This window comes from Megasphaera sp. ASD88, assembly GCF_002287425.1.
Taxonomy (GTDB): Bacteria; Bacillota; Negativicutes; order Veillonellales; family Megasphaeraceae; genus Megasphaera; species Megasphaera stantonii.
Window position 1 is genome coordinate 1 of the sequence record NZ_NQXW01000022.1, and the last position, 41,836, is coordinate 41,836.

Here is a 41,836-nt window from a genome sequence, read left to right on the forward strand (position 1 = left end):
CTTAGGAAATTCAGTGGCGATAGCTGCGGGGATCCACCTGTTCCCATGCCGAACACAGCAGTTAAGCCCGCAAACGCCGAAAGTACTTGGGGGGAGGCCCCCTGGGAGGATAGGAAGCCGCTGATTATTATAGGGGTATAGCTCAATTGGTAGAGTAGCGGTCTCCAAAACCGTCGGTTGAGGGTTCAAGTCCTTCTGCCCCTGCCAAAAAGGGATTATATCTGTTAGAGATTTAATCCCTTCCATGACTCGGTAGCTCAGCTGGATAGAGTGACTGACTACGAATCAGTAGGTCTAGGGTTCGAATCCCTACCGGGTCACCATAGCAATGCTACTCGAACACCCTGTCAACATTTTGTTGACGGGGTTTTTGAGTATATTGGGGACAGAATGGTAATTGTAGTAAATCTCTACCTTGTCGCCCGTAATGACGATACGACGGATAAAGGCTTGGAAGGTATCAAGCTTGTATCTGTCGTTTTTCTTTACCATTTCTTTCAAAAAATATTCGACAGCTTCGGCCGTAATCTTAAAGCCTGTATCTAGTTTTGCCGTTTCCAGCTGCGTTTTTAGCTCTGCGAGCTCATCTTCGTACTGGCGGATATTCCGGGCTATGGTGTCGGAAATAATACCGGATTCGACGGCGCGGATCGAATTTTGCAGGCGTTTTTCTATATCGCCGATGAGCACTTCTAAGCGCTTGACTTCTGCGGCCTGCGGGGCGTTTTCCTGCGCTTTGACGGCCTGTTCGGCAATGCAGTGTAGCGCTTCCGGACTGCTGAGTATCTGTATAGTCGTATCAAGGACGAGGCTTTCCAGTTTGTCGCGGTTTACGCTGCGCGACGAGCAGACGATTTTTTCCCGGCGAGCTTTTTCTTTGCTATTATTTTTGCTGGAACAGCGGTAATAGTGATACATTTCGCCGCTGCGGGAACGGCCGGCCATACCCGTCATGGCCATGCCGCATACGCCGCAGTAGATTTTACCTGTCAGGGCATACGCATCGGGGCGTCTGCGCCAAACAACTTCTTGTCCGGATTTCTTTTTGCGGGCATTGAAAATAGCTTGGGCAGCCTGGTACGTCGCATCGCTGATAATCCGCGGCGCGAAGTCTGGGTATTCCGTGCCGCCCCATGAAAATGTACCTGTGTAAATTTTATTTCTCAGTACGCGGCTCAGGCTGTTGCGATTAAATCGAGTTCCCATCGTCGTGCGGTAGTTGTGCTCATTTAAGTAGTCGATAATCTGGGGAACGGTTTTGCCGGCAATGAATTGCTTGTAGCTGGCGGTGACGGCCGCGGCACCGGCGGGATCTATGGCAAGAGTGCCGTCTTTTTTGGTGCGGTAGCCGAGTGGAACTAAGCCGCCGGTCCATTTTTTCTCAAGCAGATTGTCGGTCATGCCGCGCGTGACTTTCTGGGACAGCTCGGCGCTGTAATACTCGGCGTACCCTTCGATGACCGATTCTAGGATAATGCCGCTCGGATCGTCGCGGATATTTTCTTTAGCCGATAACACCCGAACGCCGTTTTTCTTTAGCTTGTTTTTGTAGACGGCGCTGTCGTAGCGGTTTCGGGAAAAGCGGTCGAGTTGGTAGACGAGGACATACTCAAAGACGCCCTTCGCGCTATCGGCGATCATGCGCAGAAAGTCGGGCCGTTTATCGGTTCTGGCGCTCATGGCGCGGTCGATGTACGTGCCGACGATTTTGATGTCGTTCGCATCAGCAAAAGCGGTGCATTCGCGGATCTGGCCTTCGATGGATTCTTCGCGTTGCTTGTCGGACGAAAAACGGGCGTAAATAACAGCTAATTTAGACATAAAAATAAGCCTCCTTTATGTATGGTGGATAAAGGGGCTCATATGCTATAATAATAGACGTAATCAGCCCCTTATAAGCTGGGTAGATGATTATATTTGCCGATACGGTACTGGTAATACCTTCGGCGCTTCCCGCATCCTGCTGGTAACAGGGTGCGGGATTTTTTTATTTTCTTCAAAGGTTACAGTTAAATATTTGGATTAAAATATCTGTTATATGCTTTGTAAAATACGAAATTGGCTGCGTTATATGAAGGACTTCCATATCTACACATACTTTGCATGTTTATTTCTAAAGGATCAATAGTTACAGAATTTCCGCGAACGGTTCCATTCATATGGTATATTTCAAGTTTTTGAGGACGCCACGTTATGCCGGTATTTAAGTTTATTTGGCGAGCGAAGTCATCGTAGTCTGGGTATTTGATTACCAATTTTTCAAAGCTTCGATTTAAATCGTAAGTATAGGTATTGTGATATACGGTGATATTATCTTGGTTATAATATACTGCATATGCTGTAGCATTAATTGCATAAAATGGAGGGGCATATCTTATAACACAGATAGAATCGCTATCTATGTATTCTTCTTGTTGTGCTCCAGAATGTACTAAAACATACTTCGATGGATTAGCTCTTATTTCATCTATGGATATAGCAGAAATTATAGATATATTTACTAATACGGTTATAAGAGTCATGATGCAGAAAATTATCTTTTTCATACTGTCTCCTTAGAATAACTCCCCATTAAAATAAACACCATATAATCCACTGGCGATAGAGTAATCAAGAGAACGCATATCTGCGATCATTGTTTTTTCATATCCGTGCAGTTTTAAAGGTGTAATGTCTTTGCCTGAAAAATTGAATACCTTAAAATTATATTTGTGAACTTTTACGCCGGAATCTAATGCTTTTAACTGGTTGACAAAATATTCCGGCATTGCCCGCGCTTCCGGCTTTGACATAACTAATTCTGTCAAACTTTTGGCGCTACGTTCTTTGTTATAAGTAAAATCATAATCACATGTGGTAATCATTTGGCCATTATTAAATACTTGATATATTTGGGTTTTAATCGTCGCCGTAGCATCTGTATTAGCAATCAGTTTTGTATTGCTGTAATCACAGTATCCATTACCGCCAGTAGATTCAGAAATGATGATATATCTTTCAGGATTGCTTTCTAATTCTGTCTTAGAAATAGCGAAGGCAGAAATAGCATTAAAAATTAGCATTAATGATAGAAATAATGTAGCCACTCTTTTCATGGTATTCACATTCCTTTCAGTTTAATAAATTGCACGGGTATACCACGGCTATTTGCCAAGTCATAAATACTACAACCTGGATTATCTTTTATATAACTATCGTGTAGAAGTAATTCGACTGCAAAGGTATTTGCCTGTCGCTCAATTTTTCCGATGCTATATAAGGTATACGCGCTTAGAAATGGCGTATTGACTTTAGCATGAAGTATTGCATGCCCCAATTCGTGGGCGCATATGAATCCTTTCAATTCTTCAGGCGCATTTTCATTAATATGGATTGTCTTCATCCTAAAGTGGGCGTCGAAATATCCTAAAATGCTACCCAGATTTTCATATACAATGAGTATATCTAGTTCTGACGACAATTTAAACGGGTCATTTGTTTTATATTTTTTGGATAACTTTTGTACTGTGCTTTTTATATCCACTCGTTACCACCTATTTCTTGTACTTCTTAGGCGTAAATTTTTCCTTTGCTCGTATTTTTGCTAAACGGACAGAACTTTCAATAGAAGCGCGAAGTAATTCTTTGGTTTCTTCATCCATTTCCGTATCACCATTAAACATAGCCATTCCATCAGAGTTCATATCATCTAATATTTCTTGTAATCTTTTCTGAATATCACGTTCGTTTTTTGCAGATAACTGAGTGGTATTATTTGTTTTTCTTTCAACTAAATCTGCTTTACTGATTCCAAAATAATTAGCCATCATTTCGATTTTGTCTATTCTGGGATATTTTTTTCCATTTAGCCAATCGGAAAACGTCGAATATACAAATCCTAGATCATTACAAATATCTTTTCGGCTTTTTCCGTGTAGGTCCATATAGTATTTTATATTCTTTGCCATAATTTCTTTATTACCTAGGTCACTCATTTTGATGTCCTCCGATTAGTATTATATCTATATATTACGCTTAAAGAATAAAAAAATCAAGATTTTTTGGAAAAAATTACGCTTTTAGTGTTGACGAAACGCTTAAAGCGTAATATAATAACCTCGTAACCAGAGGAGGTGGTATAGATGGCGATTACATTAAAAGCTGCCCGGGTGAATAAAAATCTAACCCAAAAAGAAGCGGCAGCACTGATTGGCATTAGTGTTGAGACACTTGTAAATTATGAAAAGGGGCTGTCGTTCCCTAATGTTCCTATTATTAAAAGAATTGAAAACGTATACGGTTTACAATATTCAGATATTATTTTTTTGACATAAAATTACGCTTAAAGCGTATTTTAAGAAAAGGAGGAACACACTATGAAAATTATCATCGACGGGACACCGCAAGAACTTAAAGAATTTCTGTTGTCGGCACTTTACGACGACAGGATGCCAGCACAACAGAAGCGCGCAGAGAATCCAGAATTGAGGAAGCTTGCCGAAGCTCTTGCTGGTGGCGTCAGGAAATGCTGTGAGAAGGAGCAACGTGATGGAACAATTTATTAGAGACATCATCGAATACTTCCGCGACCCAGAGAATGTGGAGGCCTTCGAGGAGTGGCTAAAACACCAGCAGGAGGACGGTGACAAGCCATGACCTACACCTACGCGGATTACGTCCGCGACCACGGCAAAGCGCCGCGCAGGTACATCGCCCGCGGCGGCCGGCGGCGGACAGTATTTACGAAACCGTGCGATGGCCCCGTCCGCTGATGCGGTACTGGCGGCGGCACACGTGGGACGGCAAGCCCGTGCGGCTGCCAAACGGGAGAGTTTTAAAGAAAGGTGATACGGTGTGATAGACAACATCGATGTTACTACGATTTCCAAACCTGCCCAGGCGGGACCGTGGCTTGTCTGCACAGATATGACAGCTATTGAGTTGCCAGACGGCAGAGTACTGACGATTAAAACGTATGAAAGGCAGTGAATGACTTGAATAAAAACGAAAAAGCCGCTCAGCTCGATGAGCGGGGCGACTACAAGATGATTGACCGGGCGGCCGGCGTAGCATTTTCAAACTTGCAAAAGCCTGCCGTACCGGCGTGGGTTAATAAAGATCCGATTACGGGCGATACGAAGTACTATCCAGTTCCCAATCCGGAAACGTTCAACGGTTTGTCGGTCAAGAACTGGCAGTACGTTATGCAGCTGGAAGAGGACGCCCGTAAACTGCAGGGGTTAGCACTGTTTCTCGGCGGGCTGCTTGTATTGTTCACAGTCGTGGCCTGTATCATGTATCAGGCTGGATGGATTATTCACTAGGAGGTATCTATGAGACAGACCAAAATGGGCATGCTGCACGCACTGTATGCGGATAACCCGGCTTGCACCAATGCCGAGGCCTGCGAACTGTTGGGCATTGACAGCCAGATGCTGCGGACAATGAAAAACCGCCTGAAGAATCAGGGATATATACACGTCGAGGATAACGGCGAAGTGACGATTCTCAAGCCGTATACGCGCGGCGTGTCGACGCCGAACAACTTCAAAGCCGACGTCTACTATGAAATGGTAGACGCCTACATGGAAGATTTTCGGCAGCAGTCCACGTTTAACGACAGGCTGGCCGTCGGTCGGGAAATCCGGCTGATTTTGGAAAAACTGTAAAGGAGGTGATGTGTATGGGCGACTGCAAGGGCTGCCCGCACGAAGGGTACTGCATACCCGACGACTGCGGGCTGCTCAACAAAAAAGAACCGCCCCCTGTTAGCGCAGAAGGCGGCTCGCTATATAAAACTGTAACCGTATTTACTGTATCACAGAAAGGACGATGATGCAATATGAAACTCGTATACGTAGCCCATCCGTACGGCGGCGATGAGAAAAACGCCCAGGCTGTAAAACAGATTATCGAAGACTTAACGGAAGGGAGTCACCCATTGCTTGCGAATCACACGATAATCGCGATGCACACGCCTGACGGCATACCCTCGATAGAGCTTTTGCAGGCTGTTTACGTATCGCCGATCCATCAGCAAGGCTTTATGTACGAAGGTACGCCGTATCTGGCGGGGCTGCAGAAATGCTTGGAGCTGCTTAGGCGCTGCGACGTCTTGCTGCTGTGCGGCGATTGGCAGAACTCGAAAGGCTGTCTGGCTGAATTTGGGTTTGCTATGGCACGAAAGATGCCGATTGTATTTGAAAACATTAATAATTATTACGAATTGATTTAAGGGAGGATACCTAATATGGACTTAAATGTGAACGTAAATGGGACGGTAAAAGTAGTATTGGACACGGCGTTTGATATAGAAAAATTGGCGGCTATGTTGGTGGGAACCCTTGCCTCGCCGGTAGAGCAGCAGCGTGGCGAAGAAAAGCCGGCTAAGAAGCAGCGTGCGGCTAAGGCGGCGAAAGCAGAACCGGCGGAACCAGTCGCAGCGGAACCTGCTGCGGCGCCGGAGCCGAAGAAGGACGAAGCGCCCGTGAAAGAACCCTTATCGGAAGAGGAAGTAACGGCACTCCGAAAAGCAGTTGCTGACTTTATTCATGCCGACGAAGGAAACAAGATGAAGGTAAAAGACTGGCTGACTGCGCATCATCTTAGTCGGGTACCGGATATTACGAAAGACCTGCTGGCCGAATTTAACGCCTTCGTAGGAGCCGAATAATGGCTGCCCATGCCATGCTGTCCGCGTCGTCATCGAGCCGGTGGCTGGCTTGCCCGCCGTCGGCCCGCATTGCGGCAGCCTATCCGGATAGAAGTTCATCATATGCTGAAGAAGGGACGCGGGCGCATGCGCTGGCGGAAGATGCCCTTACTAGTTATTTAGCAAACGGCTGGGACGATGTACACGACGTAGCGGCGCCGGACAGTACCGCGGAAATGGTAGAAGCGGTACAGAAATACGTCGACATCTGTATTGAAAAAATCGTAGCTGCCCGCAGCGCGTCGCCCGATGCGCAGATACTGGTGGAACAGCGGCTGGACTTTTCCGACTGGGCGCCGGAGGGCTTCGGGACGGGCGATATGGTGATCGTCTCGGACGACAGCCTGGAAGTCGTGGATTTAAAATACGGCGAAGGCGTCCCGGTATCGGCAGAAGGTAATACGCAGATGCGGCTGTATGCCCTAGGGGCGGTTGCCGCATTTCAGATGCTGTACGCCTTTGACGATGTGCGTATGACGATTGTCCAGCCCCGTCGCGATTCGGTTACGTCAGATTGCTTGTCTGTCGACGACTTGCTGGCTTGGGGCGACAGCATACGGGCTACGGCGCGGCTGGCTTATGACGGCAAGGGAGCGTTTTGCGCCGGCCCGCACTGCCGGTTCTGCCCGGCCCGTATGCGCTGCCGTACGCTGGCAGACTATATGCTGGAAGAGATACAGGAGGGACGTATGCCGGAGAACTTAACCGATGCCGAAATTGCCGGCATCGTACTAAAAGCCAAGGCCATCAAGTCCTGGCTGGACGGCGTGGAGGCCTACGCGCTGCATCACGCCCTGCAAGGGAAAGAGTGGCCGGGCTTGAAACTAGTTGAAGGGCGGCGGAAACGGACGATTACGGACGAACACGCCGCGGCCATGATTTTAATGGACGAAGGACATTATGTTGCCGCAGAGATATACAAGCCACAGGAACTGCAATCCCTGACGGCCTTGGAAAAACTGGTCGGGAAGAAACGCTTGGCCGAATTATTGCAGCCGGTCATCCAGACGGCGGAAGGCAAGCCGACACTGGTACCGGAAGCCGATAAGCGGCCGGCCATGCGAATTATGGATGAATTTGACGATACATTATTAGAGGAGGACTAACCATATGAATTCTGTACGCATTACCACGGGAAAAGTACGCCTTAGCTACGCCAACATCTGGGCGCCGAAATCCTTTGACGGGCAGCCGGAAAAATATTCGTGCTCGCTTATCATCCCGAAATCGGATACGAAGACCGTTGGCCGTATTCGCGAAGCCATTAAAACACTGCTGGCGGATAAGGACGTGCAAACGAAATTAGGCGGCAAGACGAAAGGCCTTAAAATGCCGCTGCGCGACGGCGATACGGACCGTGAAGACGATCCGAACTATGCCGACTGCTATTTCATCAACGCTTCGGCGGCGCCAGAACACCGGCCACTGATCTTAGACCGGGATAAAAACGAGGTGCTGGACCAGAGCGAAGTCTATTCCGGCTGCTACTGCCAGGCGTCTATCTCCCTGTACGCCTTTAACTCCAACGGCAACAAGGGCATCGGCTGCGGTCTAAGAGGTATCCGCAAGCTGGCTGACGGCGAACCGCTCGGCGGCTCTGTCGTGACCGCCGATGAGTTCGACGATGACGACATCGACGATACGGACGATATTTTTTAGGAGACGCATATGACAACACTGGCAATAGATTTGGAAACGTACAGCGATAACCCCATACAGTACGGCGTGCACCGCTATGTCGATACGCCGGCCTTTGAAATACTGCTCTTGGGATACGCTTTCGACGACGAGCCGGTGAAAGTCGTGGACTTGACGAAGGAAGGAGTGCCTGCCCGTGTGCGGCAGGCACTTTTTGACAGCAGCATCACGAAAACGGCCTTTAACGCTAACTTTGAAATCACCTGCCTGCGCACTCTGTACCCGGATATGCCGGACACATCGTGGGAATGCAGTAGCGTGTTGGCCCTGTATAACTCACTGCCGACGGGGCTGGCCAACGTGGCCAAGATTTTAAAGCTTGGCGACGACCAGCAAAAAGATACGCGCGGCAAGGCGCTGATTCGGTATTTCAGCCTGCCCTGTAAGCCGACGAAAGCCAACGGCGGACGGACGCGGAATATGCCGTCCGACGCACCGGATAAATGGGCCGAGTACATCGAGTACAATCGGCAGGACGTCGTCGTCGAACGGGCGATCCGGCGCCGGCTGCTGGTCATGAAACCGCCGGAGGCAGAACACCGCCTGTGGCTGCTGGACCGGAAAATCAACGATGCCGGCTGCGCTGTGGATCAGACGCTGGTCTCTCACGCCATTCAAATGCATGATGCCTACCGCGAGCGGCTGCTGACAGAGGCGGCTGCACTGACCGGACTGGATAACCCAAACAGCGTGCCGCAGCTTTTGAACTGGGTAGAGTCACGGCTGGGCCGGGAGGTAGAGGGGCTTGCTAAAAAGAAAGTGGCCGAATTGCTGGCGGGGGATATACCGGCAGACGTGCGGCGCATGCTCCGGATACGGCAGCTGCTAGGAAAGACTAGTATCAAAAAGTACAACGCCATGGACCACAGCGTGGCCCACGACGGCCGCATCCATGACTTGTTCCAGTTTTACGGCGCGTCGCGCACGGGCCGCTGGGCCGGCCGTAACGTACAGCTGCAGAACCTGCCGCGAAACAGCCTGGCCGATTTAGATACGGCCCGCCGTATCGTGCAGGACGGCGACCTGGATACGCTGGAGCTGCTGTACGATAACGTGCCGGATACGTTGTCCCAGCTTATCCGTACGGCGCTGGTGCCGTCGCCTGGGAAGCGGTTCATCGTAGCCGACTTTTCGGCCATTGAAGCCCGCGTCATCGCATGGCTGGCCGGTGAACAGTGGCGCATGGAGGTCTTTGCCAACGGCGGCGACATTTACTGCGCGTCAGCTTCAGCCATGTTTCACGTGCCCGTTGAAAAACACGGCGTCAACGGCCACCTGCGGCAAAAAGGCAAGGTCGCGGAACTGGCGCTGGGGTACGGCGGCGGTCCGCCGGCGCTGATCCAGATGGGCGCTCTGGCTCAGGGCCTGTCAGAGGATGAGCTGCCAGACATCGTAAAAAAATGGCGCAAGGCGTCGCCGGCTATCGTGCGGTTTTGGTACGACGTGGACAACGCGGCAAAACAGGTTATCCAAACCGGCAGGCCCCAGCGGCTGAAGCAATGCAATGTGCGGCTGCGGCGCGCACACGGCGCCCTGCTTATCGAACTGCCCAGCGGACGCCATCTGGTATATATCCATCCGCGTATTGGCACGAACCGTTTCGGGCGTGACTCCATTACCTACATGGGAACGGAACAGAACAGCCGGAAATGGGCGCGGCTGGAAACGTACGGAGGCAAGCTCGTCGAAAACATCGTGCAGGCCGTAGCCAGGGACTGTCTGGCCTATGCAATGGCAAAGCTGGACGAAGCGGGATACAAGATCGTCATGCACGTACACGACGAAGTGATATTGGAAATGCCCAAAGGCGAAGGGAGTCTCGAAGACGCCGTCCGTATCATGACGCAGAACGCGGACTGGAATCAAGGACTTATCTTGAACGCCGACGGGTTTGAATCCGACTATTATAAAAAAGATTAGGAGGAATCGACATCATGGAAGTTACAAAACACCAATTACAACAACAGGTTGATTTTGCTAAAGGGATTTTGGATATATTGCAACGCCAAGAAACCAACATACCCGAGGAACGCGTAGCCGACGCGAAGAGCGCGGAAGCGTACTGCGAGTTAGTCATCAAAAGCTGTGAGCTGGCCGCCGAATTGCTGGATATGGAAGCGGCTGCCAAGAAACCGCAGCCGGCAGCGGATACTGCCACGAAGACGGAGGAACCGGCTGAAAAGCCAAAACGGCCGCGCAAGAAAAAGAAAGAAGAACCGGCGCCGGAACCCGCAGTGGAGCCGGCTGCCGATGATCTGGACGACCTGTTTTAAAGGAGGGATGCGCTATGCAGGTATTGGGGTATGCCCACATAGACCGGCTGTACGAGGTCGTACAGCGATATGACAACTGGTATGGCTGCGATACGTATTATGCCTCGCAGCTACACGTTGCCTGCGGCTGCGAATTTAAAACGGCATGGCAAGCCGGTTCCATGTTCCGCATCAACGAAGGCGATATATATACTTGCCCACGGTGCGGCAAACGGTTGGTGCGCCGTACGGCGAGCCGCCCGTGGGGACAGCATGCGTTTTACCAGACCCATCGGAACCGTCTGGTTCCGATAGATATGCAGTTTCGGGTTCTTGCGTATAAGCGGTGGGTCGACCTGGAAGTAAAATATCACGCTGTACGATGCACCGGAGAACATCTGCAGGTTTCCATACATCCGCTGCGCACCACTTGCACGTTCACCGTGCGAGCGGATATCGGCCGGCAGGTGCTGCAGGTGATTTCTAAAGGCAAGGATTTGCAGCCCGATGAATACTATGTAACGGATATCGACCCGGTACGGAATCCGGATTGGCCGGAGGGTACGCCGCTGCGCCATCTTAGCCCGGAATCCTACGCACCACAGCACCGGCGCGAAGTGATGCAGGTATTTACTATATGGCGGCAAGAAGTAGAGCGGCGGCTTGCCAAAAAACTGGGCTACCGTGTCCCTTCCCTATACACAGGGACGAGCCTTGCCAGCGGGTACGGGCTGCTGTTCACGCCGCTGCAGAACATCGCCTGGCGGCTGGCGGCGCCGACTGCGCCGAACTATGACCGGAAGCAGTGGCACGGCGTCCGCAGCGGGGAACGCGAAGAGCTGTTCTGCCGCGTGCTGGAACAGACGAGGGCCGGGAAAGACTATGCGAAGGCGCTGGGCGATGTATTTCACCTGCCGCAAAAGCCGTCTGTGCGAAAAGCCCTGCGGACAGGCAGCCCGTTTGCCGTCGTACGGCTTGCCGCAGCGCATCGTATTACATCCGACAGCAATCACGTACTGCGGCTGGCTCCCATGCTGGGGGGCATTTCCGGCACCCGGTATTACAGCCCAGAATTGTGGAATGACACGGAGGCGGTAACTTTCCTGCATATCCTCGCCGTGCGGTACGGCATGGCCAGCGTGTACGCGCTGCTTCGGCAGCGGTATCTATCGGATACGTTTCGCATGTACTGGCAGTTAAACCATCATAACCGGAAATCGCTGTGGGAGGGGCCGCGCGTGAAGATGCGCGACCTGCACGACGCCGTGATGGCCCTGCACGACCGGCAGACCATCGAAAATCAGGCCATCGAAATCACCAGGGTCATGGCAGCGCTGCAGCACCGAGTCGGCCCTTACGAGTTTTATATACCAGAGACGACGCATCAACTCGTGGATATCAGCAACGCGCTGCATAACTGTGTCAAATCTTACGCGCGCCGAGCCGTTGCCCACGACTGCATTATCGTAGGCGCCCGGAAAAACGGCAGGATTGTCGCCTGCGTTGAGGTACGAGGCGGGGCAATCCGGCAAGCGAAGCTGCAGCACAATGCGCCGGCGTACAAAGACGCCGCCTTTAACGCGGCCCTGGGCCTATGGACCCGTCGGCACCATCTGCAGCCCTGCGATTACGATATGATACCGCCGGAACCGTACGTGCAGAAAGCCGTGTAGCCTATGGGTATCGCACACGATTTGTCTTTTACGATTGCCGTAGGCGCCGGCCGCTGGGCGAAGACCTGGCGCAATACAGAAACTACCTGGTCCGCATTTTTAGCCCGTATCCGGGAGACCGTACGGACCGGGGAGACCGTGGCCGAGTATAAGGCCATGTCCAAGGCCGATAAGGACGCGAAGAAAGACGTCGGCGGGTTTGTAGGCGGCACGCTCCAGGGCGGCCGCCGCCTGCAGACGCATGTCGTATCCCGGCAGCTGGTAAGCCTTGACGCGGATAATCCCGGCAAGGATTTCTTGTTTGACGTAGATCTTGCGCTGGGCAACAGCGCCTGGGCCGTGTACTCGACGCACAGCCACCGCCCGGAATCGCCGCGTCTGCGCCTGATTATCCCGTTAACCAACCCCGTATCACCGGACATGTACCAGGCTATCGCCCGGCGCATCGCCGCGGACGTCGGCATCGACCAGTTTGACCCGACGACGTATGACGTACACCGCCTCATGTACTGGCCGAGCTCGCCCCAGAATGGAGAGTACGTTTTCCAGTACAACGACGCGCCGGCACTGGACCCGGATACGGTGCTGGCCCGGTATCATGACTGGCAGGACGCCGCCGAATGGCCTGTCGGCGCGGCAGAGGTACGGGCGCGCAAGCTGACGGCCAAGAAGCAGGGAGACCCGCTGACGAAGCCGGGGCTGATCGGCGCCTTTAATCGGGCCTATACCATAAGTGAGGCCATTGATGCGTACTTGTCCGGCGTGTATGAGCCGACGGTACACGAGGACCGCTATACCTACGCGGCCGGCAGTACGGCCGCCGGGCTGGTCCTGTATGACGGCGTGTTTGCCTACAGCCATCACGGGACGGACCCCGCCAGCGGCAAGCTGTGCAACGCCTTTGACCTGGTGCGCATCCACCTGTTCGGCGAGAAAGACGCCGATACGGACGAGAGCGTACCGATTAATAAGCGGCCATCCTTCCTGGCCATGGCCGAGCTGGCCGGACACGATAAGCGGACGGTTCACGAGCTGAACCGGGAAGAACTCAAGGAACTGCGGGAACAGTTTGACGACGCGGAACTGATAGACGGCGAAGACTACGACGACAGCTGGCTCGATGATCTGGAACGCGGCCAGGGGAAGAACGCGGCCATTAAGCCGACGGCAGAAAACTTTATCTTAATCCTGACGCACGACAAGTTTCTGAAGGACAAGTTCGGCCTCGACGAGTTCAGCCATCGTATTCTCTTAAAAGCGGACCTGCCGTGGCACAAGGTCAAGGATGGCGCCATCTGGCGCGACGCCGACGATGCGAGCCTGCGCAACTACCTGTCAAAATATTACCGTTTGACCGGCCGGGGCGTCATCGACGACGCCTTGACGGAGGTCATCAGCCGGAACCGGTTCCACCCTGTACGGGAGTACCTACAGGGCCTTACGTGGGACGGTACGCCGCGGGCCGAGACGTTGTACGTCGACTATCTGGGCGCGGAAGATTCGGCATATACGCGGATGGTTACGCTGCAGCACCTAAAGGCCGCCGTGGCCCGCGTACTGCACCCGGGCGTGAAGTTTGACCCGTGCCTGGTCCTCAGCGGGCCGCAGGGCATCGGCAAGTCTACGATACTGGCCAAGCTGGGGCGGCAGTGGTTCAACGACAGCATCGTCAGCCTGCAGGGAAAAGACCCGATGGAGCAGCTACAGGGAAGCTGGATCATCGAGCTGTCGGAAATGCAGGCGACAAATAAGTCGGAAAACGACCAGATTAAAGCCTTCATCAGCCGGCAGGTCGATAAGTTCCGGGCGCCTTACGGAAGACGTACAGAAGAATTTCCCCGGCAGTGCGTATTCGCCGCGACGACGAATGACTACGTATTTTTGAAAGACCGCACGGGAGGCCGCCGCTTTTGGCCGCTGTTTGTCCGCGGCGGCGGCCGACTGACCGTATTGCAGCTGACGCCTACTATCATTGACCAGATTTGGGCCGAGGTATACGAGTCCTACAAGCAAGACTCGAATCTACAGCTGACGCCGGAGATTGCGGCTATTGCGGCGGAGCTGCAAAAAGCCCACACGGAAGGCAGTGAAAAGGCCGGTATGATAGAGGATTACCTGTCTAAAAAACTGCCGGAGGACTGGGGTACATATGACCTGTATGACCGTCGTGCGTATTTGGAAGAGTACGACGACAAGGACCCCAGGGCCGCTGTGGTGCGGGACCGTGTATGCGTCCTTGAAATTTGGTGCGAGGCCATGAACGGGACGCGGGCCGCGATGACCAATGCCATTGCCCGGGAGCTAAACGGGCTGATGCAGTCCATGGACGGCTGGGAGCCGCACCGGTCGAAAAGCGGCAATCTTCGGTTCGGAAATCTCTACGGATTGCAGCGTGCCTATGTGCGCGTGAAATAAACAATCCGATAAAATCCGACGTAATTTTCAGGCCCTTCAGGTGTAAACAGAAAGGCCCAGGTGTAAACAGAGTATAGGGTGTAAACGATGTAAACGGATTTTTTGCATTTTTTGCAAATTAGGCGATTTAGGCCGGAAGTGTAAACGGAAAAAATTTGCGATTACACCCTCCGTTTACACCTTGCGGCGCATGGTTATGCCTGTAAACGGGCACTGTAAACGATGTAAACCATTATTATATTAATATTTTTTATTAGACTAGTTAGACGCGCGAGGGGTTTACGGTGTTCCGGTCTAATCCGCCTAATCCATAAAAGTATATAGGCGAGGTAAAAATCGTTTACACCCCTCTGGCGCGTTGGAAAGGAGTGTCTCTTTGAAATGAACACATTGGAAAAAGACTTAGAACAGAAACTAGTCCGGGAAGTAAAACGGATCGGTGGCTGGGCGCTGAAATTTACCAGCCCCGGGCAGGCGGGTGTACCGGACCGGATACTGCTTTTCCCCGGTAAGGTATATTTTGTAGAGCTCAAGGCGCCGGGCCACACCTTGCGGCCATTGCAGGAACAGGTCATCCGCCGAATGCGAAATCTGCAGCAGAAGGTCTTTACCGTATCCAGTGCCGATGAGCTGGAATGGCTGATCCAGTTTATCAAGGACGACCGATACCGCGTAACGCAGGAGGTGCTGTAATGCAGTTCCGGCCGCACCCGTACCAGCAGGAGGCTGTCTCCCGTATGATACGGCACGGCCATTACGGCCTGCTGCTGGATATGGGCCTTGGCAAAACCGTGTCTGTCTTGTCGGCTATTGCGGCATTGCGGTTTGACTACTGCATGATTGGCAAGACGCTGGTCATTGCGCCGCTGAAAGTGGCGGAAGATACGTGGCAGGCAGAGGCGCGGAAATGGGACGGCCTGCAGGAGCTGACGTTTTCTACGGTTCTGGGCAGCGAGGAGAAGCGAAAAGACGCTTTGCAGGCGCGCGCCGATGTCTACGTCATCAACCGGGAAAACGTGGCGTGGCTGGCCGAACAGTACCGTTACAAACTGCCCTTTGACGTATGTGTCGTCGACGAGAGCAGCAGCTTTAAGAATCCGTCGTCGCGGCGATTTAAGGCCCTTCGCAAATGTTTGGGAAGTTTTAAGCGCGTCTATATCCTGACGGGAACGCCGTCGCCTAACACGCTGATGGACTTGTGGGCGCAGGTGTACTTGTTGGACCGCGGCGAGCGGCTGGGGCGGACGATTACGGCGTACCGCCAGCAGTATTTTCTTCCCGGGCAGTCTAATGGCCACGTCGTGTATAACTGGCGGCTGCGGGACGATGGGGCGAAGCAGGCGATTTACGACCGCATACAAGACATTTGCATGAGCCTGTCGGCAGCCGATTACCTGCAGCTGCCGCCGCGTATCGACAACGTCGTACCCGTATCGCTAGGCGCCGGTATGGCCGCGTACAAACGCATGAAACACGATTTAGTCGTGGAGCTTCAAGGCAAAGAGATTACGGCGGCCAACGCGGCCGTATTGTCCAACAAGCTGCTGCAGATGGCCAACGGCAATTTGTACGAGGACAGCGGGAATCGCGGCTATTCCTTTTTGCATCAAGAAAAGCTGAGGAAGCTGAAAGACATTGTTGATGAGAACGACGGCCGGCCCGTACTGGTATTTTATGCGTTCCAGCACGACCGGATCAGCATTGAACGGTATCTGGGCGAGCAGGTGGAAGAGCTGGACGGCGCGGATACGGTGCGCCGGTGGAACGCCGGGGAGATACGCGTGCTGCTGGCGCATCCGGCGAGCTGTGCTTACGGCTTAAACCTGCAAGCCGGCGGCAATATCATCGTATGGTACGGCCTGACGTGGAGCCTCGAATTGTATCAGCAGGCGAACGCCAGACTATACCGGCAGGGGCAGACGAGGCCCGTTATCATACACCACCTGGTGGCGCAGGGGACGATTGACGAACAGGTTATGGCGGCCCTGCAGCGGAAGAAAACCGGGCAGGACGAGTTATTGCGAGCGATAAAAGCGCACTTAAAGGAGTGATGGAAATGGTAACCTTAGAAGATAAATTGATGCAGTTAGTCATGAAGTGGTATTTGAAGGGCGATACGAGAGTGGTCGCCGGGCCTGCGCCAGACGGCAGAACCTTGATTTCTGATGCGAAAGTTGCCGTGCTGCTTACGGCGCACCCGTTTAACTTAGAACAGCTGGTACAGCCTAACGGGGACGTAGTCTCGGAAGAAAGCGTTAAAAAGCTTCTGCCGGCCAGGGAACTGAAAGGCGAAAACCGGTTGATACCAACAGGGCTTAAGTGCAGCGACCAGGGCTGTACAGGTATCCAATATGTAGACTCAGCAGGCGAAACTTGGTACGTCGATGAGAAGTTTGTAAAGCAGCTGATGCCGTTGAAGAATATGCCGGCTATGCCGTATGTAGCCAGCGTAGGGAAAGGATTCGGCATCGTATATTTTGTGGAAGAGCCGGCGGGGATACTGTACGGGTTCTGCGCGTCCCTTAACGGGAAGTTCAAGAAGCATTTTGACGGCAGTTATGTGAAAAGGCAAGGGGAGTGATGTGCAATGCGTTTATCGAATCAGGCGCGGCGGCATATCGCCGTCAATGCCGCCGTTGCCAGTACGCAGGTTTTAATTTACCAGGCGTTGCATGACCGGTACGGCTTCGGCCGCGGGCGGTTTGCTAAAATCGATGCGGCCGTCGACGAGTACAGCCGGCATATTAACCATGACGGAGACCGGTACAGCGCGTATCGAAACGTGATGGACGACGCCGGAGTGGATAATCGGCTGAAGCAGGATTATATTCATTGGCTGAAAAAATCCCTCGGCATTAGCGGTACAGACGAAAATAAGGGCGCCGAAGCCGGCATGGATTATACGTACACGCTGATGCTGTATGCGCTATACGACAAGTTCGGGTTTCGCCGCGAGCGGCTGCGGTGGCTGCAGAAAAAGCTAAAGTTTTACGCCCGGCTTATCCTCGACGGCGAAGTCATGATACCGGAGTTTATGAAGTGCATGACATTAGAGTGCGGGCAGAAGTTTGAGAACCTTGAGTCGTGGGAGAAAAAATACGGGGAGTTGAGAATTTATGGATAACGTAGAAGTGAATTGCAATACGTGCGTGTACGCCCATTGTCATAGCAAGGATTACCCTTGCTGCGAATGTAATCCGCATACGTTAGACCGATGGGCGGGGCTGAAGATGTTCGGTGTTGAGTTTGGGACTGACGGGCCGAGGAAAGCAGAAAAGAGGTAAGAAATTGACAGCAAAGGAATATTTGAATAGGGTGCGGCGGCAGAATTACGTGGTAAAGCAGGCGGAGCGAGAATTAACGGCTGTACGGGCGGACATTTTAACGCTGGAATCCGCAAGTTTATCGGAAAAAGTGTCCGGTACGCGCGAATCGGATCTGTCTGATAAATATATTAAACTGGAAAAGTATTTCGATACGGTTATTTCCGAATGGAACAAACTCATCGACATGCGGGTAAAAGCTAAAGCGATGATTGCATTGTTGCCAGATGAAACGCAGCAGGCGGTTTTATACGCACGGTACATTAACTGCATGGAATGGGAACAAGTCGCAGCGGATATGCACTATAGTTGGAAACAGGTTTTCAGGATACACGGTAGGGCGCTCAATTCTTTTTCGCGTATCCATGCAAATTTTTTATTGCGGCGTAGAGATGACATGGAATGACACTCGCAAAGTGCATATAATGGTAGTGTGAAGTTTTGAGATAAAGGGACTTTGCCGGCAGGCCGATTGATGTAATGGACTTGCCGGTGGGTCTCTTTTTTGTTTGCCGGAAACGGGGGTGCGCCTGATGTGTCCTATTTACAGCTGTAAGTATAATAAGCGCGGCGCGTGCCGCATCGGGCGCAAGCCCTGCGGGTTAGATGCCTGCGATTTTTACGTAAAGCCTGTAGACAATCGGACATCGCTCAATCATGGGCCGGTAAAATCTCGAAACCGGCATAGATTTTTTAAGTAAACGTAGGCGCATGGTGTAGCGGCAGCATAGCGGTCTCCAAAACCGCAGGCAGAGGTTCGAGTCCTTCTGCGCCTGCCAATTTCAAAACAAACAACAGGCGGTGGTGAGATATGTGATATGACGACGCAGGAAAAAGCCTATAACGATTACGTGAAAGGGCTGAAATATAAGGAGATAGCGAAAAAGTACGGCGTATCCGTCAATACGGTAAAGTCGTGGCAGCGGCGGTATGGTTGGAAGCGCGAAAAGGGTGCACACAAAAAAACGGGTGCACCCTTTTTTAATACTAATGCAGTGGGTGCAGGCGCACCGCCAGGAAATCAGAACGCGGTGACACATGGACTGTTTGCCAAGTACCTGCCGGAAGAAACGAGGGAGCTTGTCGAGGCCTTCGAGCAAAAGGCACCGATCGACATCCTGTGGGAAAACATCTGCTTGAAATATGCGGCTATCGTCCGGGCGCAGCAGATTATGTTTGTCCAAGACAAAGAGGACCTGACCAAAGTGCTGAAGCGTACCCGCGACGGCGATGGCGTCTATGAAGAGGAATACGAGCTGCAGTTTGCCTGGGATAAACAGGCAGAATTTTTGAAAGCCCAGAGCCGGGCCATGGGGACGTTGAACAACATGATCAAGCAGTACGACGAGATGTGCCGTCAGGGCCTGGCTGACGAAGAACAGTGGCTGCGCATTGCAAAGCTCAAGGCCGAGGTACAGGATTTGCAGACCGGACAGCAGGCGGACACAGTAGCTTTTGTGTTCCGCAGAAAGGAGGATATGCATGGAGATTAATATCGCCGACCGCATCGCGCGGTCTTTCGACAGTGTGTTTTGGGACGTGCAGGACCACGGACATACCTTTTACTGGCTACCTGGCGGGCGCGGCAGTACGAAGTCGTCCTTTGTGGGCATCGAGGTGCCGCTGCTTTTGATGCAGCACCCGCAGTGCCACGCTGTCGTACTGCGTAAAGTCGGGAATACGATAAAAAACAGCGTGTATCCGCAGATACAGTGGGGTATCGAGCAGTTAGGTGTCGCCGATCGGTTTAAGTACATTACGTCGCCCCATGAAATTACGTACAAGGCGACGGGGCAAAAAATCTTGTTCTTCGGCGTTGATGATCCGATGAAAGTAAAGTCCATCAAGTTGCCCTTCGGGTACGTCGGTATCGTCTGGTACGAAGAGCTGGACCAGTTCAGCGGTATGGAGGAAATCCGCAATCTCAACCAGTCGCTGCTGCGCGGCGGCGAGAAATACTGGGTCTTTGCGTCGTATAACCCGCCGAAGAGCCGGAATAACTGGGTGAACGAGGAAATCCTGAACGAGTACCCGGACCGGCTCGTCCATAAGACGACGTATTTAGACGTGCCGCGTGCATGGCTGGGCGACCAGTTTTTACTGGAAGCGGAAAAGCTGAAAGCGAAAAACGAGACGGCGTATAAACACGAGTATCTCGGCGAGGTCACGGGAACCGGCGGCGCCGTCTTTGAAAACGTCGAAGATATGGTCATGACCGACGAGATGATTAGGCGGTTTGACCGACGGTATTACGGCCTGGACTTTGGCTTTGCCGTTGACCCGCTGGCCTTCGTGGCGATGCATTACGACGCTAAGCACGAAGATTTGTATATTTTCGATGAGATATACCAGCAAAAATTGACAAACCGGCAAGCGGCGGTACAAATCGGCGCGAGGTACAATGACTGCCGCATCATTGCCGATTCCGCGGAGCCTAAATCTATCGTTGAAATGCGCGGCCTTGGGCTCAACGTAGCCGGCGCGCGCAAGGGCCCGGACAGCGTAGATCATGGTATGAGGTGGTTGCAAAATTTGGCCCATATCTATATCGACAAGCGGCGCTGCCCTAATACGTACCGCGAGTTTATCGGCTATGAGTACGAGCGCAACCGCGAAGGGCAGTTTATCAGTGCCTACCCCGATGCAGATAATCATGCGATCGACGCGGTACGGTATGGTATGGAGCCGGCCATGTTGCGGAGACGGATACGAACTTTGACATATCAAGGGTGGTGAGGTGCTTATGAATTTAGATGCGGCAAAAAAGCTGATAGAAAAATACACGGCTGGACATGTGGAGGTAGTAGAGCGCATGGCAATAGCCGAGCGGTATTACCGTGGGGAAAACGACATTTTAAGTCATAAGCCGTCGTATCATCGCACAGTAGACAACGAGGGGCGCCCCTGTTTACCAGACCCGATGCGGCAGGCAGATAATCGTATTCCGCACCCGTTCCATCAGTTATTGGTAAATCAGAAAGCGGCGTATATGTTTACGACACCGCCGCAGTTTGATGTTAAAAATGATGCGGCGAATAAAATTATTGTTGAAGCATTGGGCGACGGCTACGGAAAAAAAGCAAAAGATTTATGCGTGGCTGCCAGCAATGCCGGACTTGCCTGGGTGCATTACTGGGAAGCCGGCGGGTTTAATTGGGGTGTCGTTCCGGCGGCCGAAGTCATTCCCGTTTGGTCTACAAAGTTGGATCATACGCTGCTGGCCGTGCTGCGGGCGTATAAGCACATCGATGACAACGGCGATACATGGGACGTATATGAGTATTGGAATGAGGCGGAATGTCAGGCTTTCCGTAAGCGGGGGGATTTGGATACCTTGATGTATTGGCCATGTTTTGTCGGCGTTGCTGGGGCTAACGAAGGGGGCGATACATATTCCCATTCGTTTGGGCGCGTGCCTTTTATCCCGTTTCAAAACAATAACATCGCCCGTGGAGATCTGCCGCCTGTGAAACGGCTCATCGATACGTATGATAAAACATACAGCGGATTTATGAACGACCTCGAGGATATTCAAGAGGTCCTTTTTGTTTTAACGGGATATGGCGACGAAGATGCAGGAAGGTTTCTACGGCAGATTAAGCGGTTCAAAATGGTGGCGCTGGATAATGGCGGCGTAGGAGATCCAGCAAGCTTATCGACTCTCACGATTGATATTCCTGTCGAAGCGCGGGAAAAAATGCTTGAAATCACCCGTAAGGCGATTTTTGACTTGGGGCAGGGCATTGACCCGCAGCAGCAGGGTCTGGACGCGACAAGCGGAGAGGCAATGAAATTTTTGTATGCGCTGTTAGAGTTAAAAGCGGGGATGATGGAGACGGAATTCCGGCTGGGGTTTAACGAGCTCATACGGGCTATTTTACAGCACCACCATTTGACAGCTGACAACATTATCCAGACTTGGACGCGGACATCTATCCGCAATGATGCCGAATTGGTTGATATGTGCAGTAAGTCCGAGGGGATTATATCCCGCAAGACAATCCTGAAAAATCACCCCTTCGTCGAAAACGTCGAAGACGAGGAAACGGAATTAGATGCAGAAGAACAAAAACGGCAGGAGCAAGCGGATATTTACAATGATGGCGACAGTGGAGGAGGTGAAGACGATGTATAAATGGCTTAAAGCGTATGTAAAAGAATTTGGTAAAGATTTTCCCTTTTCGGCAGTTGCCGACAGAAACGAATATGAAATCTGCCGCATAATCCAGTATTGCGTAGAGCATACTACCGAGTATAGTGAAGCGGTAGCGGCCAAGGCATTAGTAGGAACGGCAAAAGCGGGCGAGACTAAAATTTGATAGGAGAGGTGATTAGGATGTCATATGAACCGAAAACATGGAAGACAGGAGATATTATTGAGGCAGATGCCTTAAATCACATGGAAAACGGTATCGCTGCTGTAGAAAAGCAGCAGGGACCGGCCGGCGCCGCTGCGGAAATTACAGAGGTGACGGCGACGGTAGATGCTAACACCGGAACACCATCCGTGACAGTCACGCCGGGCGGCACGGCTCAGGCAAGGACGTTTGCCTTCGCATTTAAAAATCTAAAAGGCGCGAAGGGGGATAAGGGTGATACGGGAGCCACTGGCGCAGACGGGCCGGACGGTGCAACGGGCCCTGCTGGCAAGAATGCGCCGACGATTACGGGCTGCACGATTAACGTTACCGGTACGGCTATTTCAGGTCAGCTAACTATGTCGGAGGGCGAACCTATTGCTATTACCGGTACGTATACGGCCGGTACTTAATGGGAAGGAGAAAGAAACTATGACGATGGATGAATTAATTGTGGCATTGGGGATTGCAGACGAAAAAAAAGCGGAGGCTGGAAACGTCGTTAAAAAATTTTTAGACGAGGCATACGTACCAAAATCTCAGTACGATAACGTCGAGGAAGAAAAGAAGACATTACAGGCGACGATTTCCGAGAGGGATAAGCAGCTGGTTGAGTTAAAGAAAAATGCCGGCGACAACGAAGACCTCAAGAAACAGATCAGGGACTTGCAGGACGCTAATAAAGCGGCCAAGACAGAATACGATGAGAAAATGAAAGATATGCGCCTTTCGACGGCTATTCAGATTGCCATCGCCGCCGATGCGCAGGACGTCGGTATTGTGTCGGGGTTGTTTGACAAATCTAAGCTGATTCTCGGCGACGACGGGAAGGTCACGGGCCTCGACGAGCAGCTTACGGCCTTGAAAAAGGATAAGCCTTTCCTGTTCAAGGACGGCAAGCCGAAGGGCAAAGGATATGAACCGAACGGCGGTGGTGGGCCGCTAGATAAAAATCCATTTGCGAAAGAAACCTTTAACCTGACGGAACAGGGAAAAATTTTACGTGAGAACCCGGAACAGGCCCGCGCGCTTGCCGCGGCTGCCGGCGTAACGATTTAAAGGAGGAATGATTTGTTATGGCAGGAACTACATTAACTGATGTGATTGTACCGGAACTTTTTACGCCGTACGTTGTTAAGCGTACCATGGAGCTTTCGGCCTTATTTCAGAGCGGTATCGTAACGAATAACGCCGAATTTGACCGTCTGGCCAGCGAGGCAGCACCGATTCACAACATGCCGTTTTTCGAGGATTTGACGGGCGATTCGGAAGCCGTCATCGAAGGGAACGACCTGACGGCAAATAAGATCACGTCGAATAAGGACGTATCCGTTACGATCCGCCGGGCCATGATGTGGAGCGCGACAGATTTGTCGGCATCCCTTGCCGGCAGCGACCCTATGGCGGCTATCGGTGACTTGGCGGCCGGTTTCTGGGCGCGGGATATGCAAAAAGAATTGATTAACTTGTTGACTGGGGTATTTGCTGCCAGTACGATGGCTAATCACGTATTAGATGTGTCGGCGGCAGAGGGTGCAGGGGCTAATATCAGCGCGTCCGTATTTATCGATGCGCTGCAGAAGCTTGGCGACGCCCAAGGGAACCTGACAGCCGTTGTCATGCATAGCGCGACTAAATCGTATCTCAAAAAGCAGAACCTTATCACGACAGAACGGGACAGCACGAGCGTTGAATTTGAAGCTTACCAGGGCCGCCGTGTCATCGTCGACGACGGCTGCCCCGTATCTGGCGGAGTGTATACGACATATTTGTTCGGCCAGGGAGCTATTGCTTTAGGTAACGGTAATCCCGTAGGTTTTGTGGCAACGGAAGTGGACCGCGATAAGAAGAAAGGTTCTGGTGTCGATTACCTGATCAACCGCCGTACGTTTATCCTCCACCCGCGTGGCATCGCCTACCAGAAGGCGTCGCAGGCGAACGTAGAAACGCCGACCCGTGAAGAATTGGCAAAAGCCACGAATTGGAAACGTGTCTATGAAGATAAGGCGATTCGCTTAGTTGCCATTAAGCATAAAATCGGTACGTAAGGAGTGACGGCATATGGACAGCGAAGCCTATTGGGCGCAGCGGGCCGAAGAACGCGAACAATACTGGCACAAGAAATGTCAGGAAACTATCGAACGGGAATTGGCCAGCTACTACCGGGCTTCGCTGGGCCGTATTCAGACGGAAATCGCCGCCCTGTACGGCCGGTTTGCCGTCGATAACGAGCTAACCATAGCTGAAGCCCGGAAGCTGCTGAAAGGAAACGAGTTCCGGCAGTGGCGCATGGACATAAAAGAGTACGTCAAGAAAATCGAAGCGACGGGCGATAAGGGCCTGGAGCGGGAACTGAATGTGCTGGCTATGCGCAGCCGCATCAGCCGCCTGGACAAGCTGTACAGCGAGACGCTGATGGAGCTCGATAAGCTGGGGCGTAATGTATCTAAGAGCATGAAGTCGTTCTTGACGGACGCCTACAAGGACAATTACTATCATGGCCTGTACGACATCGCTAAAGCCGGAGAGCTGCAAAACGCCGTATCTAAGGTCGATTCTAAGGCGTTGGAGGACGTGCTGCGGACGCGGTGGAGCGGCAAAAATTACAGCGAGCGCATCTGGAAGAACCAGAAGCTCCTGGCGAAAATGCTGAAAGACGAAATGCTGACAGCCGTCCATCGCGGCGAAAGCGTCGAAAAAATATCGAAACGAGTCGCCAAGCGCATGGACGTTGGCATCAGCAACGCCCGCCGCCTCGTGCGGACGGAGCTGAATTTTGTCAATAATCAGGCAGCCTTTGAAAGTATCGAAGACGCTGGCATGAAGTACTACCGTTTTATTGCCACCCTTGACCGCAGGACGTCGGACAAATGCCGCAGCATGGACGGCAAAGTCTTTTACTTGCAAGAAAGAGAGTACGGCGTGAACATTCCGCCGTTGCACCCAAACTGCCGCTCTACCATTGCCGGCAGCCTGTACGGCCCGGGTAAGGCAAAGACGGGGACGCGAATTGCCAAGAAGGCAGCAGGGCAGTCCATGTGGATACCGGCGGATATGACATACGAAGAATGGCATACCGTATTTGTCGATAAGAAGATTACGTTTGACGCCTGGTATGCGCAGTGGAAGTATGTCAATACGACGAAAGAGCTGCGGATAGCTGCCCGGAAAGCGGCTACGGCGGCCTTTACCGCGAAAGCGGCGCTGGATGCGGTACCGAATCATACGTACAGTAACATTTGGAAAGATGATGTTACAGTTGCGGAATGGGGCGCTAAAAAGGATAAAATCCCGGCGAAGAAAGCGTATTTTGAAGAACAAATTGCGGCCGGCAACGATGTGGCTAAATTTAAGCTGCTCCAACAACAGCTGGAAGAATTTGATACGCTAGGTAAAGAATATGCGCAAAAGCTCAAGGCGTACAAAGCGGCGCAGGAATCATTGGTGCGGGCGCGCCTGGAGTTGGAAAAACATCTCCATGGGGGCAAGACCGACCCATACAGCGAAGAACGCAAGAAGCGGGCCTATCGGTTTACCAGCAAAAAGGACGCTGACGCGGTTCTTCGCTCTGTATGTGGCGACGTTTGGCGGAATGCGACCAAAACGCAAAAAGATGCCATCTTTGAGTATACCTGCGGCAGCGGGCGGTTCAATCGACCCTTAGCGGGGTATCAAAAGCCGTATTACGAATCCGGCACTGGGTGGGAGCCTAAGTATTATAAAGGTCCCGGAAATGTCTGGATCAATTATGAACGTACTGGCGATGAGATTCGCGCCATGACGGCATTGATTGAGCAGTCGAAGTATTCGTTTGACATCTGGTTGCAGCGTGGTTGTAACAGCAATGCTATGGAAAGTTTCCTGCAGTTAAAGCCGGGAACGTTTTATTCGATGAGCCAAGAAGAATTGCAGCAGTTTGTTGGACGTAGGGCAACTATGGATAACTTTATTTCTACAGCCGCCAGCGAAGGCGCCGGATTTTCCGAGAAGGAGATTATATTAAATATTTACGTACCTGAAGGGACTGAAATGATGTACGCCGAGCCCTTTTCTAATTTTGGAAATGGTGGCGGCGTTAATTGGGATGGTATCCAGGAACAAAAAAGTTACGGCCAAGAATTTGAAGTCATTCTGCAACGCGGAGCTAAATATAAGATTACTAATATCGACAAAAAGAACGGAAGAATCTATATAGATATGGAAGTTCATCCCGAATTCGGGTATAATAAATATCAAGAAGAGGATTCCGAGTGGAAAGGAAGCCGCATTGATTACGTAGGTAAGGAACATTAGGAGGTGTGTCGTATGCCGGGGAATGTAACAGGTCCGTTTATGTGTGGCTGCACACCGCCGGATTATAAGTATTGCCCGACGTGTGCATTTGCAGAAGGTAAGCCATTGCTTAGCACATGTGTCATGTATCCGGGGAATTACGGAAAGCCGAAAGAGATTGATGAAGGCGGGCCATGCGAATGGTATCTGAAAGCGGAATAAAAAGCACTCACAATATGGTGGGTGCTTTTTTCGTGCCCGAAAGGAGGGCGACATGAAATATATTACAGCAGATGAAGCCGTTACCAAGCTCGTTGAGACGGCGAAGACGCTGCATGGCGAACTGGGAAACGAAGCGGCGGCCGAAGTATATGCGCAACACATCGTCGGGTATGTGTTGGACTACTGTCACCGCAAGGATTTCCCATCGGCCCTTATCCTGACCGGGGCGGCGCTGATAGGCGCCTGGCTGGAGGATGCGGCAAACGGCGGACGCAGCGTCTTGAAGAGCATCAAGCAGAACGATACGGAGTTCCAGTTTGCCGTGGCCGAAACGGCAAGCGCCGGCAGCACGATGGACGCCGATTTGGAAGCCCTGCACCCGAAGCTAAACTTGTACCGGAAAGTGAGGTGGCCGACATGTCCATGCCATACGACCGATGCCGTGCAGCCCTGAGGCGGTACATGTATCTGGATCGCGTGACGGTATCGCGGCAGACGCCCGTATTAGATGACGAGGGCGCGGACAGCTTTGCTATGACGGACGTGTATACCGACGTGCCGTGCAAGCTGAGCCAGTACGGTAAAGAATTGCAGAGCGAGCAGCGCGATCGGGAATACTGGCTGCGGGCGGACCTGCGTATCTGCCTGGAGCCGTCGTATGATATTCAGCCCGACGATGCGCTGACCATTACGCACGAAGGACAGACGTTTGTGTTGTATGCGGCCCAAGCGTTTAAGTATCCGACCCATCAGGAAATCAGCGTGCGAAGGGATAGTGAGGCCTAATGGGGATTCAATTTGGCGGTTTTGATGAGCTCGGCGAGCATCTGGACCGGATTGCGAAAGCGGGGGCGGCGAAGCGCGACAAATTTGTTGCCCAGGAAGCCGAAGTCATCATCGGCCATGCGAAAGACAATACGCCGACGGATACAGGCGCATTGAAAAACGGTTGGCGCCGTACCCGGGCTGTGCAGGGGGCTGTGACGGTATACAACAATACCGAGTATGCGGCCCATGTGGAATACGGCCACCGGCAGACACCCGGTCGATTTGTACCGGCTATCGGCAAACGGTTGAAAAAATCCTTTGTACCGGGTAAGAAAATGCTGCATAAGGCCATGCTGCAGTCCGGCAAAACCTTCCGCGACGATGCGAAACAAATCATGGAGAATATATTTGGCGATGATTAACTTACGAAGTATGAAGAAGGCCTTCACGGTCCTGCTAAAACAGAATTACCCGAAGTATGCGGTGCATTTCGATAACGTAGAAAAACGAGATGCGCCGTATTTTTATGTCGAAATGCAGCCTATGGTGCATACGGTCGACCGCGTGTACAGTGAACGGGTCATACAAGTGGATATTACCTTTGTCCCCGACGAAGACCGGTATGGCCGCGTCGATCGGGCCGTACTGTATGACATCGCCGATACGTTGGATGCGGTGATTCGTCCGGTCTTTTATATAGAGGACAGGGCTATCACCATACTCGACGCGGAAACGACGATTCACGACGAGGTGCTGCATTACATTTTCAACTTGGAATTTGCCGATTACCGGGAAGCCCAAAGGCTGACGGAGGATCTAATGGAAGAATTACAGCTTACGCTAAAAAAGGAGTGATACGATGGCAAACGAAAAAGAAGTATTCGGCGCGCCGCAGGTGCTGATTACCTTTAAAACGAAGGCTACGACGGCTATTGCCCGTTCGGCCCGCGGTATCGTTGTCATGATTTTGAAAAATGAAAAGACTGATACGATGGGATATTACCGGATTAACGACGTAACGGACATTCCGGCCGAAGGGCTGACGGAGGCCAACGTCGATTTGATTAAGAAATGCCTCTTAGGAACGCCGCTGCGGGTGCTGGTTTATACCATACCCGACGACAGCGTCGAATCGCCGACGGTGACACAGTCCAGCGTCCTGAAGCAGATTGCCAATGTCAAGTGGAACTATATCTGTAATCCGACGGGCGATGCCCAGGATATGGAAGATTTGGCGTCGTGGATTAAGACGATGCGCAACAATAAGTACAAGACCTTCAAGGCTGTGGTTGCCAATCAGCCCGCAGACGATAAGGGCGTTATTAATTTCTGCACCGGTAATATCCGCGTACTCAATCCGGAATACACCGCTGCGGAAGCTGGCAGTGCAATGGTGGGGGAAGCTGTGGTATCCTCTGACGAAGAGTACATCACTTATTCGGCGGCTCAGTATACGGCCCGTATCGCCGGTATTTTGGCCGGCCTGGCGCTGGACCGCAGCGCGACGTATTACCAGCTGAGCGAAGTCGTCAGCTGCGATGCCTATGAGGACATCGACAGCTTGATTAACGACGGGCAGCTGCTTTTGTTCGACGAACAGGACGGCAACGGCGTCAAGATTGCCCGTGCCTGCAACAGCCTGACGACATTTACGACCGATGTCGGCGAAGACTTCCGATACATTAAAATTATCGAATGTATCGATATGATTACCGACGACATTCGCGACACGTTCAAGACGTCGTATATCGGCAAGTACATTAACGATTACGACCACAAGATGAACTTCATCAACGCTATTTTGATTTACTTCAAAGAACTGAAAGGCAACGTGCTGGACAACAGCCCGACGGCCATCAACACGGTGGATATTGACGTGGAAGCGCAGAAGGACTACGCAACCCTTCACGGCGACGACCCCAGCACCATGACGGATCAGCAAATCCGCGAGTATAACACGGGCACGAAGGTCATGCTGGAAGGGCGCATCACGCCGGTCAACGCTATGGAAGATTTGACGATTAACTTTATGATGTAGGAGGTGCAGGTTAGATGGGAAGAGCAGCAGAAGATACGCAATACCGCGGCCGCCGTCGTTGGAACGGCTCTCACGGCAAAGTATGGTGGGACGACGAGCTCTTATTTGAAATTTCCAAGTACGAGTGCAAGGTAACGGCCGACCGCGAGGACGTGCTGATCGGCAACAGCAAGGACAGCAAGATTGTGTCGCTGACCGGGTCGGGCACGTTTACGATTAAGTCAGTCGTCAACCGGAACATCAATAAGTATCTGGAAGAATGGAAAGCCGGCCGCGACCCGCGGGCGACGCTCGTCGGGCTCATCGAGGATCCCGACGCGGCAGACGGGCAGAAGGAACGCTGTTCCGTCGACAACGTGTGGTTTAACGAGCTGACGTTGATGACCTTTGAAAAGGGCAAGGTCGTCGAAAAGGAATTTCCCTTCGGCTTTACGCCGGAAGACGCCCAGTTCCTGGAAGTTGTCGAATAGGAGGAATATATACTATGGCAGTTAGTGTACAGGATTTAATCAAGCAGAAAGATAAGATTTTAGCAAAGAAGGACGAACAATTTGATTTGAAAACCAGTATCGGCACCATTACGGTATTGAAACCGTCCCGCGCGCTGGTGACGGAAACACTGGACTTGTCGGACGGCAATGACGCGTATTTAATTGTCAATGCCACCGTATCGCCGAATCTGAAGGACAAGGACCTCCAGACAGCCTACGGCTGCACGGAACCGACGGACATCGTGTATAAATTATTCGACCCTGGCGAAGTGCCGGCCATTAGCCGGGCCATCATGAAATGTGCCGGCTATAACGTAGACATCGAATCGAAACTCCACGAAGACGTAAAAAACTAATCAAAGAGGACTGGGAAGCGGCGACAGCCGCTTTTTTAGTCCTCCGGGGTCACACGTTGGAGTACTTCTTTTCTCTGAAACCATCGGAAAAGCTGTTTTGCCATGCGGCCATGGAGCTGCAGCAGAAGCAGGACGCCGATAAATTAAAACTACTGGCAGAAAGGACGGTCGCGCTATGAGCGATTACGTATTAAGCGCCACGCTGGAACTGCGGGATAAGTTCTCGGCGCAGGTCAAAAAAGCGAAGAGCGGCTTTACTGACTTTGAACGATCTCTACGCGGCACGTCGGCTGCCGTAGATAAAGCGGCGGCCAGCATGGAACAGTCGGGCATAGCCGCCGTTAAATTGGCCCAGCAGGCCGATAAAGCAAAGTCGTCCCTGTCAGGGATTCGCGGTACGTATTCAGCGACAGTACGGGCAAGAGATGAAGCGACGCAGGCTGTGCGGCGTATCAGAACGGAGCTCAGCGGCTTGCAGGGGAAAGTTTATACGGCCGTGGTCAATATCCGGCAGAACGGGCCGATTCAGCAGATGAAAAATGGTTTGTCCAATGCCGCCAGCGGTATGCTGATGGGTACGAGTATGCAGATGGCCGGGGCAGCGGGGATTGGTTTTGGAGCGTTTAATGCCGTTCAGAATTATTCTGACTTCACAGCCCAGCTGTCGCAGGTCAAGGCTTTAACTGACTTGGACGCTCAGACGATGGACCAGGTGAAAGCAAAAGCTATGGAGCTGGGCGATGCGACGACCTTCAGCAGTACCGAAGCGGCTCAGGGCATGACGGAACTGCTCAAAGCCGGCGTCAGCGTCCAGGACGTGCTGGGCGACGCGTCTAAGGCGGCGCTGGATTTGGCGACAGCCGGGGGTCTTGGCATGGGCGAAGCGGCCGAAATCATGAGCACGGCTATGAACGCCTTTCACATGGACGACGCTACTCATGCGGCGGATATACTGGCTGGGGCGGCAAACGCCAGCGCGACGAGCGTGCAAGAAATGCGGTATTCCCTGGCGGCTTGTTCGGCCGTTGCAGCCGGCGCGGGCGTCAGCTTTGACGATACGAATACGGCGCTGGCGGTATTTGCACAGAACGGCTTGAAGGGTTCGGATGCCGGCACGTCGCTCAAGACGATGCTGCAGAATATGATCCCGACGACGAAAACGCAAATGGAAGCGTTTGCGGAATTGAATTTGCTGACAGAAAACGGCACGTCGGCTTTCTTCGACGCCAGTGGCAACATGAAGAGCATGGCTGACATCGCGGCGCTCTTGCAGGACCGTCTGAAAGGCCTTACTAAAGAACAGCAAATGACCTATCTGAACGCCATGTTCGGGTCGGACGCTATCCGTGGCGGCATGATTTTAATGCGTGAAGGCGCTAAGGGCGTCAAGGATATGTACGACGCTATGAGTAAAGTTACGGCGGCGGACACGGCGGCTGTCATGATGGATAACCTGAAAGGCTCACTGAACGAATTATCCAGCGCGTGGGAAAACTTGACCATTAAACTGCTAGATAGTGGTGCAGGCGACGGGCTTCGCGGTTTTATCGATGAGCTGACTGATTTAACGAGAGGGTTTAATAAAGCCCTGGACGACGGGTTTCAGTTTACGGATTTGCTTTCCCCCCTCGGCGATGGTTTGAAGGATTTGAAAGATAAAGCCTTAGCGCTCGACGGCGTCGGTTCTGTGCTGGCCGGCGGAGCATTAGTTGTCGGCTTGACGAAAATCGTAAGCCTTGCGCAGCGGGCGCGGCAGTATTTAGGTGATTTAACCAAAGCACCTTCTTCCCAGCCAGGGGGCGGCGGTTCTGGTGCAGGCGATATGGTCGTCAATGCGCGGACCGTCATCGTCAACGGCACGACAACGCCGGGAAGCGGCGGCGGAGGCGGCGGTGCGCCGGGGAAACCATCGCCCGGGCCGGCAAGACCGGGCATGGGCAGCCGGGCGGCGAATATAGCCAGACGGTTGGCACGCGTAGGCTTGCCTCTTACGTTACTGAACGGCGCGCTGGATATTGCCATGGCGCCGGAAGGGCAGACAGGGGCAGCTGTCGGCGGCACCGTCGGCAGTACGGCAGGCTGGCTCGTCGGCGCAAAAGCGGGGGCAGCCGCCGGCGCTGGTATCGGCTCGCTGTTTGGCGGCGTCGGGGCTGTGCCCGGCGCAGCTATTGGCGGTCTTGTCGGCGGCATGGCCGGGTCCTTTGGCGGCGGCGCGTTGGGGCAGTATCTTGGCGGCCTCGACTGGGATAACGAAGTGCAGTATGCCAGCCAGTCCTTCGACCGCATTTCAGCGCAGTTTGCCGCTAAAAATCAGGAATGGGTCGACGCCTATGCCCAGACCTGCGCGCAGATGCAGGCGAAAGGGCAGGAATGGGAGGATAGTATTCATCAAAACTTGGACGGGTTCGCTAGTTACATGAATCTTAAAACAGACGAGGCGAAAACGTTTGCCGTCGGCTGTTGGGATACGATCGCCACGACGGCGGCAGAGAAAAACCAGCAGTGGGCGCAGTCATTCGACGAGGCGAAAAACAGGGCCGGTCAAAGTCTGGAGGCGTTACAGACCTGGGCAAGCGGTGTGTGGGATTCGCTGACGCAAGGCGCGTCGGCGGCGGCTTCGTCGATTTCAGCAAAGCTGTCCGGCGCATGGGACGCCGTGCAGGGCGCCGCGCCGTCGTTTAATTTTGACGTGGGAAGTATCTTTGACCACAACGCGACAGGCTCGACGCATTTTGCCGGCGGCTGGACGGAAATCAACGAACGGGGCGGCGAGGCCGTATGGCTGCCCAACGGCAGCTGGATTTATCCTCATGCGACGACGGAGCGGATGCTGCAAAAGCAACTGGCTCAAGTTGGAAGCAGCGGCGCGCCGCAAGTCACGATTTCCGGTAATACGTTTACCGTTCGCGAAGAGGCCGATATAAGCCGAATTGCGTATGAGTTGCTGAAGCTGATGAGCACAGCCCACGCCAATTACGGAGGTGTGTAAATGAGTTTAGACAGTCTGATGACGGGCTTCGGGAATCTGCTGACGCTCGTTTCCGCCGCGCTGGGCGGAGGCTCTATGTACCGGCAGGTTATTCTCAGCTGCAACGCAGAAAAGCTAATCCTGCCGGTGACGCCGGCGTCTTATGAGATGCAGACGGGTCAAAACAACCGCATCGTCGACATCATCGAGTTCGGCGAGGCGCAGTTATTCGGCAACCCGGCATTGAAACGATTGAAATTTTCCAGCTTTTTTCCGTCGCCGACACACGAATACCCGTTCGTCGTCGGCGATAACAAGACGCCGGCTGAATGTGTGGAAATGCTGACGAAATGGAAAGAAGCCAAGGCGCCGATCCGCGTCATCATCTCGGATACGAACATTAACCTGATGATGGCGCTGAAACAATTTGATTATTCCGAACGGGACGGCTCGCGGGACATTTACTATACGTTGTCGTTTATTGAGTACAAAGAGCTCAACACGCCGATGGCGAACAACGACAAGCAGACCGCAGAGGAAACGGGCCTAAAAGAACGGGCGGCCGATATGGAAACGCCGGATACGGTAACGCTGACGGATAAAGTCAACGACGTGCTGGACGCTTCTAAGAAGGCATACGGCGATTATACCCATTATCGAAACATTATCCAGTCCAATAATATCAAGGACCTAGCCATTAACAACATTGGCAAGCTGAAGCTGGGCGAACGATTGAAGGTGCCGAAATGAGGATATGGCATAAAGAAAAAGATATATCCGATCTGATTTCTTCCCTTACATGGAGCGGCTCGCGGCTGCAGGCGGCGCGGAAACTGGAATTTGATTACGTGCAGGACGATCGCGACGCCAACGTGCCGCAAGTCGTCATCAACAACGGTGAAACCGTATTCGGCTATGACGATGCCGGCACGCTGGTATTCCGCGGTAATGTGTTCGACGTAGAAAAAGACCGCAAACGGGGCAGCGTCCGCATCGTAGCCTTTGACAACCTCTTTATCCTGACGAAATCGCGGACGACGCGGAAATTTACAAACGTCACGCCCGAAGCGGTCGCCGCGGCCATTTGCACGGAAATGGGCATTAAGCCCGGCAACTTTGCGGCGACGAACACGCCGGTTACGTTCATCGCCGACAATAAGACGGGGTACGAAATCATCATGATGGCCTATACGGAAGCGGCGAAAACGACGAAACAGAAGTATTTCCCCATCATGGCCGGCGAACAGGGAGATCAGCTGGACATCATCCTGAAAGGGTCGCTCATTGACGGTTATATCGCCGACGCTAACGCCAACATGGCGGATAGCGTGTACCGGGAAAGCATTGAAAACATGGTCAACCGTGTGCTCGTGACCGATGAACAGGGCAACTCGCTGAATTATGTCACGAATCAAGAGTGGATAGACAAGTATTCCATGATTCAGGCCGTGTACAAGACGGACCCGAACAAGAACACGCAGGAAGGCGCCAATGCCCTGCTGAAAGGGCCGGAACGAAGCGGCTATATTACGGTGCTCGGCGACTATCGCGTGAAGGCGTCATATTCCATCCAGGTACGGGACAGCCTGTTCGACGGGCAGTTTTGGGTCAAAGCCGACACCCATACCTTTATGGACGGCAAACACGAAATGAAACTGGAGCTGGAGTTTGAGAACCTAATGGACGAAGTAAAAGCGGAAAAGCAGGAAAAGGCGGCGCAAGCCGACGGCACGATGAACGTGTCTGCCGGCATGGACGCCGGGTGGGGCGCCTGGGGCAACACGACAATGGATAACGGCGATAACGGCTGCGTAGAAGCCGTCGGGAAAATCGGCGGCTATTACAGCCCGTTCCTGGCGCAGGAAAGCAATAACGGCGTCGTCAACGTGCCGCAGATAGTAGCCGACGCGGAAAATGCAGGTATCGGCGTGCAGGACTTTTCGGCGGGAAGCCTGGAGAAAGGCGATGTCATCGTGTACGGCGATAATCAGCACGTCGTCATATACGACGGAAGCGGCGGCTATTACGGGAATAGCAGTTCGCAGCATCGGACGGTTCACGGCAGCGACTACACGGCCATGGACTACGCGCCGACAAAGATCATCAAGACGAGCAGGGGGTGACGACGTGGCAGAAATACCAAGCGCGGAAAATTCTATGCAGAAAGTACTGGGCATCATGCACGACGTAGCCGAATCCCACGTCCCTACGGCGCAGAGCGTCGGCATCATCGTACAGCCGCCGCCGGATATTGTCGTCAAGTGGAACAACATCGAATTGACGAAAGAAAATATCTACATTGCCGAATATCTTCTCGTCGGCTATCGGCGTGAGGCTCGCGGTCATATCGTCAGCGCGACACAGAATCGTTCCGGCGGCAGCGGCGACGCGGCCTATGCAAGCCATAACCATGACATCGATAACGACTATACAGACGATATTATCTATACGGATACGCTGAAGCCCGGCGACCTGGTCAGCGTGCTGCCCTGCGCCGGCAGTCAGCTGTATATTATTACGGATAAGCTGGTGAAACTATGAGCGCAGAATATCCCTTCACGGGGACAGAACAAACGAATCGCAGTACAGACCTGCCTATGTTCCGGGAATATGCCTGGGATTTTGAACACGACGTTTTCCTGTACGATGAGGCCGGCAACCACATCATGGTGGAAGGTAACGAAGCGGTGAAGGTGTGGATTTACAAAGCCCTAAAGACGGAACGGTACGCCTATCTGGCGTACTCGTGGCAGTACGGCATCGAGCTGAAGCCGTTCATCGGCAAGGTCATGAGCGTGCAGGAACGCTATTCGGAGCTGAAGCGCGTTATCGTCGAGTGTTTGATGGTCAATCCGTACATCCAGTCCATTGACTCGATTACGTTTTCCAGTAAAGGAACGCGGGTGACGTGCGATATTACGCTTACGACGGTATACGGGGAGGTGAATATCAATGTATGAGGCTAGGGAACAGCCGGAGATTTTGAAAGAGCTGCAAGACAACAGCACGACAGACGCCAGCAAGTTTGAAGGAACCTTTGAATACGATATGCTTGCGTCGAACAGCATCGAATTTGCCAAGCAGGAAGTCGAACGGGAGCAGATGTATAAAGCGGCCTTTGCCGAAACGAGCTGGGGCGAGTACTTGACCCTGCGGGCGGCAGAACACGGCATTTACCGCCGGGAAGCGACAAAAGCAATCGGCGAGCTGACGGTAACGGGAAACGGCACGGTGCCGGAAGGAAGCTTGTTTGCGACGCAGTCCGGCGTATTGTTCCATGCTACGGAAGATACGCAGATTACAGAACAGGGCGTGATTGCTATTGAGGCGGAAACGGCCGGAATAAGCGGTAACGTCAAGGCCGGGGCAATAACGGTCGTTTCCATGTCTATCCCCGGCATTACGGCAGTCACGAATGATGCGGCGACGCACGACGGCTTCGATGAAGAAAGCGACGCGGAACTGTTGGAACGGCTGCTGTTCAAAGTACGGCAGCCGGCGACGAGCGGCAATGCCAACAACTACATCGAATGGGCAACGAGTATTGAAGGCGTTGGCAAAGCGACGGTAAAAAAGCTGTGGAACGGCAACGGTACGGTTAAAGTGCTGATTACCGATTCTAACGGCGGCCCGGCGTCGGAAGATCTGCTCGAAAAGGTAGCGGCATACATTGAAACGCAGCACCCCATCGGCGCGACCGTTACGGTTACGGCGCCGACGGTACTGCCGGTCAAGGTGGAATTGACGCCGACAAGCGGCGGCGGCAATATCGGCGGCATCAAAAATGTGCTGAAACGGTATTTTGCTTCGGACGATTATGACGGACAGAAAGTATCGTATGCGAAAATCGGCAAAACAATTTTAGCGAACAGCAACGAAACGCAGGTATATGACTATGAAGATTTATTGCTGAACGGCGGTATGGACAATATCCCCGTTACAGACGAACAAATCCCGCAGGTTAGCGAGGTGGTGCTTCATGGCTGAGTTTGAGTTTTTGCGTGTTACGCCCGTAGCACTGCAGCGGTATTTGCCGCGTTTCTTAGGACATGATCCGGCATTTACGGATATGCTGCAGACACTGTCCGACGAGCATGAAACACAGCGGCAGTACCAGATCGAAACGGTGAAGCAATTCTTCGTGCAGACGGCTACGTGGGGACTGGCCGACTGGGAGCGGTTTGTCGGTCTTACCACCAATACGGAACGAACCGATGAAGAACGACGTAACGATGTGCTTGCTCGTTTGATTAGCGCGCCGTCGGTAACGCTTGAATTTATTACAAACATCATCAATTTGTACGTAACGGACGGCACGGGCATTGCTGAAGACCACCCGGAAGATTACCGCATCGACATCATCATACCGGAAGGAAAATACACAAAATTAGACGAGCTGAAAGCGACGCTGGACGTGTATGTCCCGGCGCACATCGGGCTCCGGTACGATTTTATTACCCGTCTGGAGCGGCAGTACACTTTTTACGGCCAGGGCATGGAACACGTATATCTTACGATACCGCCAGCTAAACAGCAGACGGCATTTGCAAAAGAAACGAAGTTCGCTGGCAGAATGGTATTTTGCCGCGTAGACATCAAGGAGGACTAATATTATGGCAAATTGGAAACAGGTTACACTTACTAACGCGGGCCGGGAATTGGCCGCAGCCGTTACGGCCGGGCAGCTTAAATTAAACATTACGGAAATCTGGTTCGGCAGCGGCACACCGGCGAATTTAGAAACGGCAACGGACTTAGCCGCTAAAAAAATTAAAGCCGATATTGTCAGCATCAAACAACAGGACATGGAGTGCCTCATTACGTTCCGCGTTAGCAACGAAGGCCAGGCAAGCGCTGTCGTGCTCAGCGAAATGGGGTTTTATGCAAAAGGCACATCGGGAAGCAATATTTTGTTCAGCGTCACGACGGACGACCAGCCGGCAACGCTGCCGGCACAGGGCAGCGGCTCCGTATACAGGCAGACGATGACCATGGCGTTTGGCTATTCCAACGCAGAAAACGTTGAGATTGATTCAACGATCATAGACGGCACGCCGGAAGAAGATGTGGCGGCGATGATTCAAGAACACGATGAATCTGCTTCAGCGCATCAAGACATACGGGAAGCCATTGAAACAGCTGTCAGCAATCACAATGACGATACCGAAGCGCATAAAGACTTTGTCGGTGCGACGGCAGCAGAAGCAGGAGCTCGCGGCATGGTACCAGTGCCGCCTGCCGGGGCACAAAATAAAGTGCTGACTGGCGGGGAGATTTGGGCGCTCATCGAAGATCTTACTGTCGCCCTGGGGAATATAGAAAAACCGCAAGCGAATGCGGCCGCGCTTAAAACCATGTTGGGCGGCATAGTGTACATGATACAATCCATCACTGGCCAAAATGATTGGAAAACGCTGCCGGCGGCAAGCATCGCGGCTATCTTGAGCAACTTGCAAGGAAGTCTTGCAGTAAACTGGGACGGCAATAAATTTACCGTGCCGGCACTGGGAGTGTCCGGCCTGATGGCACAAAACGGCTATATAAACTTTGGCAAACTATTTGGCGGTCTAATTGTACAGTGGGGATATCTATCAACATATAGCAATAATATTGCTTATGTTAGTTTCCCGATTGCTTTTAATACTACGTTGCGAATGGCTTTTACAGGAGATATTACTGAGTCAATAAGCACTATAAATTCGCATTCCGTAGGTAATGTCACCTCAGCTACGATGGAAATTAGGCAAGCCCAAAAAATGGATACTGACGGCACATACTGGTTAGCTATCGGCCGATAGCTAACCAGAAAAAGTTAGGATTTTCGCCTATATTGTTTGACACGTAAAAATAAGTCGGATTTATGTACCCTACAGACAGCGGCACGACACTAGACGATAAAACGCCGTTATTATGTGTTATTAAAATTTTATATGTAGTATCAGTATAGGCCAGCGGCATAGTTACGGCAATGCCTGAGTTATTGATGATAGTTTCAGTTCCCCACTGTTCGGCTTGGAACAGTGGGGAAGTTCGGGTACCCCATCAAATTATCTAGCTATCGTTAATTTGCCCATATCATTTACATCAGGCGCATATGCTGCCGTTGCACTTGCATCACTTTTAAACAGCAACACAAATCACGATGCGCCGATTGTCGCAAAATGGGAATCTGCAACAAAAACAACGTTTACTTTTGGGACTACAATGTCACAAGCGCCGAGCTGCAAATATATTATTATCGGCCGATAGCTACATACCCTACGGTATTAGAATCTCCGCTATTTGCGCAAAATATGCGTACTGCATCTCTTGTCGTGCTGTCCCAAGCCACAGGATAAACACTTGCCGTGTTTGAAATATCAAATGGGATTGCAGTCCAGATACTTGAGGTAACAGGCAGAGAAAGGGTTATGCTGTTGTTTGATGTCATCATCCCCGTTCTCCACTGTATAGAAGGAAAAAGAGGAGAGATGACTGCAATAAAAATATGCTATTATCAATTAATTTTAATATTTTGAGAATGTGAAAATACAGCGAAACGAGCCGATATTTACAGAAAAAATGTGAAAATACCGGCTCATTTAGCTGTATTTTTTATAGTCATTAAGAGCAAAGAAAAATGGCTGTAAATACAGCATACATCGCGGCTTTCATATAGTCTAAGGGCGCGTTAAGAGCAAATCAGCGTAGCAACTGTATACATTTTCGTAATTGGTGGAGACTTTTGTGAGTGTACACGCGGTCAGTCACATCGCCGCCGGCGTGGCCGAGGATTCGGCGTTTAGCATTTTCATTGGCTCCGGCATCATCAAGCAACGTCGCTACAGTATGACGTGTATCGTGCGGCGTGTAGTGACTGCCGTTGATTTTCTTCATTGCTTTATCCCATAGTTCTGACCGGTATCGGCTGTAATCATAAGGATGTCCAGCATTATCGCATATCAAATACGTGCCGGCGGCTGCCATGCGAGCGGCTATAAAAGGCAGGATGAGAGGATGGATCGGGATAATGCGCAAGCCAGCTTCGGTCTTAGATTTTGCAATACGGATAAAGCGCTGCTTCATGTTGACGTTTTTCTTTTCTAACTCTAACAGCTCGCCGACGCGGACGCCGGTATATAGCAATATCAAAATGGTATCGATGCCGGAAGCGTCAGCTATGCGCCAAAGTCGGTTAATTTTCTGCCGGCTTATTGTTTTATGAGGACGCACGGGCTTATTTTGACCGATGCCCAGAAGTTCAGCGTAATTAGTTTTGTGATACTCCATTTTCTGGGCGTATTTAGACATGAGACTAATTAGGCTACGGACCTTTTTACAAGAGCTGTATGACAGCTTTTGCTTATAGCGGATACGGTCGATGATGTCCTGATAGTCGGCGTATTTAATGTCTGCAAACGGCTTGTGATGCAGCATTTCACAGTGCCGGAATGCGTTTTTATAGCTGTATATCGTTGTTTTGGCAAGGCTGGGATGTTCTTGTAGATGGGCAGGAAGCCAGCGGTAAAAGAGTTCTTCAAATGTGATTTTATGTCCTGGGAGGCGTTTATGATGATGTTCAAGGTAATAATTAGCTTGGTATATTTTGGCTTCAACGGCAGTTTCAAACGATTCTATAAGCCGTTGTTTGCCGTTTATCGACACCAGAAAGCCATACGGCCGCCGCCTGTTTCCGCCCATTAATTTAATGGTTCCGTATCCGTTGGGATTACGCATAATACATACCACCTTTTTTATTTTATTGTACAAGGAGGACGATTATGGCAAAAGTAGATTATTTAATCAAGTTCGACGACGATGGCAACAGGGGCGAGACACACGACGCCGTATTTATGACGGACGCTGAGATTGCAGACTATCAAGCAAAGGGATTTATTGCGGTCAGCACAGCAGATTATAATAACCTGCTTGGCAACAACGCTGATAATCAGCCGTATATCCGCCAAGCCGACGGAACGTTTGTCCCCAAACCTGTTTATGTGCCGACGGCGGCAGAAACGCAGGCTGCGAAGTTGTCCGAATTGGACAACGAATACGCGACTAAGTTAGAGGACAACAAAAACTCTATTATCGTCGCCGCCACGGTAGATCAAGACGAAGAGTACGCCAATCAGCTGAGACAAGAACGGCAGGCTTTACAAGCTGAATATGTTCAGAAAAGGAGTGAGCTGTAATGGAAACAACCAAAAAATGCTTTTTGTGTGGACGCCCAATGAAACAACAAGAAGGGCTTTTGTATGAGCTCTGCACAAATCCGGAATGTCCTCGTTCCCAGCCGCTTCCGGAGCCCAATAGTGCTACTGAAGGGGAT

The 41,836-nt window shown here is 52.0% G+C and carries 49 protein-coding genes, 3 tRNA genes and 1 rRNA gene; 47 read left to right on the top strand and 6 right to left on the bottom strand.

Features of this window, described 5'->3' with window-relative positions:
- The first annotated feature begins 9 nt into the window (after window positions 1-9).
- The 3 genes from rrf to CJ260_RS10050 all read left to right on the top strand — a co-directional run bounded on the left by rrf (window position 10) and on the right by CJ260_RS10050 (window position 323).
- A 5S ribosomal RNA gene (gene rrf / locus CJ260_RS10040) occupies window positions 10-126 on the top strand.
- Between the two features lie 5 nt (window positions 127-131).
- Window positions 132-207, top strand: a tRNA-Trp gene (locus CJ260_RS10045).
- 39 nt (window positions 208-246) lie between these two features.
- A tRNA-Arg gene (locus CJ260_RS10050) sits at window positions 247-323 on the top strand.
- On the opposite strand, the gene CJ260_RS10055 is transcribed toward CJ260_RS10050, so the two are convergent.
- The 5 genes from CJ260_RS10055 to CJ260_RS10075 all read right to left on the bottom strand — a co-directional run bounded on the left by CJ260_RS10055 (window position 310) and on the right by CJ260_RS10075 (window position 3,974).
- Entirely contained in the window at window positions 310-1,821 is a 1,512-nt protein-coding gene (locus CJ260_RS10055) for a recombinase family protein (RefSeq protein WP_095630084.1), read from the bottom strand. The genes CJ260_RS10050 and CJ260_RS10055 overlap by 14 nt on opposite strands.
- 188 nt (window positions 1,822-2,009) lie before the next feature.
- Window positions 2,010-2,546 carry a hypothetical protein gene (locus tag CJ260_RS10060; RefSeq protein WP_095630085.1) on the bottom strand — a complete coding sequence of 179 codons (537 nt, stop codon included), beginning with the start codon at window positions 2,544-2,546 and terminating at the stop codon, window positions 2,010-2,012.
- A gap of 9 nt (window positions 2,547-2,555) precedes the next feature.
- A complete protein-coding gene (locus CJ260_RS10065; protein ID WP_095630086.1) occupies window positions 2,556-3,095 on the bottom strand; it encodes a hypothetical protein in 540 nt (179 codons plus the stop codon).
- Window positions 3,096-3,100: 5 nt separating this feature from the next.
- Window positions 3,101-3,523: an ImmA/IrrE family metallo-endopeptidase gene (locus CJ260_RS10070; RefSeq protein WP_095630087.1), complete on the bottom strand. Its 423-nt coding sequence runs from the start codon at window positions 3,521-3,523 to the stop codon at window positions 3,101-3,103.
- Window positions 3,524-3,533: 10 nt separating this feature from the next.
- A complete protein-coding gene (locus CJ260_RS10075; protein WP_095630088.1) occupies window positions 3,534-3,974 on the bottom strand; it encodes a helix-turn-helix transcriptional regulator in 441 nt (146 codons plus the stop codon).
- Window positions 3,975-4,121: 147 nt separating this feature from the next.
- Between CJ260_RS10075 and CJ260_RS10080 the strand changes: the two genes are divergently transcribed.
- The 43 genes from CJ260_RS10080 (at window position 4,122) to CJ260_RS10285 (ending at window position 39,323) form a co-directional block, all read left to right on the top strand.
- Window positions 4,122-4,313: a helix-turn-helix transcriptional regulator gene (locus CJ260_RS10080; RefSeq protein ID WP_095630089.1), complete on the top strand. Its 192-nt coding sequence runs from the start codon at window positions 4,122-4,124 to the stop codon at window positions 4,311-4,313.
- Window positions 4,314-4,355: 42 nt separating this feature from the next.
- Complete coding sequence (locus CJ260_RS10085; RefSeq protein ID WP_095630090.1) at window positions 4,356-4,544, top strand: hypothetical protein; 189 nt, start codon at window positions 4,356-4,358, stop codon at window positions 4,542-4,544.
- On the top strand, window positions 4,528-4,635 hold the full coding sequence (locus CJ260_RS13220) for a TEL2 family protein (RefSeq protein WP_233127959.1): 108 nt from the start codon (window positions 4,528-4,530) through the stop codon (window positions 4,633-4,635). The genes CJ260_RS10085 and CJ260_RS13220 overlap by 17 nt, the downstream gene beginning before the upstream one ends.
- Before the next feature lie 338 nt (window positions 4,636-4,973).
- Window positions 4,974-5,303 (top strand): hypothetical protein, encoded by a 330-nt coding sequence (locus CJ260_RS10090; RefSeq protein WP_095630091.1) that lies wholly within the window; start codon window positions 4,974-4,976, stop codon window positions 5,301-5,303.
- A 9-nt stretch (window positions 5,304-5,312) separates the two neighbouring features.
- Window positions 5,313-5,648 carry a helix-turn-helix domain-containing protein gene (locus CJ260_RS10095; RefSeq protein ID WP_095630092.1) on the top strand — a complete coding sequence of 112 codons (336 nt, stop codon included), beginning with the start codon at window positions 5,313-5,315 and terminating at the stop codon, window positions 5,646-5,648.
- Window positions 5,649-5,662: 14 nt separating this feature from the next.
- Window positions 5,663-5,815 carry a hypothetical protein gene (locus CJ260_RS12840; RefSeq protein WP_158221399.1) on the top strand — a complete coding sequence of 51 codons (153 nt, stop codon included), beginning with the start codon at window positions 5,663-5,665 and terminating at the stop codon, window positions 5,813-5,815.
- Between the two features lie 6 nt (window positions 5,816-5,821).
- Entirely contained in the window at window positions 5,822-6,214 is a 393-nt protein-coding gene (locus tag CJ260_RS10100) for a DUF4406 domain-containing protein (protein WP_095630093.1), read from the top strand.
- 15 nt (window positions 6,215-6,229) lie between these two features.
- On the top strand, window positions 6,230-6,652 hold the full coding sequence (locus CJ260_RS10105) for a hypothetical protein (RefSeq protein WP_095630094.1): 423 nt from the start codon (window positions 6,230-6,232) through the stop codon (window positions 6,650-6,652).
- A complete protein-coding gene (locus CJ260_RS10110) occupies window positions 6,652-7,797 on the top strand; it encodes a DUF2800 domain-containing protein (RefSeq protein WP_233127960.1) in 1,146 nt (381 codons plus the stop codon). The genes CJ260_RS10105 and CJ260_RS10110 overlap by 1 nt, the downstream gene beginning before the upstream one ends.
- 4 nt (window positions 7,798-7,801) lie before the next feature.
- Window positions 7,802-8,350, top strand: a complete 549-nt coding sequence (locus CJ260_RS10115; protein WP_095630096.1) for a DUF2815 family protein — start codon at window positions 7,802-7,804, stop codon at window positions 8,348-8,350.
- A gap of 9 nt (window positions 8,351-8,359) precedes the next feature.
- A complete protein-coding gene (locus tag CJ260_RS10120) occupies window positions 8,360-10,309 on the top strand; it encodes a DNA polymerase (protein ID WP_095630097.1) in 1,950 nt (649 codons plus the stop codon).
- Window positions 10,310-10,323: 14 nt separating this feature from the next.
- Complete coding sequence (locus CJ260_RS10125; RefSeq protein ID WP_095630098.1) at window positions 10,324-10,662, top strand: hypothetical protein; 339 nt, start codon at window positions 10,324-10,326, stop codon at window positions 10,660-10,662.
- 14 nt (window positions 10,663-10,676) lie between these two features.
- Window positions 10,677-12,314, top strand: a complete 1,638-nt coding sequence (locus CJ260_RS10130; RefSeq protein ID WP_095630099.1) for a PcfJ domain-containing protein — start codon at window positions 10,677-10,679, stop codon at window positions 12,312-12,314.
- Window positions 12,315-12,317: 3 nt separating this feature from the next.
- Entirely contained in the window at window positions 12,318-14,729 is a 2,412-nt protein-coding gene (locus CJ260_RS10135) for a virulence-associated E family protein (protein WP_095630100.1), read from the top strand.
- A 381-nt stretch (window positions 14,730-15,110) separates the two neighbouring features.
- A complete protein-coding gene (locus CJ260_RS10140; RefSeq protein ID WP_095630101.1) occupies window positions 15,111-15,422 on the top strand; it encodes a VRR-NUC domain-containing protein in 312 nt (103 codons plus the stop codon).
- On the top strand, window positions 15,422-16,780 hold the full coding sequence (locus CJ260_RS10145) for a DEAD/DEAH box helicase (RefSeq protein ID WP_095630102.1): 1,359 nt from the start codon (window positions 15,422-15,424) through the stop codon (window positions 16,778-16,780). The genes CJ260_RS10140 and CJ260_RS10145 overlap by 1 nt, the downstream gene beginning before the upstream one ends.
- A 5-nt stretch (window positions 16,781-16,785) precedes the next feature.
- Entirely contained in the window at window positions 16,786-17,310 is a 525-nt protein-coding gene (locus tag CJ260_RS10150; RefSeq protein ID WP_095630103.1) for a hypothetical protein, read from the top strand.
- A gap of 6 nt (window positions 17,311-17,316) precedes the next feature.
- Window positions 17,317-17,853, top strand: a complete 537-nt coding sequence (locus CJ260_RS10155) for a hypothetical protein (RefSeq protein WP_095630104.1) — start codon at window positions 17,317-17,319, stop codon at window positions 17,851-17,853.
- A gap of 164 nt (window positions 17,854-18,017) precedes the next feature.
- Window positions 18,018-18,458, top strand: coding sequence for a DUF1492 domain-containing protein (locus CJ260_RS10160; RefSeq protein WP_158221400.1), 441 nt, complete (start codon window positions 18,018-18,020; stop codon window positions 18,456-18,458).
- A gap of 299 nt (window positions 18,459-18,757) precedes the next feature.
- Window positions 18,758-18,831: transfer RNA gene (locus tag CJ260_RS10165), tRNA-Trp, on the top strand.
- A 39-nt stretch (window positions 18,832-18,870) separates the two neighbouring features.
- Window positions 18,871-19,545, top strand: coding sequence for a phage terminase small subunit (terS, locus tag CJ260_RS10170; RefSeq protein WP_095630106.1), 675 nt, complete (start codon window positions 18,871-18,873; stop codon window positions 19,543-19,545).
- Window positions 19,535-20,788, top strand: a complete 1,254-nt coding sequence (locus CJ260_RS10175) for a PBSX family phage terminase large subunit (protein WP_095630107.1) — start codon at window positions 19,535-19,537, stop codon at window positions 20,786-20,788. Before terS ends, CJ260_RS10175 begins: the two co-directional genes overlap by 11 nt.
- A gap of 7 nt (window positions 20,789-20,795) precedes the next feature.
- Window positions 20,796-22,187: a phage portal protein gene (locus CJ260_RS10180; protein WP_095630108.1), complete on the top strand. Its 1,392-nt coding sequence runs from the start codon at window positions 20,796-20,798 to the stop codon at window positions 22,185-22,187.
- A complete protein-coding gene (locus CJ260_RS10185) occupies window positions 22,180-22,371 on the top strand; it encodes a hypothetical protein (RefSeq protein WP_095630109.1) in 192 nt (63 codons plus the stop codon). The genes CJ260_RS10180 and CJ260_RS10185 overlap by 8 nt, the downstream gene beginning before the upstream one ends.
- Before the next feature lie 80 nt (window positions 22,372-22,451).
- A complete protein-coding gene (locus CJ260_RS13005; RefSeq protein WP_233127961.1) occupies window positions 22,452-22,823 on the top strand; it encodes a hypothetical protein in 372 nt (123 codons plus the stop codon).
- A gap of 19 nt (window positions 22,824-22,842) precedes the next feature.
- Window positions 22,843-23,469 (top strand): phage scaffolding protein, encoded by a 627-nt coding sequence (locus CJ260_RS10195; protein WP_095630110.1) that lies wholly within the window; start codon window positions 22,843-22,845, stop codon window positions 23,467-23,469.
- 17 nt (window positions 23,470-23,486) lie between these two features.
- Window positions 23,487-24,458 carry a major capsid protein gene (locus tag CJ260_RS10200; RefSeq protein WP_095630111.1) on the top strand — a complete coding sequence of 324 codons (972 nt, stop codon included), beginning with the start codon at window positions 23,487-23,489 and terminating at the stop codon, window positions 24,456-24,458.
- Window positions 24,459-24,471: 13 nt separating this feature from the next.
- A complete protein-coding gene (locus CJ260_RS12845; RefSeq protein ID WP_158221401.1) occupies window positions 24,472-26,703 on the top strand; it encodes a minor capsid protein in 2,232 nt (743 codons plus the stop codon).
- A gap of 253 nt (window positions 26,704-26,956) precedes the next feature.
- Complete coding sequence (locus CJ260_RS10215; RefSeq protein ID WP_095630113.1) at window positions 26,957-27,358, top strand: hypothetical protein; 402 nt, start codon at window positions 26,957-26,959, stop codon at window positions 27,356-27,358.
- An 8-nt stretch (window positions 27,359-27,366) separates the two neighbouring features.
- Window positions 27,367-27,690, top strand: coding sequence for a hypothetical protein (locus CJ260_RS10220; RefSeq protein WP_233127962.1), 324 nt, complete (start codon window positions 27,367-27,369; stop codon window positions 27,688-27,690).
- Window positions 27,690-28,094 (top strand): HK97 gp10 family phage protein, encoded by a 405-nt coding sequence (locus CJ260_RS10225; protein WP_095630115.1) that lies wholly within the window; start codon window positions 27,690-27,692, stop codon window positions 28,092-28,094. Before CJ260_RS10220 ends, CJ260_RS10225 begins: the two co-directional genes overlap by 1 nt.
- Window positions 28,087-28,527 carry a DUF6838 family protein gene (locus CJ260_RS10230; RefSeq protein WP_095630116.1) on the top strand — a complete coding sequence of 147 codons (441 nt, stop codon included), beginning with the start codon at window positions 28,087-28,089 and terminating at the stop codon, window positions 28,525-28,527. Before CJ260_RS10225 ends, CJ260_RS10230 begins: the two co-directional genes overlap by 8 nt.
- Before the next feature lie 4 nt (window positions 28,528-28,531).
- On the top strand, window positions 28,532-29,710 hold the full coding sequence (locus CJ260_RS10235) for a phage tail sheath C-terminal domain-containing protein (protein WP_095630117.1): 1,179 nt from the start codon (window positions 28,532-28,534) through the stop codon (window positions 29,708-29,710).
- Between the two features lie 14 nt (window positions 29,711-29,724).
- On the top strand, window positions 29,725-30,180 hold the full coding sequence (locus CJ260_RS10240; RefSeq protein ID WP_095630118.1) for a phage tail tube protein: 456 nt from the start codon (window positions 29,725-29,727) through the stop codon (window positions 30,178-30,180).
- 14 nt (window positions 30,181-30,194) lie between these two features.
- Window positions 30,195-30,557: a hypothetical protein gene (locus tag CJ260_RS10245; protein WP_095630119.1), complete on the top strand. Its 363-nt coding sequence runs from the start codon at window positions 30,195-30,197 to the stop codon at window positions 30,555-30,557.
- A 175-nt stretch (window positions 30,558-30,732) separates the two neighbouring features.
- Entirely contained in the window at window positions 30,733-33,546 is a 2,814-nt protein-coding gene (locus CJ260_RS10250) for a phage tail tape measure protein (RefSeq protein ID WP_095630120.1), read from the top strand.
- Window positions 33,547-34,275, top strand: a complete 729-nt coding sequence (locus tag CJ260_RS10255; RefSeq protein WP_095630121.1) for a hypothetical protein — start codon at window positions 33,547-33,549, stop codon at window positions 34,273-34,275.
- Window positions 34,272-35,648: a hypothetical protein gene (locus tag CJ260_RS10260; RefSeq protein ID WP_198947446.1), complete on the top strand. Its 1,377-nt coding sequence runs from the start codon at window positions 34,272-34,274 to the stop codon at window positions 35,646-35,648. The genes CJ260_RS10255 and CJ260_RS10260 overlap by 4 nt, the downstream gene beginning before the upstream one ends.
- A 4-nt stretch (window positions 35,649-35,652) precedes the next feature.
- The gene (locus tag CJ260_RS10265; RefSeq protein ID WP_233127963.1) at window positions 35,653-36,066 is read left to right on the top strand and encodes a DUF2577 domain-containing protein; all 414 of its coding nucleotides are present in this window, start codon (window positions 35,653-35,655) and stop codon (window positions 36,064-36,066) included.
- The gene (locus tag CJ260_RS10270; RefSeq protein ID WP_095630122.1) at window positions 36,063-36,485 is read left to right on the top strand and encodes a DUF2634 domain-containing protein; all 423 of its coding nucleotides are present in this window, start codon (window positions 36,063-36,065) and stop codon (window positions 36,483-36,485) included. The genes CJ260_RS10265 and CJ260_RS10270 overlap by 4 nt, the downstream gene beginning before the upstream one ends.
- Window positions 36,478-37,512 (top strand): baseplate J/gp47 family protein, encoded by a 1,035-nt coding sequence (locus CJ260_RS10275; protein ID WP_095630123.1) that lies wholly within the window; start codon window positions 36,478-36,480, stop codon window positions 37,510-37,512. Before CJ260_RS10270 ends, CJ260_RS10275 begins: the two co-directional genes overlap by 8 nt.
- Complete coding sequence (locus CJ260_RS10280; RefSeq protein WP_095630124.1) at window positions 37,505-38,134, top strand: putative phage tail protein; 630 nt, start codon at window positions 37,505-37,507, stop codon at window positions 38,132-38,134. Before CJ260_RS10275 ends, CJ260_RS10280 begins: the two co-directional genes overlap by 8 nt.
- 4 nt (window positions 38,135-38,138) lie before the next feature.
- Window positions 38,139-39,323, top strand: coding sequence for a phage tail protein (locus tag CJ260_RS10285; protein WP_095630125.1), 1,185 nt, complete (start codon window positions 38,139-38,141; stop codon window positions 39,321-39,323).
- An 883-nt stretch (window positions 39,324-40,206) separates the two neighbouring features.
- Here the strand turns inward: CJ260_RS10285 and CJ260_RS10290 are convergent.
- The gene (locus CJ260_RS10290; RefSeq protein ID WP_095630126.1) at window positions 40,207-41,241 is read right to left on the bottom strand and encodes a tyrosine-type recombinase/integrase; all 1,035 of its coding nucleotides are present in this window, start codon (window positions 41,239-41,241) and stop codon (window positions 40,207-40,209) included.
- A 44-nt stretch (window positions 41,242-41,285) separates the two neighbouring features.
- On the opposite strand from CJ260_RS10290, the gene CJ260_RS10295 reads away from it, so the two are divergent.
- Window positions 41,286-41,699 carry a hypothetical protein gene (locus CJ260_RS10295; protein WP_095630127.1) on the top strand — a complete coding sequence of 138 codons (414 nt, stop codon included), beginning with the start codon at window positions 41,286-41,288 and terminating at the stop codon, window positions 41,697-41,699.
- Window positions 41,700-41,836: the final 137 nt, after the last annotated feature.

Excerpts from the sequence above, each read along its gene's own strand:
- CJ260_RS10055 (WP_095630084.1), bottom strand. The coding sequence starts at position 1,821 with ATGTCTAAATTAGCTGTTATTTACGCCCGTTTTTCGTCCGACAAGCAA.
- CJ260_RS10060 (WP_095630085.1), bottom strand. The coding sequence starts at position 2,546 with ATGAAAAAGATAATTTTCTGCATCATGACTCTTATAACCGTATTAGTA.
- CJ260_RS10065 (WP_095630086.1), bottom strand. The coding sequence starts at position 3,095 with ATGAAAAGAGTGGCTACATTATTTCTATCATTAATGCTAATTTTTAAT.
- CJ260_RS10075 (WP_095630088.1), bottom strand. The coding sequence starts at position 3,974 with ATGAGTGACCTAGGTAATAAAGAAATTATGGCAAAGAATATAAAATAC.
- CJ260_RS10080 (WP_095630089.1), top strand. The coding sequence starts at position 4,122 with ATGGCGATTACATTAAAAGCTGCCCGGGTGAATAAAAATCTAACCCAA.
- CJ260_RS10085 (WP_095630090.1), top strand. The coding sequence starts at position 4,356 with ATGAAAATTATCATCGACGGGACACCGCAAGAACTTAAAGAATTTCTG.
- CJ260_RS13220 (WP_233127959.1), top strand. The coding sequence starts at position 4,528 with ATGGAACAATTTATTAGAGACATCATCGAATACTTCCGCGACCCAGAG.
- CJ260_RS10095 (WP_095630092.1), top strand. The coding sequence starts at position 5,313 with ATGAGACAGACCAAAATGGGCATGCTGCACGCACTGTATGCGGATAAC.
- CJ260_RS12840 (WP_158221399.1), top strand. The coding sequence starts at position 5,663 with ATGGGCGACTGCAAGGGCTGCCCGCACGAAGGGTACTGCATACCCGAC.
- CJ260_RS10100 (WP_095630093.1), top strand. The coding sequence starts at position 5,822 with ATGAAACTCGTATACGTAGCCCATCCGTACGGCGGCGATGAGAAAAAC.
- CJ260_RS10105 (WP_095630094.1), top strand. The coding sequence starts at position 6,230 with ATGGACTTAAATGTGAACGTAAATGGGACGGTAAAAGTAGTATTGGAC.
- CJ260_RS10110 (WP_233127960.1), top strand. The coding sequence starts at position 6,652 with ATGGCTGCCCATGCCATGCTGTCCGCGTCGTCATCGAGCCGGTGGCTG.
- CJ260_RS10115 (WP_095630096.1), top strand. The coding sequence starts at position 7,802 with ATGAATTCTGTACGCATTACCACGGGAAAAGTACGCCTTAGCTACGCC.
- CJ260_RS10120 (WP_095630097.1), top strand. The coding sequence starts at position 8,360 with ATGACAACACTGGCAATAGATTTGGAAACGTACAGCGATAACCCCATA.
- CJ260_RS10125 (WP_095630098.1), top strand. The coding sequence starts at position 10,324 with ATGGAAGTTACAAAACACCAATTACAACAACAGGTTGATTTTGCTAAA.
- CJ260_RS10130 (WP_095630099.1), top strand. The coding sequence starts at position 10,677 with ATGCAGGTATTGGGGTATGCCCACATAGACCGGCTGTACGAGGTCGTA.
- CJ260_RS10135 (WP_095630100.1), top strand. The coding sequence starts at position 12,318 with ATGGGTATCGCACACGATTTGTCTTTTACGATTGCCGTAGGCGCCGGC.
- CJ260_RS10140 (WP_095630101.1), top strand. The coding sequence starts at position 15,111 with ATGAACACATTGGAAAAAGACTTAGAACAGAAACTAGTCCGGGAAGTA.
- CJ260_RS10145 (WP_095630102.1), top strand. The coding sequence starts at position 15,422 with ATGCAGTTCCGGCCGCACCCGTACCAGCAGGAGGCTGTCTCCCGTATG.
- CJ260_RS10150 (WP_095630103.1), top strand. The coding sequence starts at position 16,786 with ATGGTAACCTTAGAAGATAAATTGATGCAGTTAGTCATGAAGTGGTAT.
- CJ260_RS10155 (WP_095630104.1), top strand. The coding sequence starts at position 17,317 with ATGCGTTTATCGAATCAGGCGCGGCGGCATATCGCCGTCAATGCCGCC.
- terS (WP_095630106.1), top strand. The coding sequence starts at position 18,871 with ATGACGACGCAGGAAAAAGCCTATAACGATTACGTGAAAGGGCTGAAA.
- CJ260_RS10175 (WP_095630107.1), top strand. The coding sequence starts at position 19,535 with ATGGAGATTAATATCGCCGACCGCATCGCGCGGTCTTTCGACAGTGTG.
- CJ260_RS10180 (WP_095630108.1), top strand. The coding sequence starts at position 20,796 with ATGAATTTAGATGCGGCAAAAAAGCTGATAGAAAAATACACGGCTGGA.
- CJ260_RS10185 (WP_095630109.1), top strand. The coding sequence starts at position 22,180 with ATGTATAAATGGCTTAAAGCGTATGTAAAAGAATTTGGTAAAGATTTT.
- CJ260_RS13005 (WP_233127961.1), top strand. The coding sequence starts at position 22,452 with ATGGAAAACGGTATCGCTGCTGTAGAAAAGCAGCAGGGACCGGCCGGC.
- CJ260_RS10195 (WP_095630110.1), top strand. The coding sequence starts at position 22,843 with ATGACGATGGATGAATTAATTGTGGCATTGGGGATTGCAGACGAAAAA.
- CJ260_RS10200 (WP_095630111.1), top strand. The coding sequence starts at position 23,487 with ATGGCAGGAACTACATTAACTGATGTGATTGTACCGGAACTTTTTACG.
- CJ260_RS12845 (WP_158221401.1), top strand. The coding sequence starts at position 24,472 with ATGGACAGCGAAGCCTATTGGGCGCAGCGGGCCGAAGAACGCGAACAA.
- CJ260_RS10215 (WP_095630113.1), top strand. The coding sequence starts at position 26,957 with ATGAAATATATTACAGCAGATGAAGCCGTTACCAAGCTCGTTGAGACG.
- CJ260_RS10220 (WP_233127962.1), top strand. The coding sequence starts at position 27,367 with ATGTATCTGGATCGCGTGACGGTATCGCGGCAGACGCCCGTATTAGAT.
- CJ260_RS10225 (WP_095630115.1), top strand. The coding sequence starts at position 27,690 with ATGGGGATTCAATTTGGCGGTTTTGATGAGCTCGGCGAGCATCTGGAC.
- CJ260_RS10230 (WP_095630116.1), top strand. The coding sequence starts at position 28,087 with ATGATTAACTTACGAAGTATGAAGAAGGCCTTCACGGTCCTGCTAAAA.
- CJ260_RS10235 (WP_095630117.1), top strand. The coding sequence starts at position 28,532 with ATGGCAAACGAAAAAGAAGTATTCGGCGCGCCGCAGGTGCTGATTACC.
- CJ260_RS10240 (WP_095630118.1), top strand. The coding sequence starts at position 29,725 with ATGGGAAGAGCAGCAGAAGATACGCAATACCGCGGCCGCCGTCGTTGG.
- CJ260_RS10245 (WP_095630119.1), top strand. The coding sequence starts at position 30,195 with ATGGCAGTTAGTGTACAGGATTTAATCAAGCAGAAAGATAAGATTTTA.
- CJ260_RS10250 (WP_095630120.1), top strand. The coding sequence starts at position 30,733 with ATGAGCGATTACGTATTAAGCGCCACGCTGGAACTGCGGGATAAGTTC.
- CJ260_RS10255 (WP_095630121.1), top strand. The coding sequence starts at position 33,547 with ATGAGTTTAGACAGTCTGATGACGGGCTTCGGGAATCTGCTGACGCTC.
- CJ260_RS10260 (WP_198947446.1), top strand. The coding sequence starts at position 34,272 with ATGAGGATATGGCATAAAGAAAAAGATATATCCGATCTGATTTCTTCC.
- CJ260_RS10270 (WP_095630122.1), top strand. The coding sequence starts at position 36,063 with ATGAGCGCAGAATATCCCTTCACGGGGACAGAACAAACGAATCGCAGT.
- CJ260_RS10275 (WP_095630123.1), top strand. The coding sequence starts at position 36,478 with ATGTATGAGGCTAGGGAACAGCCGGAGATTTTGAAAGAGCTGCAAGAC.
- CJ260_RS10280 (WP_095630124.1), top strand. The coding sequence starts at position 37,505 with ATGGCTGAGTTTGAGTTTTTGCGTGTTACGCCCGTAGCACTGCAGCGG.
- CJ260_RS10285 (WP_095630125.1), top strand. The coding sequence starts at position 38,139 with ATGGCAAATTGGAAACAGGTTACACTTACTAACGCGGGCCGGGAATTG.
- CJ260_RS10290 (WP_095630126.1), bottom strand. The coding sequence starts at position 41,241 with ATGCGTAATCCCAACGGATACGGAACCATTAAATTAATGGGCGGAAAC.
- CJ260_RS10295 (WP_095630127.1), top strand. The coding sequence starts at position 41,286 with ATGGCAAAAGTAGATTATTTAATCAAGTTCGACGACGATGGCAACAGG.